The organism is Terriglobales bacterium (genome assembly GCA_035573675.1).
Taxonomy (GTDB): Bacteria; Acidobacteriota; Terriglobia; order Terriglobales; family Acidobacteriaceae; genus DATMAB01.
On sequence record DATMAB010000027.1, the window covers coordinates 228,183 to 285,853 of the forward strand.

Annotated in this window: 48 protein-coding genes (1 of these 48 only partly in view); 25 read left to right on the plus strand and 23 right to left on the minus strand. The window is 63.9% G+C overall.

Annotation, left to right across the window (positions count from 1 at the left end; genetic code table 11):
* Positions 1-292 carry the 3' portion of a nitroreductase family protein gene (locus VNK82_13555; GenBank protein HXE91977.1) on the plus strand. It extends 416 nt beyond the left edge of the window, so 292 of the gene's 708 nt are visible here — the last part of the coding sequence; the start codon falls outside the window, past its left edge; the stop codon is at positions 290-292.
* Between the two features lie 39 nt (positions 293-331).
* On the opposite strand, the gene thrS is transcribed toward VNK82_13555, so the two are convergent.
* The 3 genes from thrS to VNK82_13570 form a co-directional block, all read right to left on the minus strand.
* The gene (thrS, locus tag VNK82_13560; GenBank protein HXE91978.1) at positions 332-2,278 is read right to left on the minus strand and encodes a threonine--tRNA ligase; all 1,947 of its coding nucleotides are present in this window, start codon (positions 2,276-2,278) and stop codon (positions 332-334) included.
* 247 nt (positions 2,279-2,525) lie between these two features.
* Positions 2,526-3,584, minus strand: a complete 1,059-nt coding sequence (locus tag VNK82_13565; GenBank protein ID HXE91979.1) for a radical SAM protein — start codon at positions 3,582-3,584, stop codon at positions 2,526-2,528.
* Positions 3,585-3,783: 199 nt separating this feature from the next.
* Complete coding sequence (locus VNK82_13570; GenBank protein ID HXE91980.1) at positions 3,784-4,734, minus strand: LysR family transcriptional regulator; 951 nt, start codon at positions 4,732-4,734, stop codon at positions 3,784-3,786.
* Positions 4,735-4,838: 104 nt separating this feature from the next.
* Between VNK82_13570 and VNK82_13575 the strand changes: the two genes are divergently transcribed.
* The 5 genes from VNK82_13575 to ruvA all read left to right on the plus strand — a co-directional run bounded on the left by VNK82_13575 (position 4,839) and on the right by ruvA (position 9,790).
* Positions 4,839-5,627, plus strand: a complete 789-nt coding sequence (locus VNK82_13575) for an MBL fold metallo-hydrolase (GenBank protein ID HXE91981.1) — start codon at positions 4,839-4,841, stop codon at positions 5,625-5,627.
* 98 nt (positions 5,628-5,725) lie between these two features.
* Positions 5,726-6,652 (plus strand): DMT family transporter, encoded by a 927-nt coding sequence (locus VNK82_13580; GenBank protein HXE91982.1) that lies wholly within the window; start codon positions 5,726-5,728, stop codon positions 6,650-6,652.
* Positions 6,653-6,654: 2 nt separating this feature from the next.
* Positions 6,655-8,277: a DUF5916 domain-containing protein gene (locus VNK82_13585; GenBank protein HXE91983.1), complete on the plus strand. Its 1,623-nt coding sequence runs from the start codon at positions 6,655-6,657 to the stop codon at positions 8,275-8,277.
* Positions 8,278-8,367: 90 nt separating this feature from the next.
* A complete protein-coding gene (locus VNK82_13590) occupies positions 8,368-9,105 on the plus strand; it encodes a hypothetical protein (GenBank protein HXE91984.1) in 738 nt (245 codons plus the stop codon).
* 97 nt (positions 9,106-9,202) lie between these two features.
* On the plus strand, positions 9,203-9,790 hold the full coding sequence (ruvA, locus tag VNK82_13595) for a Holliday junction branch migration protein RuvA (protein HXE91985.1): 588 nt from the start codon (positions 9,203-9,205) through the stop codon (positions 9,788-9,790).
* Here ruvA and VNK82_13600 read toward each other — a convergent pair whose 3' ends face one another.
* Positions 9,791-10,459 (minus strand): hypothetical protein, encoded by a 669-nt coding sequence (locus VNK82_13600; GenBank protein ID HXE91986.1) that lies wholly within the window; start codon positions 10,457-10,459, stop codon positions 9,791-9,793.
* Between the two features lie 136 nt (positions 10,460-10,595).
* On the minus strand, positions 10,596-11,960 hold the full coding sequence (gene mnmE / locus VNK82_13605) for a tRNA uridine-5-carboxymethylaminomethyl(34) synthesis GTPase MnmE (protein HXE91987.1): 1,365 nt from the start codon (positions 11,958-11,960) through the stop codon (positions 10,596-10,598).
* Positions 11,961-12,090: 130 nt separating this feature from the next.
* Between mnmE and VNK82_13610 the strand changes: the two genes are divergently transcribed.
* On the plus strand, positions 12,091-12,615 hold the full coding sequence (locus tag VNK82_13610) for a carbonic anhydrase (GenBank protein HXE91988.1): 525 nt from the start codon (positions 12,091-12,093) through the stop codon (positions 12,613-12,615).
* Between the two features lie 28 nt (positions 12,616-12,643).
* Here the strand turns inward: VNK82_13610 and VNK82_13615 are convergent, their stop codons facing one another.
* The 7 genes from VNK82_13615 to rpmH form a co-directional block, all read right to left on the minus strand.
* Complete coding sequence (locus tag VNK82_13615) at positions 12,644-13,582, minus strand: DUF1003 domain-containing protein (GenBank protein HXE91989.1); 939 nt, start codon at positions 13,580-13,582, stop codon at positions 12,644-12,646.
* Positions 13,583-13,647: 65 nt separating this feature from the next.
* Positions 13,648-16,140, minus strand: a complete 2,493-nt coding sequence (locus VNK82_13620) for a protein kinase (GenBank protein HXE91990.1) — start codon at positions 16,138-16,140, stop codon at positions 13,648-13,650.
* Positions 16,141-16,193: 53 nt separating this feature from the next.
* Positions 16,194-16,754 (minus strand): R3H domain-containing nucleic acid-binding protein, encoded by a 561-nt coding sequence (locus VNK82_13625; GenBank protein ID HXE91991.1) that lies wholly within the window; start codon positions 16,752-16,754, stop codon positions 16,194-16,196.
* A gap of 38 nt (positions 16,755-16,792) precedes the next feature.
* A complete protein-coding gene (gene yidC / locus VNK82_13630; protein ID HXE91992.1) occupies positions 16,793-18,508 on the minus strand; it encodes a membrane protein insertase YidC in 1,716 nt (571 codons plus the stop codon).
* A 32-nt stretch (positions 18,509-18,540) separates the two neighbouring features.
* Positions 18,541-18,780, minus strand: a complete 240-nt coding sequence (yidD, locus tag VNK82_13635) for a membrane protein insertion efficiency factor YidD (GenBank protein HXE91993.1) — start codon at positions 18,778-18,780, stop codon at positions 18,541-18,543.
* Between the two features lie 5 nt (positions 18,781-18,785).
* On the minus strand, positions 18,786-19,178 hold the full coding sequence (gene rnpA / locus VNK82_13640) for a ribonuclease P protein component (GenBank protein HXE91994.1): 393 nt from the start codon (positions 19,176-19,178) through the stop codon (positions 18,786-18,788).
* A gap of 16 nt (positions 19,179-19,194) precedes the next feature.
* The gene (rpmH, locus tag VNK82_13645) at positions 19,195-19,350 is read right to left on the minus strand and encodes a 50S ribosomal protein L34 (protein ID HXE91995.1); all 156 of its coding nucleotides are present in this window, start codon (positions 19,348-19,350) and stop codon (positions 19,195-19,197) included.
* Positions 19,351-19,477: 127 nt separating this feature from the next.
* Here rpmH and VNK82_13650 point away from each other — a divergent pair, with 127 nt between their 5' ends.
* The 5 genes from VNK82_13650 to VNK82_13670 all read left to right on the plus strand — a co-directional run bounded on the left by VNK82_13650 (position 19,478) and on the right by VNK82_13670 (position 24,527).
* Positions 19,478-19,897, plus strand: a complete 420-nt coding sequence (locus VNK82_13650; protein ID HXE91996.1) for an arsenate reductase ArsC — start codon at positions 19,478-19,480, stop codon at positions 19,895-19,897.
* Positions 19,898-20,227: 330 nt separating this feature from the next.
* Entirely contained in the window at positions 20,228-21,601 is a 1,374-nt protein-coding gene (gene dnaA / locus VNK82_13655; protein HXE91997.1) for a chromosomal replication initiator protein DnaA, read from the plus strand.
* Between the two features lie 295 nt (positions 21,602-21,896).
* Entirely contained in the window at positions 21,897-23,015 is a 1,119-nt protein-coding gene (gene dnaN, locus VNK82_13660; GenBank protein HXE91998.1) for a DNA polymerase III subunit beta, read from the plus strand.
* Between the two features lie 16 nt (positions 23,016-23,031).
* Positions 23,032-23,973: an energy transducer TonB gene (locus VNK82_13665; GenBank protein ID HXE91999.1), complete on the plus strand. Its 942-nt coding sequence runs from the start codon at positions 23,032-23,034 to the stop codon at positions 23,971-23,973.
* A 26-nt stretch (positions 23,974-23,999) separates the two neighbouring features.
* Positions 24,000-24,527, plus strand: a complete 528-nt coding sequence (locus tag VNK82_13670) for a putative metal-dependent hydrolase (GenBank protein ID HXE92000.1) — start codon at positions 24,000-24,002, stop codon at positions 24,525-24,527.
* A 104-nt stretch (positions 24,528-24,631) separates the two neighbouring features.
* On the opposite strand, the gene VNK82_13675 is transcribed toward VNK82_13670, so the two are convergent.
* Positions 24,632-24,838, minus strand: a complete 207-nt coding sequence (locus VNK82_13675) for a DUF1059 domain-containing protein (GenBank protein ID HXE92001.1) — start codon at positions 24,836-24,838, stop codon at positions 24,632-24,634.
* Between the two features lie 254 nt (positions 24,839-25,092).
* On the opposite strand from VNK82_13675, the gene gyrB reads away from it, so the two are divergent.
* Positions 25,093-27,732: a DNA topoisomerase (ATP-hydrolyzing) subunit B gene (gyrB, locus tag VNK82_13680; GenBank protein ID HXE92002.1), complete on the plus strand. Its 2,640-nt coding sequence runs from the start codon at positions 25,093-25,095 to the stop codon at positions 27,730-27,732.
* A 10-nt stretch (positions 27,733-27,742) separates the two neighbouring features.
* The gene (locus VNK82_13685) at positions 27,743-28,435 is read left to right on the plus strand and encodes a DUF4145 domain-containing protein (protein HXE92003.1); all 693 of its coding nucleotides are present in this window, start codon (positions 27,743-27,745) and stop codon (positions 28,433-28,435) included.
* Positions 28,436-28,510: 75 nt separating this feature from the next.
* On the opposite strand, the gene VNK82_13690 is transcribed toward VNK82_13685, so the two are convergent.
* The gene (locus VNK82_13690) at positions 28,511-28,951 is read right to left on the minus strand and encodes a hypothetical protein (GenBank protein ID HXE92004.1); all 441 of its coding nucleotides are present in this window, start codon (positions 28,949-28,951) and stop codon (positions 28,511-28,513) included.
* 170 nt (positions 28,952-29,121) lie between these two features.
* Between VNK82_13690 and VNK82_13695 the strand changes: the two genes are divergently transcribed.
* From VNK82_13695 to VNK82_13710, 4 genes are all read left to right on the plus strand, one after another.
* Complete coding sequence (locus tag VNK82_13695) at positions 29,122-30,477, plus strand: aminotransferase class I/II-fold pyridoxal phosphate-dependent enzyme (protein HXE92005.1); 1,356 nt, start codon at positions 29,122-29,124, stop codon at positions 30,475-30,477.
* A 4-nt stretch (positions 30,478-30,481) separates the two neighbouring features.
* Complete coding sequence (locus tag VNK82_13700) at positions 30,482-31,291, plus strand: class I SAM-dependent methyltransferase (GenBank protein ID HXE92006.1); 810 nt, start codon at positions 30,482-30,484, stop codon at positions 31,289-31,291.
* Between the two features lie 142 nt (positions 31,292-31,433).
* The gene (locus VNK82_13705) at positions 31,434-33,917 is read left to right on the plus strand and encodes a VIT and VWA domain-containing protein (GenBank protein ID HXE92007.1); all 2,484 of its coding nucleotides are present in this window, start codon (positions 31,434-31,436) and stop codon (positions 33,915-33,917) included.
* Positions 33,918-34,148: 231 nt separating this feature from the next.
* Positions 34,149-35,660: a DUF4139 domain-containing protein gene (locus tag VNK82_13710; GenBank protein ID HXE92008.1), complete on the plus strand. Its 1,512-nt coding sequence runs from the start codon at positions 34,149-34,151 to the stop codon at positions 35,658-35,660.
* Positions 35,661-36,014: 354 nt separating this feature from the next.
* Here the strand turns inward: VNK82_13710 and VNK82_13715 are convergent, their stop codons facing one another.
* Positions 36,015-36,923, minus strand: coding sequence for a DUF5996 family protein (locus tag VNK82_13715; protein ID HXE92009.1), 909 nt, complete (start codon positions 36,921-36,923; stop codon positions 36,015-36,017).
* Between the two features lie 130 nt (positions 36,924-37,053).
* On the opposite strand from VNK82_13715, the gene VNK82_13720 reads away from it, so the two are divergent.
* The 4 genes from VNK82_13720 to gyrA all read left to right on the plus strand — a co-directional run bounded on the left by VNK82_13720 (position 37,054) and on the right by gyrA (position 42,611).
* Positions 37,054-38,112 (plus strand): glycosyltransferase family 39 protein, encoded by a 1,059-nt coding sequence (locus VNK82_13720; GenBank protein ID HXE92010.1) that lies wholly within the window; start codon positions 37,054-37,056, stop codon positions 38,110-38,112.
* A 432-nt stretch (positions 38,113-38,544) separates the two neighbouring features.
* Entirely contained in the window at positions 38,545-38,814 is a 270-nt protein-coding gene (locus VNK82_13725) for a hypothetical protein (protein HXE92011.1), read from the plus strand.
* A gap of 27 nt (positions 38,815-38,841) precedes the next feature.
* The gene (locus tag VNK82_13730; protein HXE92012.1) at positions 38,842-39,624 is read left to right on the plus strand and encodes a hypothetical protein; all 783 of its coding nucleotides are present in this window, start codon (positions 38,842-38,844) and stop codon (positions 39,622-39,624) included.
* A 326-nt stretch (positions 39,625-39,950) separates the two neighbouring features.
* Positions 39,951-42,611, plus strand: a complete 2,661-nt coding sequence (gyrA, locus tag VNK82_13735) for a DNA gyrase subunit A (GenBank protein HXE92013.1) — start codon at positions 39,951-39,953, stop codon at positions 42,609-42,611.
* On the opposite strand, the gene VNK82_13740 is transcribed toward gyrA, so the two are convergent.
* Genes VNK82_13740 through VNK82_13755 form a run of 4 tightly spaced genes read right to left on the minus strand, consistent with a single transcriptional unit; the run spans position 42,605 to position 46,843 of the window.
* Positions 42,605-43,606: a hypothetical protein gene (locus VNK82_13740; protein ID HXE92014.1), complete on the minus strand. Its 1,002-nt coding sequence runs from the start codon at positions 43,604-43,606 to the stop codon at positions 42,605-42,607. The two genes, gyrA and VNK82_13740, sit on opposite strands and share 7 nt — an antisense overlap.
* An 8-nt stretch (positions 43,607-43,614) precedes the next feature.
* Complete coding sequence (locus VNK82_13745) at positions 43,615-44,709, minus strand: adenylosuccinate synthetase (GenBank protein HXE92015.1); 1,095 nt, start codon at positions 44,707-44,709, stop codon at positions 43,615-43,617.
* Entirely contained in the window at positions 44,706-45,263 is a 558-nt protein-coding gene (locus tag VNK82_13750) for an AAA family ATPase (protein ID HXE92016.1), read from the minus strand. Before VNK82_13750 ends, VNK82_13745 begins: the two co-directional genes overlap by 4 nt.
* Before the next feature lie 17 nt (positions 45,264-45,280).
* A complete protein-coding gene (locus VNK82_13755) occupies positions 45,281-46,843 on the minus strand; it encodes a ribonuclease H-like domain-containing protein (GenBank protein HXE92017.1) in 1,563 nt (520 codons plus the stop codon).
* A gap of 102 nt (positions 46,844-46,945) precedes the next feature.
* On the opposite strand from VNK82_13755, the gene VNK82_13760 reads away from it, so the two are divergent.
* Positions 46,946-47,341 (plus strand): hypothetical protein, encoded by a 396-nt coding sequence (locus VNK82_13760; GenBank protein HXE92018.1) that lies wholly within the window; start codon positions 46,946-46,948, stop codon positions 47,339-47,341.
* Here the strand turns inward: VNK82_13760 and VNK82_13765 are convergent.
* Both VNK82_13765 and VNK82_13770 read right to left on the minus strand, forming a co-directional pair.
* Positions 47,338-47,853 (minus strand): group I intron-associated PD-(D/E)XK endonuclease, encoded by a 516-nt coding sequence (locus VNK82_13765; protein ID HXE92019.1) that lies wholly within the window; start codon positions 47,851-47,853, stop codon positions 47,338-47,340. The genes VNK82_13760 and VNK82_13765 overlap by 4 nt on opposite strands.
* Before the next feature lie 726 nt (positions 47,854-48,579).
* Positions 48,580-49,209 (minus strand): hypothetical protein, encoded by a 630-nt coding sequence (locus VNK82_13770; GenBank protein HXE92020.1) that lies wholly within the window; start codon positions 49,207-49,209, stop codon positions 48,580-48,582.
* Positions 49,210-49,493: 284 nt separating this feature from the next.
* On the opposite strand from VNK82_13770, the gene VNK82_13775 reads away from it, so the two are divergent.
* A complete protein-coding gene (locus VNK82_13775; protein ID HXE92021.1) occupies positions 49,494-51,794 on the plus strand; it encodes a winged helix-turn-helix domain-containing protein in 2,301 nt (766 codons plus the stop codon).
* Positions 51,795-51,914: 120 nt separating this feature from the next.
* Positions 51,915-54,212 carry a winged helix-turn-helix domain-containing protein gene (locus VNK82_13780; GenBank protein HXE92022.1) on the plus strand — a complete coding sequence of 766 codons (2,298 nt, stop codon included), beginning with the start codon at positions 51,915-51,917 and terminating at the stop codon, positions 54,210-54,212.
* 314 nt (positions 54,213-54,526) lie between these two features.
* Here the strand turns inward: VNK82_13780 and VNK82_13785 are convergent, their stop codons facing one another.
* The gene (locus VNK82_13785; GenBank protein ID HXE92023.1) at positions 54,527-54,958 is read right to left on the minus strand and encodes a group I intron-associated PD-(D/E)XK endonuclease; all 432 of its coding nucleotides are present in this window, start codon (positions 54,956-54,958) and stop codon (positions 54,527-54,529) included.
* A 335-nt stretch (positions 54,959-55,293) separates the two neighbouring features.
* On the minus strand, positions 55,294-57,408 hold the full coding sequence (locus tag VNK82_13790; GenBank protein ID HXE92024.1) for a serine/threonine-protein kinase: 2,115 nt from the start codon (positions 57,406-57,408) through the stop codon (positions 55,294-55,296).
* Positions 57,409-57,671: the final 263 nt, after the last annotated feature.

The window sequence follows — 57,671 nt, forward strand, 5'->3', positions numbered from 1 at the left end:
GCCGGGCGGAGAGGAAGTCCACCGTAAGCACTATTACGTGATGGAATCGGTGGGGCTGGCCTGCGGGTTCCTGCTGGCCGCACTGCACATCGCGGGACTGGCAACGCTGACGCACACGCCCAGTCCCATGGGCTTCCTCAGCCGCATCCTCAAGCGGCCCAAGAACGAACGGCCGTACCTGCTGATCCCCGTAGGTTATCCGTCGAGAGACGCCAAGGTGCCGGACATCACGAAGAAGCCGCTGAGCGAGGTGTTGGAGGTGCTGGGCGAGGTTGCAGCCGAGCAGCCCTGACGCGGGCCCGATCCGCGTGAGATCCGCGTGGACCGGCGGCTAAAGTGTTGCTGTCTTCTCCATGATGTGCCGCTTCGCGCGATCAACAAAGGCGGCCAGCGGCATGTCCTCGGTCTTCTCTTTGCCGCGGGTGCGCAGGTTGACGCTGCCGGCCTGCGCTTCCTTGTCTCCTACCACCAGCATGTACGGGACCTTCTGCAGGGCATGCTCGCGGATCTTGGCGTTCATCTTCTCGTTGCGCGCGTCCAGATGCACGCGCACGCCCGCGGCTTCCAGTTCCTTCGCGACTCTCCCGGCGTACTCGTGGTGCCGCTCGCTGATGGGAATCACGACCGCCTGCACCGGCGCCAGCCACAGCGGGAACGCGCCTGCGTAGTGCTCGAGCAGCACGCCGAAGAATCGTTCCACCGAACCGTAAAGCGCGCGATGCACCATGACCGGCTGCTTGCGTGAGCCGTCCTCGGCCACGTACTCCAGGTCGAAGCGCTCGGGAAGGTTGAAGTCGAACTGGATGGTGGTGAGCTGCCACAGCCGCCCGATGGCGTCCACCAGCTTGATGTCGATCTTGGGACCGTAGAATGCCGCTTCCCCGGGGATGAACTTGTACTCGAGCTCCCGCCGCTTGAGCGCGTTCTCCAGCGACCGATTGGCCATCTCCCACTGCTCGTCGCGCCCGAGGAAGTTCTTGCGGTCTTTGGGATCCCAGGTGGAAAGCTCCACCACGTACTGCTCGAAGCCGTAGGTCTTGAGCACCGCCAGGGCGAAGTCGAGGCAGGCGACAATCTCGTCCTCGATCTGCTCCGGGGTGCAGAAGATGTGGGCGTCGTCCTGGGTGAAGCCGCGGACGCGCAGCAGGCCGTGCATCACGCCGGAAAGCTCGTAGCGGTACACCGTGCCCAGCTCGCCCAGGCGCATGGGCAGGTCGCGGTAGGAGCGCAGCCCGGTCTTGTAGATGAGGATGTGCCCCGGACAGTTCATGGGCTTCACGCGGTAGTTGGCGTCGTCCATTTCCATCGCGGGGTACATGTTCTGCGCGTAGTAGCCCTCGTGCCCGCTGGTCTTCCACACGTCCACGCGCAGGATGTGCGGCGTATAGACGAGCGAGTAGCCGCGCTTCAGGTACTCCTCGCGCAGCCAGTCTTCCATCTGCTTGCGGACGATGCCGCCCTTGGGATGCCAGAAGATCAGCCCCGGCCCGGCCAGGTCCTGGATGGAGAACAGGTCCAGTTGCTTGCCCAGCACACGGTGGTCGCGCTTCTTGGCTTCCTCCATCTGGTGCAGGTACTGGTCGAGTTCCTTCTTCGAATAGAACGAGATGCCGTAGATGCGCTGCAGTTGGGCGTTCTCTTTGCTGCCCAGCCAGTAGGCCCCGGCCACGTTCAGCAGCTTGAACGCCTTGATGCGCCCGGTGGAGGGGATGTGCGGCCCGCGGCAGAAGTCCAGGAACTTTCCCGTGCGATAGATGGAGATGGTCTCGTCCGGCCGGGTGAACTGCTCGATGAAGTGGCACTTCATGAAGTCGCCTTCGGCGCGGAAACGCTCCAGCCACTCCGCCCGCGGCAGGTGCTCCTGGGCGTAGGGGATGTCCTGTTCCACCAGCTCCTGCATCTTCTTTTCGATGCGCTCCAGGTCCTCCTGCGTGAACGGCTGCTCGCGATAGAAGTCGTAGAAAAAGCCGCTCTCGGTCGCCGGACCGTGGCCCAGCTTGGTCTCCGGGAAAAGCTCCAGCACCGCCGCCGCCAGAAGGTGCGCGGAGGAATGGCGGAAGACTTCCAGCGCCTCCGGGTCTTTCTCCGTCAGGATGCGCAGCACAGTGTCTTTTTCCAGCGGGCGAGTCAGGTCGATGAGGTCGCCATTGGTCTTCGCCACCAGCGCCGACTCGGCCAGCCGTGGCCCGATCGACCGCGCGATCTCCAGCGGAGTCGTTCCCTTGGGCACCGACTTGACGCTGCCGTCGGGGAGCTGGACCTGGATGGTTTCAGACATAGCGCGAAAATCCAAAGTTTAGCATGCGACGTTCAGGGCTTTGCGAGAGTGAGGAGCTATCGTGTGCTGCGGCGAGAATCCGAAGCCGGAGTGTGCCGGGAACCTTCGAGAGCAGCGGCATTCCGCTCTTGTTCGCGGAGCTGTTTGCCCGCCTTCTTGAGTGAGAGGCAGAGGTCGCGCAGCTCGGATGCGAGCTTGAGACGCCGGGTCACGGCTGCGGGCGAATAGTCAACCAGCTTCGAAAATCTCAGCCCTTGATCTGCACCAGTTCGCTCTTGCCCGCAGGCTTGGGCGCCCAGCGCACGCCTTCGGGCGAGCGCGGATCGAGCCGCCGCGCCAGAGCGCCGATGGCGATGGAGCTGCGCATGATGTGCCCGGGCTTCAGGCCCAGGGCCAGCGGGATCTCGCCCAGCCACTTCAGCCCCACGCTGGCGGCGCAGCCGCACTGGCTGCAGTCGGGATCGCCGCCAAAGATGCAGGGCTCCACCCGGCTGGTGAGGTCGGCGGAGTAGTTCACCGACATCTGCGCGAAGACACAGTCCTTGGGGGTCGCGGGCGGGGTGACGAAGGCATGCGCCACGCCTTCCGGCATGAGCAGCTTGGGATACTTCTTGCCCAGCGCCGCCAGCTCTTTCGCCACCTGCGGGCGCGCCTCCAGCGGGATCATTTCCGGCGTCTGCTCGCCCCGCTGCGGCGTGTACAGGCTGGCCCAGATCTTGTTGCACTCCGGCCGCGCGTTCCAGAAGGCCACGTACTCGTCCAGGTAGCGGTGGCGGTCGATCATCGGCCGGGTGATGGTCCAGTGGATGTTGACCTCGCAGCCTTCGATGTTCTTGAGGATCTTCTCATAGGTGGCCGGCTTGCGGCGGATGTCATGGTGCTCGGGTAGCCCGTCGACGGAGACGGCCACGCGCGTCCGTGGGATGCTCATCCACTCCACCGGCACGCGGATCACCGCGCTGGTCACCACCATGGCGAACACGTTCATGGCGCTCAGCCGCGGCAGGATGCGGCTCAGCTCGCGGTGCCGCACCAGCGGCTCGCCGCCCACCAGCGAAACGTGCATGGGCTTGTGCTTCCTGACCAGCCCGACCACGCCTTCCACCAGGTCGTCACCACGCAGGTCATTGAGGTCGCGCAAGGTGGTTCCGCCGCCCAGGTGGGTGTCGCCGTAGGCGTAGCATCCCGGACAGCTCAGCGGGCACTCACGCGTGATCTCGATGGAAAGGAACGGGACCTTCCCGGTAAGGATCTTGCCCCAGGCGCCGACCACCTCATGGGCCTGGATGCTGCGACGACGGTCCATCGTTCCTCCTGCGGGAAATGGGTGTGCAGCGAACCGGGCCGAAGACGGGGGGCCCGATGGGTTCGTTAGATGCCGGTTTTCCCGCCGCGGTTCTCGCCGCCGGTAGGGGCGCGGTGAGAACTGCGTCCCGGCATTCTACGCTATTGAAGTGAGCGGGCGAGTGAAATCCCGCCAAGCGGAGAATGGCGCACCTGAACGGTCAGCCTGCGGCAGCGATGCGCGGGCCGCCGCCGGCCCCGCGCAGCGCGGCGCGAAAGGGCGATTTCTCATCCGCCAGCATGGTGATGAAGTCCTCGATGTAGCCCGGTGGCTGGGCGCGCCGCAGTGTGACTGCGCTCCACTGCCGCCGGCACCCCTGGCGCGTCATCGGTCGCGCCGCAATCTCCCGCTTCGTCAGGCAGGGCGCCACCGCCCAGCGCGCCAGGAAGCCCACACCCAGCCCGGCCTTTACCATCTCCACCACCGCTTCGGTCAGCGGCATCTCGAGCACTGCAGCGGGTTCGACGCCGGCCGGCTTCAGGTACAAGTTCAACAGGAAGCTGTCCTCCCGCGGCGGATAGATGATCACTGTCTCTCCCGCAAGCTGCTGCGGGCGGATGAATTCCGCCCTGGCCAGGGGATGTCGCGGGGGCAGCACGACCACCAGTTCATCCTCGAATAGCGGCCGTATGCGCAGGCGCGGATCCGGTCCCTGCATGCTGGTGATGGCCAGGTCGAGCCGGCCCTCGAGCAGCGCCTCCACGGGCCGGTGCGTCGCCTGAGCATCGATGCGCACCTCCACGCCGCCGTGCCGCTGGCGGAACTCGCGCAGCAGCTCCGGCAGCCAGTGGTAGCAGGTGTAGCACGCGGTGCTCAGGCGCAGCACGCCGCCTTCGCCCCGGCCCTGCCGCCGGATGCGGCCTTCCGCGCCCTCCAGCTCGGCGAGTACGCGCCGGGCTGTTTCGAGCATCTGCTCGCCCGCAGGCGTCGGTTGCATGCGCCGCCCCAGGCGCAGGAACAGCCGCGCGCCCAGCTTCTCTTCCGCGTCGCGCAGTTGATGGCTCAGCGCCGACTGCGTCAGGTGCAGCCGCCGCGCCGCCGCCGTCACGCTGCCCTCCTCGGCCACCGCGGCCACCAGCTTCAGGTGCCGCACGTCCAGTTGCACGCCCATGGGTCCATGAGTCTATCTCATGCTTTGAATGAAAAGAAACAATGTGATTAATGGATGGTTCCCGTCGTCCAATGCTCCTGAGCCGGACGGCTCAGGAGCGTACCGTGAAGATCGAGCGTCTGGATCACGACCTGTATCTCGCCCGGGGCGAAGCCCTGGACTCCAACGCCACCATCTATGTCTCGAACGGCGAAGCCCTTCTCGTGGACGCCCTCGGAGGCCGTCCCGACGCCCAGCAGCTCAAGGCTTTTGTCGAGGGAGAGCTGGGCAAGCGGGTTCGCTTCATCCTGGCCACGCACTACTTCAGCGATCACTTGGCCGGTCTCAATCTCTTCCCTGAAGCGCAGGTCCTCGCCCACCGCAACTATCGCCACACCTTCGACAGCGAGCAATACCGCAGCGACGAGGAGCGCAGTTTCTTCCGCCGTCCCGACATCCTCCTCGGCGACAGCCTGCTGCTGCACTGGGGCCGTTTCACCCTCGACGTCTTTTACAACCCCGGCCACACCATGAGCACGCTGGGGGTGGAGGTTCCCGAGGCCGACCTGTTGCACGTCGGCGACACGCTGGTGGGCAACCTCGTCTATTTCCTGTACAGCACGCCCGAACTGCTGGCTCAGGCGCTGCTCAACTTGAAGCGTCGCGGTCGCGGACGCCTGCTGGCCAGCCATCAGGGACTGGCCTCGCCCGTGGCCCTCGACCATGGCCTGCACTACCTGCAGCGCCTGGAAGAACGCGTGCGACAGGCACGGCAGCAGTCCGATCCGAAACAAGCCATCCTGGGCATCGCTGCCGCCGAGTGCTTTCCCGCGGGCGTCACGCCGACGGACTTCGAATCGTTCTTCCACCGCCGCAACCTCAACTCAGTGATCGACCGGCGGCTCTATGAATGAGCGCGTTGTCCATTCCGGCGAATGGCCCCGCCGATTTGAATTGGAGCGCAAGAAGCGGAGAGGGCGCGGAAATTTTTCCCGGCTAAGGTCGGGCTCGCATGAGTGAGTACGTTGTTGTCCCCAAAACGGTGGTGGCAGCCGACCGTCCTCTGGCAGATTGGAGGACGGTCGCTGCCCTTGCCGTCACGCTGGTGCTGTGGGCGTCGGCGTTCGTCGGCATCCGCGCCGGACTGCGCGGATACGCGCCCGCCGAACTGGCCCTCCTCCGCTACCTGGTGGCCTCCGCCGTGCTCGCTGTCTATGCCCTGCGCACGGGATTCCGCCTGCCCGCGCGCGCGGACTGGAAGCGTATCGCGCTGGCCGGCGCTCTCGGGTTCACGCTGTACAACCTGGCTCTCAACACCGGCGAACTGCGTGTCACCGCCGCCGCCGCCAGCTTCGTCGGCAACACCGTTCCGGTGTTCAGCGCGCTGGCCGCGGCCTTGCTGCTGCGCGAGCGCCTGCGCCCCGGGGCCTGGGCCGGCATCCTGATCAGTTTCACCGGCGCCGCGCTCATCTCCGCCGGCGAAGGCGGAGGCCTGCGCCTGGAACCCGCAGTCTTGCTGGTGCTGGTTGCGGCACTGGCGCAGTGCGCCTACTTCATCCTGCAGAAGCCTCTGCTCGCCCGCATGAGCGCCTTCGAGTTCACCGCCGCCGCCCTCTGGGTGGGAACGCTGTTCATGCTGCCTTTCCTTCCGTCCCTGATCGTCCGCCTGCCGCCGGCGCCGCTCGCAGCGACCCTGGCTGGGGTCTACCTGGGCGTGTTCCCAGCGGCCATCGGTTACGTCACCTGGGCCTACGTATTGGCCCACATGCCGGTGGCCCGCACCGCCAGCTTCCTTTATCTGGTTCCGCCCATCGCCACCGGGATCGGGTGGCTGTGGCTGGGCGAGCTGCCGTCGTGGCTTTCGCTGGTGGGCGGAGCGGTCGGCATTCTGGGCGTGGTGCTGGTGAACCGCAGCGGAGCCGCAGTCTCCCGGAGATGACCATGCCTCGCGCGTGCCTGGCCGGGCTGGCGGTGCTGGCTCTGACCTGTGCCGCGCGTGCCGATTCCCCGGTCGTCAGCGTTTCCACTCTCCACATGCCGCGCCTCACACGTCCGCCCACACTGGAGGATTTCGCGGAGATGCGCCCGACCCCCGACCTCGCCACGCAAATGCTGCGGGTCACCGGCTTTGTGCAGCGGTTTCCCGTGGACAGAGCGCCGGTCAGCCAGCCCACGGAGGTCTATCTCGGCTACGACCAGCGGCACCTCTACGCCGTGTTCGTCTGCTTCGACCGCGAGCCGCAGAAGATCCGCGCCCGTATGAGCGCGCGCAACGAAATCTTCAGCGACGACTTCGTCACCATCCAGCTCGATACGTTCCGCGACCAGCGCCGCGCCTACGTCTTCGGCTCCAACCCGCTGGGCATCCAGGGCGACGCCATCTGGGTGGAGGGCGTGGGCTTCGATCAGAGCTTCGACACAGTCTTCGATACCCGCGGCACGCTGACCGAGCAAGGTTACATCGTCTGGATCCGCGTGCCCTTCAAGAGCCTGCGCTTCCCGGCCACGCCCCGCCAGACCTGGGGCATCCTGCTCACCCGTGACATCCCGCGCGGCAGCGAGGAGAGCTTCTGGCCGCAGTACACCCTGCGCATCGAGGGCCGCCTGAACCAGTTGGCCACCCTCGAAGGCCTGGAGAACGTCTCCCCGGGCCGCAACATCCAACTCCAGCCCTACGGCGCCTTCCGCTCCTCGCGCGCGCTGGACCCCCTGGCCGCCGGCTTCGTGCGCGAGCCCGCCGCTGTCGATGGCGGACTGGACGCCAAATTCATCTTCCAGGACCGCCTGGTGCTCGATACCACCATCAACCCCGACTTCAGCCAGGTGGAATCTGATCAGCCGCAGGTCAGCGCCAACCAACGCTTCGAGTTGTTCTTCCCCGAGGAGCGCCCGTTCTTCCTGGAAAACGCCAGCTACTTTGACACGCCCATCCAGCTCTTCTTCACCCGCCGCATCGCCGACCCGCAGTTGGGAGCGCGGCTGACGGGAAAGGTCGGCCGCACCAGCATCGGCGCGCTGGTGGCCGACGACCAGTCTCCCGGCCGCCGCGTGCCCGCCGCCGACCCGCTGGCCGGCACACGGGCTTACTTCGCCATCCTGCGCGTGAATCGCGACCTGTGGGCGCAGTCGTCCCTGGGCATGATCTACACCGACCGCGAGTTCCACGGCAGCTACAACCGTGTCGGCGGCGTGGACGGGCGCTTCAAAGTCAACGCCAACTGGGTAACCGGGTTCCAGGCGGTGGCCAGCTCCACCCGCCGCCTCGATGGCTCCACCCTAACTGGATCGCCGGCACCGGGACCAACTTCGCCGGGCAGGCTGCCGCGCCTGGAGAATCTTTCCGTCGGCGACTATGGCATTACGTTACGCCCGACGCGCCACCTGCTCATCGACAACGGTTATCTGAGCACGCGCCTCATCCAGCGCCACGCCGGCCGCAGTATCTTCAACAACCACATCCTGCGCTCGCGCTGGAACTACCAGTTCACGCCCCGGCTCTCTACCCGCGTCATCCTGCAGTATGAGACGCTGCTGGCCAACCCCGCGGTTAGCACTTGGCATTGAGCCGTCAGCGGTCCGACTGGACCGTTCAGGGACCAAATGGGAAGTGCTAAGTGCCATCCCCTCACGCGCGTTCAGCTAGAATCAAGGTAGATGTCCCAAACCCTCCAGGCCGAGACTAAGCCGGCCGCGGAAATCGTCCGCGGCACACCGGTGTCGCAGGCGCCGAACGGCATCTGTTTCGCCGCCGTGGGCGAAACCGGCGTGGCCGCTGCGAACCTGGACCGCATCATCGCCGCGGTCCCGGGCGCCATCGCTGCAGCGCTCGACCGCAAGGCCTACTACTTCGTGCCGCTGACCCTGGACCAAGGCGAGGACACGGTCATCGCGGATCGCTATGACGTCACGCTGAGCGACCAGGCCGTCTGCCACCGCAACGTGACCCTGGGCGACGCGCAAGCGGTGTTCATTTCCACGCGCCTTTCCGAAGACCGCTTCACCCTGGCCTTCGAGTTCTACATCAATGTGGGACACGCGTTCGTGGAGCGCGCCGGCGTGCCTGAATCGTTCTCCCGGCTGGTGTGGCAGCAGGTGGAAGAGAAAGCGCGCGGCGAAACCTCGCTCGATGCCTGGGAGCTGCGCAAGCTTGCGACCGCTCCCGGCTCCGACCAGGAAAAGCACAAGACGGAGTACTTCACGGCCGCGTTCTCGGACGCCATCGCCATCTACCTGCTCTCGCTCTACCTGGATGTGGACTACCACGAATTGCGCGAGCGCGACTATCCGCTGCTGCAGCCCCGCGCCCTGGCCGAACGCCTGCGCAAGGTCTCCGAACTCTTCCCGCCTAATCCCGGATTTGAGTTTGCCGTGTACTACCGGCGGAGGGGATAAAGCTTCTTCACCGCCGAGCTCGCAGAGCACGCCGAGACAGCATCAGCCACAAAAGCTCGGCGATCTCCGCGGTTTCGGCGGTTAAAATGTCGCCAGCATGATCGCCCATCTCCGCGGACGGCTTATTTCCAAGCATCCCAACCAGGCTGTGGTGGAGGCCGCGGGCGTCGGCTACGACGTGAACATCTCCATCCCTACGTTTTCCGGTTTGCCCGACGTGGGCCGCGAGGTGGCGCTCTTCGTCCACACCCACGTGCGCGAAGACGCGCTCGCGCTCTACGGCTTCCTGCACGCCGAAGAGAAGCAGCTCTTCGAGCGGCTGCTGCAGGTCTCGGGTATCGGGCCCAAGCTGGCCATCACGGTCTTGAGCGGGATGCCCGCGGAACAGCTTGTGGCGGCCATCCGCTCGGGCGACGTGGCCCGGCTCACACGCATCCCCGGCATCGGTAAGAAGACCGCCGAGCGCATGGCCCTGGAGCTGCGCGACAAACTGGACGCGCTGGCCGGCGCCGTGCCCGCCGCGCCGGCGGCTTCGCCGGTCGAAGAAGACGTGCTCTCGGCGCTGCTCAACCTGGGCTACGGACGCCCGCAAGCCGAACGCGCCCTGGCCGCCGCCACCCGCAACGGCAAAGCCGATACCTTCGAAGCGCTGTTCCGCGAAGCTCTGGCCGCATTGACCCGCTAGCTACTGCTTTCCGGGCTCCAGCCAATTCGGCGGCTTGATGAAGGTGGCCTCGACGTCCAGGGTGCCGGCGAGCTCAGCGGCGTCGTCGCGGCCCTTGACGAAGGTGACGCGCTGCTGGTCGCCTTCGGCAAAGGGATCGAGCAGACGGAACTCTCGGATCTCGAACAGGCGGGCGCCGGTGGGCGCGATGTACTCGTCATAGATCACGCCCTGAACCAGGTAAGCGTGGCCACGCCACAGCAACAGGAAAGGATGCCCGCGGCGCAGCGCCAGGATCATCCAGTCGGCCTGCGCGGGCGGGCCGGGGAGGAAGCGCGCGGCCAGCCGCACCTTGCGGCCGTCATCGAGCACGTATTCGCCGTTGATCGCGGAGGCAAGCTTTTCCGCGTCGCCGAGGGGCGAAACGCAGACCGTGCCGGCGTAGGCGCGCAGCAGCCAGAATTCCTGGCCGAGCTTGACGTCCTGGCGCTGGAGCAGCGTCTCCACACCGGCGGCCCATGACCAGTTGTCGCACTTCTGGCCGGCGCGGGCGACGGCGAGGTCGCCGATCTGTTCTTCCTGTGCGGGCTTCACCGCCAACGGCATGCCCTTCAGCTTCTTCGGATCCTGTGCCGAGGCTGCCAGGGCGCAGAGCACCAGGACGGACAGGAGCCGCAGTGCGCGTGCCATGGGCACAGTCTAGCGCGGACGACCGCAGGAAGCTTGGGTGGAGTATGCCCCCTACACCGGGTATTTGCGAATCAACGGGTTGCGGCGCAAGGTCCGGGAGGTCCTAGATTTCAATTGTCAGTTCTTGTCGTTCTTATCATTTGCCGATGCAAAAACTGCTGAAGATGAGATTGAGGATGTCGTCGGCCGTAGTCGCGCCGGTGATGGCATCGAGCGGCCGCAGCGCGTTGTAGAGGTCGAGCAGCAGCATCTCGTGCGGAAGGCCCTCGCGCGTGGCGAGTTCGGCGGCGTCCAGTGCCGCGAGCGATTCCCGCACCAGCCCCTGGTGGCGGACGCTGGTAAGGAAGCCGGCTTCCTGCTCGCCGGAAGCCGCGCCTCCCAACTGGCCGCGGATCTCGTGCCGCAGATCGGCGATTCCCGCGCCCGTGAGTGCGGAGGTTCGCACCCGCACCATGCCGTTCACGGCGGGTTGTGGCCGCGGAACATCGCCGGCGAGATCGATCTTGTTCTCCACCACGATGGCACGGCGCTCGGCCACGAGCTTTAGCAGTTCTTCCTCCTGCTCGGCGGGCGGGCGCGAGGCGTCGAGCACGACCAGAGCGAGGTCGCAATCGGCCAGCGCTTCAAGCGATTTGCGCACACCGATGCTCTCGGCCTCGTCGAGCGCGTCGCGCAGGCCGGCGGTATCGACCAGGCGCACCGGGATGCCGTCGAGCGCCACGGTCTCGCTCACCAGGTCGCGGGTGGTTCCAGGTGAGGCGGTCACGATGGCGCGCTCCCGCTCCACCAGCCGGTTGAACAGGCTCGACTTGCCCACGTTCGGCCGCCCGACGATGGCCAGCGTCAGCCCCTCGTGCACGAGCTTGCCGTAGGCGAACGAGGCTTCGAGTTCGGCCAGCGGCGCGCGCACGCGGGCGATTCCCGCCAGAATCTGCTCCGCGGGCAGGACCGGCACATCGTCCTCGGCAAAATCGATGCCGGCTTCGAGCCGAGCGATCAGTTCCACGAGCGCCTGCTTGATGGGCGCCAGGCGGTGTGACACCGCGCCGCCCAGTTGCTGCGCCGCCACCTTGGCCTGGTAGAGCGTCTGCGACTCGATGAGGTCGCGCACTGCCTCGGCCTGCGTGAGATCCAGCCGGCCGTTCAGGAAGGCGCGCAGGGTGAACTCACCGGGTTCAGCCGGGCGCGCGCCGCGCTCTAGGCACAGCTCCACCACGTGCCGCAGCACGACCGGAGCGCCGTGCGTCGAGATTTCTACCACGTCTTCGGTGGTATAGGAGTGCGGTTTCTGGAAGAAGGTTGCGACCACCTCGTCGATCCGCTCACCCGTCTCCGGCTCGATCAGCTCGCCGAACACGGCGCGGTTGGGCTCGAGGTCGTGCTTCAGGCGGAGCAGCGGCAACGCGATGCTGCGCGCTTCCGATCCCGAGAGCCGCACCACACCGATGCCGCCGCGGCCGGGCGGGGTGGAGATGGCGACGATGGTGTCCTCCAGATGCATGCCGTGCTACGGTGATTGTAGTGGCTTTGCGAGCCGCGGCATGGGCCCCCTCCGGCGGGGGACGAGCCGGAGCCGGCTGTGAATCCAGCCCGCGGCCGGCGTCATCCAAACCCGTCACAGGAGAAACGCCATGACCGTGACCGATGAGATCCTGGAAGCCAACCGGCGCTACGCTGAAACCTTCCAGCTCGGGCATTTGCCCATGCCGCCGGCGAAGAAACTGGCCATCGTTGCCTGCATGGACGCGCGGCTGACCGTGGAGCAGGCGCTCGGCTTGAAGACCGGCGACGCGCACATCATCCGTAACGCCGGCGGGATCGTGACCGAGGACGCCTTGCGTTCTCTCATCCTTTCCCACTACCTGCTGGGGACGCAGGAGTTTGTGGTCATCAATCACACGGGTTGCGGCATGCAGACCTTTCAGGAGGAAGAGTTCCGCAATCGGCTGTGGCGGGAGACGGGTGCACGGGCGGCCAGCCCGGCCCACTTCTTCGCCTTCCGTGACCTGGAAGAGAACGTGCGCGAGCAAGTACTCAAGATCCGCTCGCATCCCTGGATCCCGGCGCACATCCCCGTGCGCGGCTTCATCTATGACGTGACCACCGGAAGGCTGAGTGAAGTGGAACCCGGCGCGCGCCAGAGCATACCGGCGTAGGGCGAGCCAGTTGCCGCGTTGAGGTCGCTCACGATTTCGCCGGCGGGCTCCCACCGGGCTCGCTGCGCTCGCCGGCGCTCGCGCCCGTGGGACGGCCCAAGCGGGCGAATTGCGCCTGCATGGTCTCGTAGATGCGGTCGATCTTGCTGTGCAGTTGCGCGACCTCGAGCTCGGCCTTGAGGTTGATTTGGTAGTCGAGGTCGGCCTTGAGCCGGTCTTTCGCCGACTGCCGGTTCTGCGACATCATGATCACCGGCGCCTGCAACGCAGCGATGGTGGACAGCGCCAGGTTCAGCAGGATGAACGGAAACGGGTCGAACGCCCTCGACGCCAGGATGAAGGCGTTGAGGAACATCCAGCCGATCAGGAAAGCGCCGAAGATGAGAATGAAGGTCCAGGAACCGCCGAACGAGGCGACGCGGTCGGCAATGCGCTCCCCGACGGTCATGCGCTCTTCTTCCTCCTCGTTGGCGTTGCGCGTGACCTGACTGCGCAGCAGCTCGTCGGTCGACCGCAGGCGGCGGCCCAGGACGGTGAGCAGATCGAGCGCCGCCGGGGGATGACGCTTGAGGAACTCGAGCAGGTGCTCGCGGTCGAGGGTGAGCACTTCGGTGTCCTCGACGGCCACGGCGGAAGCGGTGCGCGCGCCGCCATCGAGCAGGGAGATCTCGCCGAACAGGTCGCCCGGGCCGTTCTCCGCCAGGATGATCTTCTCGCCTTCGTAGTTCTCCACGAACACCTGGACGCTGCCGGAGCGCACCACGTAAAGGCAGTCGCCGGCATCGCCGAAGGAGAAGATGGTGTCGCCCTTGTCGAAATGCCGGGCGCTCAGGACCTCGGCCAGGGTGCGGCGCTGCTTCGCGCCCAGCAGGGAGAACAACGGGACTTCGGCCAGCAGTTCCACTTCCGTCGCCATGGTCATCACCTCGCCGCGCTCGCCACGGCGGGCCGCGGTCCAGCGCATCATGCCAAGTTAAGGGAACGAGCGCCAGTCATTTTGTGGGAAGGCGCAGAAGGAAATTGACGAAAGATTCATTGGTTCATCGAAGATTGGCGAGTCCCTTCGCGCGTGGTCAGCGAGACAAGGCGTCCCCCGCGGTCGACCGAAGCCGGACGAGAGAGGCTTGCGGCCAGTTCATCCCAACGGATTTTGAGCTGCAACATGAACTGTTCAAAGGCAGGGTCGCCCTGTAGTTTGCGCATGCTGGGGTTGGCGCGGAACAGGGGATAGTTCGGCATTCCGCTGTCAGCCAAACGCTTGAGCCACGCGACCGCCTCGGCTTTCCTCCCCAGCTCGGCTTGGGCACCCGCGATAAGGAAGGCCGCATGGTGGAAGTGGTCCGTGTCTTTGCCAAACTGGTACGCAGTGTCGATCTCGCGCAGGGCGTCACGCTGTTTGCCCTCGCGAGCAAAGAGCAGGGCCCGCGCCGCCGCCACATCTGCCAGGTCGGGCCCGCCGCCACGATGAGTTGCCGTGCCCTGCTTCAGCTTAAGGAGGTCCACTACCTCCCAAGCCTCCTTCTGCCGGTCCAGATAGGCCAAAGTAACAGCCTTTTCGGCGTTCACGATGTTATTGCGCTCGAATTGTTCTAGGGCCTCGGCAAAGCGGCCCGATTGCCACAGCGCGCGCGCCATGCGGAACTTCGCACCTTCAAAATGCGGGTTCAGGCGCAGTGTGGCCCGGAACTCCTCAATCGCCTCCTGATGCAGACCGGCATGGGTCAGTTCGGAGCCGAGGCTTTGGTGGCCCTCGGCAAGATTGGGGTTCAAGACAAGGGCGTGACGGTAATCCGCCACTGCCTGGGCGATATCGAAGCCGCGCAGCTTGGTGTAGTACAGCCGGCCGCGAATCACGTAAGCCGGGGCGAGGTTGGGATCGAGCGCCAGGGCCTTGCCCAGGGCCACGAAAGCCTTCTCGTCGTACTCGTTGCCACCCTGCCACGCAAAGATCTTTCCCACCGAGCCTGCGGCCAGGGCGACATAGGCGTCGGCGAAATTCGGATCCAGGGCAATGGCTTGCTCGGCGTTGGCGATTGCGGCGTCGACATCCTCCACGCTGCGAAAGACCGATTGCAGCCGGTAGGTCGCCCGCAGATAGGCCTCGTAGGCCTGGGGATTCCGCGTGGCGGCCGATTCAAAGCGCTGCTGCTCCTGAGGCGTGAGCGTGAGCTGGATCTCGCGAGCGATCTCCCGGGCGACCTCGCGCTGGAGACGGATCACATCGGCGGCCGATGGGGTGTAGCTCTTGGACCACAGATGCTGGTCGGTCGAGCCGTCAATGAGCTGCACCGTAATGCGGGCCTGATCGTCGAAGCGCAAAACCGAGCCTTCAATCACCGCATCCACGTCGAGTTCGCGAGCGATCTCGCGCACCGACTTCGATGGCTCCCGATAGCGGCCGGCCGAGGTGCGGGATATCACGCGCAGCGAGACCAGCGACGCCATCTCATTGGTCAGCTCCTCGGTCATGGCCTCTGCAAAGTACTCCTGCGCGGGGTCGCCGGAAAGATTCTTCAAGGGCAACACCACCAGCGAGCGGATGTGGCCGGTGCGCGAGGGCACGTTCTGCCGGCGCAGAAGCCAGTACCCTGCGCCGGCCGCAATCACCAGTAGGAGCACCACAGCGGGCACCAGGCGGCGCAGCCTCGGCCTGGCCGCCGCCGGCTGGACCACGACGCCCGTCGAAAGCTCGGTGGAAGCAACCAGCCGGCGCAAGTCCACCATGAGCTCGCGGGCCGACTGGTAACGATTCTCCGGGTCCTTCTCCAGACACTTGAGGATGATGCGCTCCAACTCGGGACTGAGTTCCGGGTGCGCCGAACGCGGGGGGGCCGGCGGTCGGTTTAGGATGGCATCGGTGAGCGTAGTGGCCAGCTTCTGGTCAAAAGGACGTCGGCCGGTCGCCATTTCATAGAGCACGGCGCCCATCGCCCACAGATCGGTGCGGGCGTCCAGCGGCTCGCCCCGCAGCTGTTCCGGAGCCATGTAGGGCAAGGTGCCCTCCACGGCCTGGGCCGAACTCAGAGTAGCGGTGACGGTGTCAGCCCCCGCGGGTTGCAAGAGCTTGGCAAGCCCGAAGTCGAGCACCTTGACCTGCTTCTTGGGCGTCAGGCGAATGTTGCCCGGCTTGAGGTCGCGGTGAATAATGCCTTGCTGGTGGGCCTCGTCGAGCGCCGCTGCCACCTGCTCGGCCGCGCGGATGAGTTCCTTTCCCGGCAGGGGACCACGCTGAAGCAGAACATCGAGCGATTCGCCGGCCACATGCTCCATCACCAGGAAGTCGGCGCCGTCCTCATGATCGAAGTCGTGCACCGTGGCGATGTTGGCGTGATTCAGCCGGGCGAGGGCAAGGGCTTCGTTGCGGAAGCGGCGACGCGCGGATTCGTCGGAGAAGGTCCCGGCGGGAAGGAACTTGATGGCGACGTGGCGGTCGAGCCGGTCATCGTGGGCCCGGTACACCTCGCCCATACCGCCTTCGCCAATCTTCTCGACGATGGTGTAGCGACCTAGCCTGGCTCCAACCACAAACTCACCCGGCAGGCATGTTAGGACGGCGACTGAGGACCGTCAAACGGACGCTAGCGTCCTTTGCGGAAGCTCTTCACGTGGGGGCTGGCGCCGGGTCGGGGAGCGCCCGGTTTGTAGTCCTTGGGGAAGATGACGACGTAGCGGCGTCCGCCCTCGCCCTGACTTTCACTGCGCAGATCGGGAAAGTCGCGCACGGCCAGATGGAGCACGCGGCGCTCGCGCGCGGTCATGGGACTGAACTCGTAGGGCATACCGGTCTTGCGGACCTTTTCGGCGGCGACCGCAGCCGTCATGCGCAGCTCTTCCAGACGCAGCGCTTTGTAGTTCTGGCAGTCGAAGCTGACCTTGTCGTGCTCTTCCGGCTCCAGGCGCAGCGCCTTGAGGGCGATGTGCTCCATCGCGCGCAGGAGTTCGGCGCCGCGTTCCAGCACCAGCGGACTGTCGGGGCCGGAAAGGTCCACCAGGATCTCGGGCGTTTCCCAATCGCGATCGGCGGGCACAGGCGGATCCACCACGATGCGGTAGCGCAGGCGGAAGCCGCCCTCGGTGACCAGCGTCTTCAGCAGGTGCTCGATCTTGCGCGCCGCGGCGACCTTGTCTTCGATGGGCATGGCGACGAAGGACGATTATAAGAGCTCGGTCCGGCGTTTCATTTCTTGCGCTTCTGCTGCTTCTTTTCAATCTCGGCGCGCATCTCGCGCCCGAAGCTGGAGCGGTTGACCAGGATCTGCTGCACGAAGCTGATCACGTTGCCGGCCGACCAGTAGAGGCCCAGTCCGGCGGAGAGCGTGATGCTGATCACCCCCAGCATCACCGGCATCATCACGCTCATCATCTTCTGCTGCATGGGGTCCATGCCGGCCTGCGGCGTGATGCGCTGCACAAGGAACATGCTCACCACGATGCCGATGGGCAGCAGGTAGTACGGATCGGGCGCGGCCAGGTCCTTCACCCACAACCAGGGGGCGTGGCGCAGCTCGATGGCCACGGTCAGCATGGTGTAGAACGCGATCAGGAACGGGAACTGCAGCAGCAGCGGGATGCATCCGCCGGCGGGGTTGATCTTCTCGCGCTTGTAGATGGCGGCGATCTCCGCGTTCATCTCCTGCTTCTTGGGATCGTTGAACTTGTACTTTTTGTACTTTTCCTGGACCGCCTTGATCTGCGGCGCCACCTTCTGCATCTTGAGCGCCGACTTCATGCTGGAAAGGCGCAGCGGCAGCAGGGCCACGTTGATGATCACGGTGAGGATAAGAATGGACCAGCCCCAGTTGGCGACCCAGTGGTCGTGCGTCCACTTCAGCCACAGGAAAAGCGGCCGCGCGATGAAGCCGAAGAAGCCGAAGTCCACCAGGCCCTTGAGGTCGGGCGCCCAGCCGAGGTCCGCAGCCAGGGGCGTGGCGTGCACCGAGCCCAATACGTCCAGACTCTTCGGACCGACGAAGATGCGGGTGCTGGTGACGCCGCGCGGGTCGCCCACCGCGGCTCCCAGGATGGGAACAGGTTTCTTGCCGCCCTCGGGCTTGGCCGGGTCTTCAGGAATCTCCATCCCTTCGTGCAGGGTGACGAGCGCGGCGTGACCCGGATCGTCGGGCAGGAACACGACGCCGAAATATTGGCCCTCGACGCCCGCCCAGTGGAGAGGGCCGGGCAGCGTGTTGCCGCCGCTGACTTTCTTGGGCTCCAGGCGCTCGATCTTGCCGCCGTTCTGCCAGACGATGCGTGCGTGCGCGAACTGCGCGGGAAGGTGCTGGTCGCCGAAGGCTGAAGGCCATGCTGGATACGCCGGCTGCAGCGAGCCTTTGTAGGTGACCGACGTCTCGACGTGCACGACGTAGGAGTGGTCGAAGCGGAAGACCTTGCGGACACTGGTTTCGCCGTCGGCGTATTCGAAAATGATGTCCGCAGGCGCAGTGAGAGCGCCGCCGGCGCTGGCGACATAGAGCGCTTCGTTGAGCTTCTTGCGCAGGGTGGCGTCGTAGGTCCAGAGCGACAGCGGGTAGCCGTATTTCTCGGCCGAGAGCGTGTGCACCAGCTCGAGCGGCTGGCCACCGGGCTTGTCCTGGAATTTCTTCAGCACCCAGGACTTCACCTGCGCGCCGCGGTTGGTGAAGGTGATGCGGTAGAGGTCGTTCTCGATGACGGCCTCGGATTCGGCCTGCGCCTGAATGCCGGCCACGGGCGCCGCGGGAGCAGCTTGCGCCGCAACTGCGGGCGCGGGCGCAGCCGGCGGAGTCGCGGCCGGGGCCGGCGCGGTTTCCGGGGCCGGCGGCTGCGGCTTCTGCACGTAGCGCGAGACCAGCGGCTGCATCACCATCAGCACCAGGAAGGTGAGCGCGAAGGCCAGCAGCAGACGCCTCTCCATGCCGGGATCTTGCTGGGGGTTCTGGAACTCGCTCAAATCGTGTCCGCCTTCAGTGAAGTGGAGGAGGCCGGTTCAGGGACGGGATCGTAGCCGCCGCGCACGAACGGATGGCAGCGCAACAAGCGCCACAGCGCCAGCGCCGACCCGCGCACCACGCCGTGGCGCTCCAGCGCCTCCAGCGCATATTCAGAGCAGGTCGGCGTGTAGCGGCAGGCGGGCGGCAGCAGCGGCGACAGCAGCCGCTTGTAGGCGCGCAAGAAAGATGTGAGCACGACCTTCATGTCTCGATGGGCTGCCTCACCAGCCTGCGGATGGCGGTGAACGCGCTCTCCGTTTCCGCCACCAGCAGCGCGAAGTCCAGGTCCAGCGCCGAGCGCTTGGGATGGATCACCAGGTCGACGGGCGCATCCAGCAACATCAGCCGGCGGCGCACCGCCTCACGCAGGCGCCGGCGCAGGCGGTTGCGCGTCACCGCGCGGCCCAGCACCTTGCCCACGGTGAACCCGACGCGCGGGCCTCCGTTCTGCTCACGACGGCGAAAGAACACGGTCATGTGGCCGGCGAAATGCTTGCGCCCCTGGCGATACACCTGGTCGAAGTCGGCACGGCGCAGCAGGCGCACCGAGCGCGGAAAGCGCTGCGAGCGGGCCGACTCTGTGCCGTGAACCACAATCAGAAACGCGCGCCTACTCGCGGAAGCCGGGACGCACGGAGACGCGCTTGCGTCCGCGGGCGCGGCGCCGAGAGAGCACCTTGCGGCCGCCCTGGGTCCTCATGCGCTTGCGGAAACCGTGCGTCTTCGACCGCCGCCGGCGGTTGGGCTGAAACGTACGCTTGGGCATGGATGATTGCGCTCCTGCTCAGATCAACGCTGTGCGAACGAACGCTCAGTATAAAGGATGGCGCGCAGGGGCGGCAAACCGGGAGACTGTAACCGCGCGTTAATATTGGCGGGGTACCATCATGCCCATGTCCAAACCCCGTGTTCTGTTTCTCTGCACCGGCAACTCGGCGCGCAGCCAGATGGCCGAAGGCCTGCTGCGCGAGTGGGCGGGCGAGCGATTCGAGGTGTTCAGCGCGGGCACGTACCCCGTCGGGGTGAATCCGCTGGCCATCGAGGCCATGAACGAGTTAGGCATCGACATCTCGGGCCAAAAATCCAAGAGCGTGGACCAGTTCGCCGGCCAGCCGATGGACTACGTCATCACGGTGTGCGACCTGGCCAAGCAAAGCTGTCCCGTATTCCCGGGCGCGCGGCAGGTGTTGCACTGGAGCATCGAGGACCCAGTTTCGTCGCTGGGCTCGCGTGCGGAGCGCCTGGAGGTATTCCGCCGCGTACGCGACCAGATCGCAGCGCGAATCCGGGAAGAACTGCTCCCGCAAGGCTGAGCGCAGAGGTCGCAAAAGAAAAAGCTCAGCCCCGGATGGACATGGATGCGCACGGATCAGGATCAACGTGACTGTTTGCAGTTCTTCGTTCACGGTTCATCGTTCGCTCTTCACAATTCGCCCATTGCAAATCTCCGCTCGACGTTCCTACCTGCACCACTCTCGCGCTATTAACCCATTAGGGACTTGACGAATCCCCGGCGGTGCGTTCAATAGAGGCGACACTGACGAATCGATTCTGCGCTCGCGTTCCCCGGAGAAAAGTTTTTCGTGCTAGGATGCAGCGCGGTTTGAATTCATCCATCATCAGAAAGTTTCTTAGGCTCGCACATGTCGCTCTCATCCGCCGCAGCCGCCGCCGCCAATCCATGGGCGCGCATCCTGGACCGGCTGCAACAGAAGGTCACGCGCCACTCCTATGACACCTGGCTGCGGCCCACGCGCTTCAGCCACACGCGCGGCAAGATCCTTGTTGTGCGCGTGCCCACGCCCGAATTCGCTCACCTGGGCGACAAGTACGGCGACGTCATCCACGAAGCCATCGAGATGCTGGGCATGGACTATGAGGACGTGGAATTCGTCACGCCCGAGCAGGACCCGGCGGCGACTCCGGTGCGCCAGGATGGCGGGTTTGCAGCCGTGGGCACCAGCGGCCGTGCCGTGCAGGGGCGCTTCGACTGGGACGGCGCCGCGCAGCTCAACCCGCGCTACACTTTCGACGCCTTCGTCATCGGCGCCGGCAACCAGTTCGCGCACGCCGCGGCGCTGGCCGTGGCCGAGCGTCCCTCGCGCGCCTACAACCCGCTGTTCCTGTACGGCGGCGTGGGCATGGGCAAGACCCACCTCATGCAGGCCATCGGGCACGAGATCAAGCGCCGGGAACCGCAGCGCTCCATCGGCTATCTCTCGAGCGAGAAGTTCACCAACGAGGTGATCCACTCGCTGCGCTACGACAAGATGTCCAGCTTCCGCGACCGCTTCCGCAACATGGACGTGCTGCTCATCGACGACATCCAGTTCCTGGCGCAGAAGGAGCGGACGCAGGAGGAGTTCTTCCATACCTTCAACGCGCTGCACGAGGCGCAGAAGCAGATCGTGATCGCCAGCGACCGCCCGCCCAAGGAGCTGGCGGAGATCGAGGACCGGCTGCGCTCGCGCTTCGAGTGGGGATTGATCGCCGACATCCAGCCGCCCGACCTGGAAACCAAGGTCGCCATCCTGCAGAAGAAGGCGGAAGGGGAGCGCGTGCCTCTGCCCACCGACGTGGCCCTCTACATCGCCTCCAACATTCGCTCCAACGTGCGCGAGTTGGAAGGGGCGCTGATCCGGCTGATCGCCTACTCCTCGCTCACCGCTACGCCTCTGAACCTGCAGACGGCACAGCAGGTCCTGAAGAACATCATCGACGCGCAGACGCGCAAGGTGACCATCGAGGCCATCCAGAAGGCGGTGGCGGAACAGTTCGGCATGCGGGTGGTGGAAATCAAGGCGCGCAATAACTCGCGCGCTGTCGTCTATCCACGGCAGATCGCCATGTACCTGGCCAAGCATCTGACGGAGTGCTCGCTGCCGGAAATCGGCCGCCAGTTCGGCGGCAAGCACCACACCACGGTCATGCATTCCGTGGACAAGATCGAGCACGTCCGCAAGACAGACAAGGATTTGAACAGGCTGCTTAACAAGCTGACCGAGACCCTGACTTAATGCGGCGCGGCCTTGACCGGCTTTTCCACCCCGGCACCGTAATGACTGCTGTGGAATGCCTGTGGAAGACGTGGGAAAAGGCCGACCGCCGACCACGACATCTTGGGTTGTTCAGCCGGAAGAGCTCCGGACGGCCGTCCTCGACACATGAAGTTTGACCTGGAAGGTATAGGTTATAAGTCGTTTGGACTTGATTCCCACATTTCCCCAACGCCTGCTGCTACGGCTTTATGGGTCTAGGGTTTTGATGTAACGTAACGGAAGCAGTCCTAACGCCCCAAGGACAAACTGGACTATGGAGATATCCGTCAGCCGGTCGGATCTTCTGAAAGAACTTGCCACCACCCAGGGTGTGGTGGAGCGCAAGGCCACGATTCCCATCCTGTCGAACCTCTTGCTGGAAGCCGAGGGCGACAAGCTCTCCATCACGGCCACCGATCTCGACCTCAGCCTGCGCGTTTCGTGCCCGGCGAAAGTCAAGAAGGATGGAGCCTGTACCATCCCAGCGCGCAAGTTCCACGATTACGTGAAGCTGCTGCCGGAGGGAGACCTTTCACTGAAGCTGCTGGAGAACCACTGGGTGCAGCTCCGGCTTGGGCGCTCCAACACCAAGATGGTAGGCATGGCGCGCAGCAACTTCCCCAGCATGCCGCCGTTCCCGACGGCCGGGACCATCAAGCTGCCGGCGAAGGTCCTGCAGACGCTGATCGGCAAGACGATTTTCGCCATCTCCAACGAGGAATCGCGATACACGCTGAACGGCGCGCTGATGGTGTTGAAGCCCGAGTCCATCACCATGGTGGCCACCGACGGGCACCGCCTGGCGCACATCGAGAACACCGCGGCGAAGCCCGAGGGTTTGACCGGCGGAGAGATGCGCACGCTCATCCCCCGCAAGGCCATGAGCGAACTCAATACTTTGCTGGCGGATACCGACGCCGAATCCGTGGAGTTCGCGCGTGACGAATCCACGCTGCACTTCCGCGTAGGCGGGCGCTTGCTGGCCTCCCGCCAGCTCACCGGCCAGTTCCCCAACTTCGAAGCCGTGCTGCCCAAGGACAACACCAAGGTCGTGCGCGTGGCCTGCGATGAGATCTCCGGCGCCATCCAGCGCGTGGCCCAGTTCGCCGACGAGCGCTCCGGCGCCATCCGCCTGCGCCTGGAGAAGAACGAGCTCAAAGTGTCGTCGTCGTCGATGGAAACCGGCGAATCCGAGGATTCGCTCGAGACCAGCTACGCCGCCGAGCCCATCACGATCGGCTTCAATTCGCATTATCTGCTGGACTTCCTTAAGGCCGTTGGTTCCGGTGACGTCGCGCTCGAGTTCAAGGACGAACAATCCGCCGGCCAGCTCCGCCCCGCCGACGGCGATCCGTACAAGTACCGCTACATTGTGATGCCCATGCGGATTTGAGGTGCAGGCGAAAGCGATGACCTACAAGTCGAAGCGCATTTGGGCCCCGGTTCTTGGGGCCCTTCTGGTTTCGGGCGCGCTGACGGGCGCTCAGGAAACGCCCGTTGAGAAACAGCCGAAGCGGATTCGTGTGTCGCAGGGGGTAGTGGAAGCAAACCTGCTCAAGAAAGTCGCGCCTACGTATCCGGAAGCTGCCAAAGCTGCTCGTGTTGAAGGCTTGGTAGTCCTGACAGTGATCATTACCGAAGGCGGAAAAATCCAGGAAGTGCGTTTGAGGTCGGGGGATCCCCTGTTAGCGCCCGCCGCAATGGAAGCTGTCAAGCAGTGGGCATACAAGCCTTACCTGTTGAATGGTGAACCGATTGAGGTCGAGACGACGATCACGGTCAGGTTCCAGCTTCGGAATCAGCCGCCTCTAGCGCCACAAGCTCTGCCACCAGAGGTCGCTGGCACCTTTACGGGCACTGTCTACCGCAATGACTTCTTCGGTTTCCAATGCGCCCTTCCTGCCGAGCTTGCAGTGAAGACGAATGAGTTGAAGGGAGGGCTGGGTGGCAGAACCGTGCTGTTGCACGCCTCGGCAGAACAGACCCAATTTCGGCCCGGCAAGAGCGTGACTCTCATGGCAGAGGATGCAAGGTACTACTGGGGCGAGAAATGGTCCGAGAAAACCGGCGCCGACTATGTTGCAAAGGTCACGCAAGCCCTCAAGGAAAGAGGCATCCTATCGTCGGGACTACCGACAGAGTTCAGGCTTGGCAAACTCGCCTTCCACCGTCAGAACTACACAACTGAGTCCCCATTACGGCCCGTGCAAAGCGTCCTGGCGGCTGTCCATGAAGGGTATGTAATCACAGTCATCTTGATTGGTCCCGGCGAACATGACTTGGACTCCCTATTCAATCTCTTCACCGAAGTAAAGGTAACATCGAAATCGCCAAGCAAGGCCAAAGACTAGAGTGTCAGAATTCGGTCAGCGCACACATGGACCTCCGCTACCCTATCGGTCCGTTTGATTGGAAGGGATCGGCGACCGCAGACGATCGCCTCCGCTCCATCGAGGCCATCGAGCGCGCCCCGGCGGCGCTGCGCTCGGCGCTTGTCGGTCTGAACGCCGAGCAGCTCGACACGCCCTATCGGCCCGGCGGATGGACCGTGCGGCAGGTGGCGCATCACGTTCCCGAGAGCCACATGAACGCCTACATCCGCTTCAAGCTGGCGCTCACCGAGGACCAGCCCACCATCAAGCCCTACGACGAGAACCTGTGGTCGCAGACGCCGGACGTCCGGCTGACGCCCATCGAGACCTCCCTTGCCATCCTGGAGGCGCTGCACCAGCGCTGGGTGATCCTGTTGCGCTCGCTCAAACCCGCCGACTTCGCCCGCACCTTCACCCATCCCCAGTACGGCAAGACCTTCCCGCTCGATTGGGCGCTGGCCATGTACGCGTGGCACGGCGCCCACCACACCGCGCACATCACGTCGCTGCGCGAGCGCATGGGGTGGAAGTAAAGGCACTCAACGCAGAGACCGCGGAGATCGCCGAGAACTACTCGCAAAGCAGAAAGCCGCCAAGACCTGGCGGCTGGTTGGTAATTTGTCAGACGTTGCGAGCCCTACGCGGCTGCGGTTCTGCTCTCCGGCTCGTCCTTGAGCATGGAGCGGATCTGCTGGCGCAGTTCGGGTGTGTCCTGATGGCCGTGGCTACGGACGGCGTGCTGCACGGCCACTTCGATGACGTCCTCTTCCGAGCCCGAGATGGCGATGTCGCACGGCTTCTCGGCCGGGAAGTCGCGGCAGTCGATGATTTTTCTTCCGGGCATGACGACCTCCGGTGGAGTGGATTTCGGTGGAAAAGCATACTCCCGCTGGATGCGCCCTGGAAGGGGCAAGAGGCGCCTCGTATTCTCCTGAAAACACGCCGCTTCCAGCCCCCAGAAAACTGCCGCTCTGTGGTAAAATATCTCTGGCTTGGGCGATTACTAAGTTACTGAAATATCAATAGTTTGTGCCCTGTTGCGCTGCTCGAAAAACGGGCCGCGCGCGGGCCCGCCCCGCGACCACACCACGGAGTTTCATGGCCTCCAAAGAGACGCTGACTCAACCCGCCTCGACTGCGAAAGCCGAGAAGGAAAAGAGCAAGTCGCGCAAGGGCAACGGCGCGCAAAACGGCGAGTACACCGCCGAATCCATCAAGGTTCTGGGCGGCATGGAAGCGGTGCGCAAGCGCCCGGCGATGTACATCGGCTCCACCGGCGAGCTCGGCCTGCATCATCTGGTCTACGAAGTGGTGGACAACTCGGTGGACGAAGCGCTGGCCGGCTTCTGTGACACCATCGAGGTCACCATCCACATCGATAATTCCGTCACCGTGAAGGACAACGGTCGCGGCATCCCGGTGGAAGACATGGACGTGGACGGCGAGAAGTTCCCCGCCGCCCAGGTCGTCATGACCAAGCTGCATGCCGGCGGCAAGTTCGATACTTCGAGCTACAAGGTCTCCGGCGGCCTGCACGGCGTGGGTGTGAGCGTGGTGAATGCGCTCAGCTACCAGTTGGACCTCGAGATCTGGCGCGACGGCTTCGTGTGGGAGCAGTCCTACTCGCGCGGCGAGCCCACCTCCAAGCTGAAGAAGACCGGCAAGACGCAGAAGACCGGCACCATCGTGCACTTCCTGCCGGACAAGGACATCTTCACCACCATCGAGTTCAACTTCGATACGCTCTCGCAGCGCCTGCGCGAGCTGGCTTTCCTGAACCGGGGCCTGCTCATCACCCTCACCGACGAGCGCGCCACGGATTCCAAGACCGGCGAGCCCCGCCGCCACGAGTTCAAGTACACCGGCGGCATCGCCGAGTTCATCAAGCACCTGAACCGCGGCAAGCAGACGCTGCACGACAAGCCCATCTACATGGAAGCCGAGCGCGACGGCGTGCACATGGAGATCGCGCTGCAATACAACGACGGCTACAGCGAGGCCGTCTTCAGCTTCGCCAACAACATCAACACCGTAGATGGCGGCACGCATCTTTCCGGCTTCCGCACCGCGCTCACCCGCACCATCAACTACGCCGCCAAGCAGCTCGGCATGTTCAAGGATGAAAAGGAGAGCCTCACTGGCGACGACGTGCGCGAAGGCCTGGTGGCCGTCATCAGCGTCAAGCTGCCCCAGCCCCAGTTCGAGGGCCAGACCAAGGGCAAGCTGAATTCGGACATCGCTGGCATCGTGCAGGCGTTCGTGAACGAGCGCCTGGGAGCCTATCTGGAGCAGAACGCCACCGTCGCCCGCCGCATCATCAACAAGGCCATTGAAGCGGCGCGCGCTCGTGAAGCCGCGCGCAAGGCCCGCGACCTCACCCGCCGCAAGGGCGCGCTCGATGGCGGCGGCCTGCCCGGCAAGCTGGCCGATTGCTCCGAGCGCGATCCCAGTCGCTGCGAGCTGTATCTCGTCGAGGGCGAATCCGCCGGCGGCACCGCCAAGCAGGGACGCGACCGCCGCTTCCAGGCCATCCTGCCGCTCAAGGGCAAGATCCTGAACGTGGAGAAGGCGCGCTACGACAAGATGCTCGGCCACGAGGAGATCCGCGCCATGATCACCGCCCTGGGCTGCGGCATCGGCAAGGAAGACTTCGATTCCTCGAAGCTCCGCTACGGCAAGATCATCCTCATGACCGATGCCGACGTGGACGGCTCCCACATCCGCACCCTGCTGCTGACCTTCTTCTTCCGCCACATGCAGGAGCTCATCAAGCGCGGGCACGTGTTCATCGCCCAACCGCCGCTCTACCGCATCAAGAAAGGGAAGAGCGAGCAGTACATCAAGGACGACCGCGAGTTCGTGCGCGTCATGATCAAGCGCGCTGCCGAAGGCATGGTGGTGCGTTACGGCGAAGGTGCGGCCCGTCTGGAGGGCACGCCGCTCACCAAGTTCATCACTACGCTGAACGAGTACCTCGGCTTTTTCGACAAGGTGGATAAGCGCCTGCGCGACGAGCGCATCACTTCGCTCCTGCCGAAGCTGGGCCTGGCCATGCGCTCCGACTTCGAGGGCGACAAGAAGACGCCCACCAGGAAAATCGAGAAACTGGTCCAGGAACTGGAGAAAGTCGGCAAAGAGGCCGGCTTCAAGCAGAAGCCCGAAGCCTACTTCGATGAAGAGCACAACCTCTGGGGAGTGCGCTTCACCGACTCGCAGGGCGCCGAGCGCATCATCAACTGGCAGCTCGCTTCCACCCCCGAGTTCCGCCAGATGCTCTCCAAGTACAAGCAGATCGAGGCCTACATGGAACCGCCCTTCGTGGTGGAGAATCTTCGCCGCGCGTCAGCCAATGGCGACGAGGCCGCCGCCGAAGGCGAAACGGAAGCCGCAACCGAGGCGCCGGAAAAGTCCGCCAAGAAAGCCGCCAAGGCTCCGCGCAAGAAAGCCGCCGATGTCGAGCCGGTAGAGAAAACCTCCGCCCGCGACCTTTTCGAGTACGTCCTGAACGAAGGTCGCAAAGAGTACAGCGTGCAGCGTTACAAGGGCCTGGGCGAGATGAGCTCCCACCAGCTCTGGGAGACCACTATGGACCCCGAGCGCCGGACGCTCCTTGAAGTGAAGCTCGAAGACATCGCCGAGTGCGAGCAGATCTTCACCACGCTGATGGGCGAAGACGTCGAAGCCCGCCGCAAGTTCATCGAAGAGAACGCGCTGGACGTGAAGAACCTGGATATTTGAACGGGTGTTTATGGAGCCATTTAATTGGACCTGTCCATTCTGCGATAGGGACACCACAATAACCGGTTCGAACTATCAAGATGATGCAGCGAACTTCGGCGTGGATAGTGCTGATGGCAAGCTAAGAACGCTTCTCGTTCGCATAGTTTGTCCTAACAAATCTTGCAGGAAATCCACACTCCAGCTCTTCACCTACGAGCTTAACGGAACATACGGGAACTATTCAGTTGGTGCCTTGCAGAAGAGTTGGACCTTGATTCCACCTTCTCAGGCCAAGGTCTTTCCCGATTATGTGCCGAAGCAGATTCAAGGCGATTACTTGGAGGCGTGCCTAATAAGGGACTTGAGCCCGAAAGCTTCTGCCACCTTAGCGCGTCGTTGTCTTCAAGGAATGATTCGCAATTTTTGGGACATCAAGAAGGCAAGGCTGGTTGATGAAGTCAATGAACTCAAGGACAAAGTCGATGGTTTGGTTTGGCAGGCGATAGATGGACTCCGAAGAGTCGGGAACATCGGCGCGCACATGGAGGTCGACATAAACGTAATCGTCGACGTAGACGAGGGTGAGGCTGGCAAGTTAATCGGGCTCATTGAGCTCCTGATGAAAGAGTGGTACATCGCCCGACATGAGCGCGAGCAAAGGGTAAAGGAAGTAATCGCATTAGCCCAAACGAAGCAACAGGCAAAAGCTACAAAGCCCTAGGGCTCAATATTCTGGTGAAGGGAAGACAGTCGCGGCAGCCTTCCCTTCCCCATCATGATGGTTCCGGGAATACCCCTAGGTGATCTTGAAAGCCTTTCTCAATGGTGCAACCAGTTCGTCAGCGATCTCGTAAATCCAGGCGCCCGCAACGTCCTGATGACCGTCGTACCAATCCTTCGGCCCACCTGCTGCTTTCATGTTTCGCGTGAGGGCCGAGCCGATTCCAGCGTAGTCGTGCTGCTTCTTCACACCGGAGATTCGGACGAGCTCGCTGAGCGGAATCTTCCCGCCCCTGCGGAGCCACTCTTCCATGACAGCTCGGAGCCGAGGCGTTCTGTAGACGAGGCCAGCAAACTTGGTCGCGATTCTCTCAACGGAGCTTGATACTTGACTACCGAGCGTCGGCAACGAGATAGTGCCGGTCGGGGACCCGAAAGCGGCGACCATCCGCGACAGGGCCTGCATGATCTCCGGATCCGAACCATCGTAGGCAAAGGTGAGTGTTAAGGTTGGCATAGGGTGCTACCTCCACTCAAATTGTACACTAACTATTTTAGTGAGTGCATATAATAGATTAATAATATGTTATTTGTATAACGCTGATGGCTGCTGGCCGCCGGTAAGGGGTAGTTTGGCTCAGCCCTCTCAAGGGGTTCCGCGCGGTATGTAGACTGCGAAATGCGAACATGGACAAGGAAACACTTCGCATCCTTCACGATGCCCTCGCCCGCTTGGACGCAGGCTTCGCCGAACTGCCCGCGTTAGAGACGGCCATTCCCGGGCGTGAGCGCATGGAAGAAGTCTTGGCCGCTACCGCCGACCGCCTGCACGACAACTTTCCTTACTTTCATCCGCTCTATGCCGGGCAGATGCTGAAGCCGCCGCATCCGGTGGCTCGGCTGGCCTACGCTCTGGCCATGTGGATCAATCCCAACAACCACGCCCTCGATGGCGGCCGCGCCAGCTCCGCCATGGAGAAGGAAGCCGTGGCCGAGATCGCCGCCATGTATGGATGGAAGACCTTCCTCGGGCATCTCTGCGGCGGCGGGACCATGGCGAATCTCGAAGCGCTGTGGGTGGCGGGACAGTTGCATCCCGGCAAGACGATTTTGGCTTCCGAGCAGGCGCACTACACGCATGGGAGGATCTCCAGCGTCCTGCAGCTCAAGTTCGAGAACGTCGCCTGCGATACGCTGGGGCGCATGGATGTGGGCGCACTGGAGAAGCGGCTGGCGCGCGGCGACATCGGCGCCGTCGTGGTCACCATGGGCACCACGCCCACGGGCGCGGTCGATCCGCTTCCTGCGATTCTCGCGCTGCGCGAAAAGCACGGCTTCCGCGTGCATGCCGACGCCGCCTATGGCGGCTACTTCACGCTGGCCGCGAACCTCGACGCGCCCGCGCGCCAGGCCTTTGAGCGCATCGGCGAGTGCGACTCCATCGTGGTCGATCCCCACAAGCACGGCCTGCAACCTTACGGCTGCGGCTGCGTGCTGTTCCGCGAGCCGGACGTCGTCCGCTTCTACAAGCACGAGTCGGGCGTTACCTACTTCAGCTCGGCGGAGCTGCACCTGGGCGAGATCAGCCTGGAGTGCTCGCGTCCGGGCGCTTCGGCCGTGGCGCTGTGGGCCACGCAGCGCCTGCTGCCGCTCGTCAAAGGCGGCGAGTTTGCCGCCGGCCTCGGCCGCTGCCGCCAGGCCGCGCTCGCGCTCCATCGCAAGCTAAAGGCTGACGCGGGCTGGATCGCCGCCTTCGAGCCCGAGCTGGATATCGTCATCTATGCCCCGCGCGCCGCGAGCGCGTCCGCCATCTCCCGCCTTTCGCACTGGACGTTCGACGAGGCCGCTCGCCGTGACCTCCACTTGGCTAAGGCGGAAGTGCCCGCGAAGTTCTTCCAGTCCTCGGCGCCCGAGGTGAAGTGGGACCGCGAGAGCGTCACCTGCCTGCGCTCCGTGCTGATGAAGCCCGAGCATCTCGACTGGCTCGACCGCATCTGGGAGATCCTCTCCGCGACGGCGGCGGCGCGCCCGGCGGAGCCGTAGACGCATGTCCGGCGACGAAGTCCGCGGCTGTCCGTTGTGCGGGCGCGACAATTCCGCCTGCCCGCGCTTGTCTTACGCCGCGCATCCCTGGGTGCTGCGCGAATGTGCCGGCTGCGGCCTGGTGTATCTGGAGAACCCGCCCCCCTACGAAGCTCTGGAAGCGGACCTCGCCTGGGAGAAGACCTGGGCCGCCGAACATGAACGCCGCTTGTCCGAGGAGCCGGTGTTCGGCCGCGTCGCGCAAGCCATCAACTGGATGCGCGCACACGTCCTACACCGCGACAAGCTCTCCGAGCTCATCCTGCGCTACGTGGCGCCCGGTCCCGTGCTCGACGTCGGCTGCGCCGATGGCCGTGCTCTCGACCGCTTGCCTGCCGGTTACATTCCCTTCGGCATCGAGGTCTCGCGCGAGCTGCACGCGCTGGCCGACGCCCGCTTCTCCCGCCGCGGCGGACGCGCCCTCCGCGCCGACGCCCTCTCCGGCATGCAGCAACTCAGTCATGCCTTCTTCGAAGGCATCGTCATGTGCTCGTTCCTGGAGCACGAGCGCCAGCCGCGCCAGGCGCTCGAGCGCGCCGCTCTGCTGCTCAAGCCCGGCGCGCGCCTCATCCTGAAAGTCCCCAACTTCGCCTGCTGGAACCGTGCCGTGCGTGGCGCGCGCTGGTGCGGTTTCCGCTCCCCGGACCACGTGAACTATTTCACGCCCAGGCTGCTCGCGCGCCTGGTCAGCGACTGCGGCCTGAAAGTGCGCCGCTTCGGCCCTTTCGACCGCTTCCCCACCAGCGACAACATGTGGCTGGTGGCGGAAAAGTGAAGTCGCCGCCGCGGACTCAGCCACATAAGCGCGGATCTCAGTCTTGCCGCCATCCTTGGCGCTCCTTCGTGTCCCTGCCGGTCAAGAAAATGCTTGCAAGCCCCGCGCCCTCCACCGTTCTTCCCCTGTACGGGAGGAACGTATGCGTCGCACGCTCTTGGCTCACCTGCTGATTCTGCTGGCTCTTACCGCCAGCGCCCTGGCCGGCAACCCGCCGGTCACCGAAGGCTCGCTCCGCATCATGGGCAAGGACGGCGTCACCGGCTTCTGCCCGCTCAAGCACACCGACGTCAAGGCCGAGATCTCCGGCTTCCTGGCGCGGGTGGAGGTGACGCAGGAGTTCTGGAATCCTTCGAAGGAAAAGATCGAGGCGGTCTACGTCTTCCCGCTCTCGCAACGTTCGGCCGTGGACGACATGACGCTCGAGGTCGGCGACCGCACCGTGCGCGGCATCATCAAGCGCCGCGAGGAGGCGCAAGCCATCTACGAAGCCGCGCGCGCCGCCGGCCACGTCGCCGCGCTGCTCGACCAGGAGCGTCCCAACATCTTCACCCAGTCGGTGGCCAACATCATGCCCGGCGAGACGGTCAAAGTGACCATCCGCTACGTCGAATTCCTCAAGTACGAAGACGGCGCTTACGAGTTCTCTTTCCCCATGGTGGTCGGCCCGCGCTACATTCCCGGCTCCGTTGCAATTGGTAAGCAGAGCGGCGGCTGGGCGCCGGACACAGACAAGGTCCCCGACGCTTCGCGCATCACGCCGCCCGTGGCCGGCGTGCAGACGCCGGAGACGCGTGCCGGCCACGACGTCTCGCTCGAAGTCACGCTCGACGCCGGCGTGCCCATCCAGGATTTCCGCTCCACCTCGCACGCCATTCTCGCCGACCGCACCAGCGCCTCGAGCGCCGTGGTCCGCCTGAAGCAGCAGGCCGTCATCCCTAACAAGGATTTCATCCTGCGCTACGACGTTTCCGGCGGCCGCATCGAGGACGCCGTGCTCACTCACAAGACGCCCGCGGGCAAGACCAGCCTGCGCTCCACCGGCTTCTTCACCCTCATCCTGCAGCCGCCCGATCGCATCCCGGAATCCGACATCACGCCCAAGGAGATCGTGTTCGTGCTCGACACCTCCGGTTCCATGTCCGGCTTCCCCATCGAGAAAGCGAAAGAAGCCATGAAGCTGGCGCTCGAGGGCTTGCACCCGAGCGACACCTTCAACCTCATCACCTTCGCCGGGGACACCCAAATCTTGTTCCCCGAACCGGTTCCGGCCACACCTAGGAATCTTGCGCTGGCGCAGGAATTCCTCGCCGGCCGCTCAGGCTCGGGCGGCACGGAGATGATGAAGGCCATCCGCGCCGCGCTCGAGCCCTCGGACTCCCAGGAGCACGTGCGCGTGGTCTGCTTCATGACCGATGGCTACGTCGGCAACGACATGGAGATTGTCGCTGAAGTGCAGAAGCATCCCAACGCCCGCGTGTTCAGCTTCGGCATCGGCCAGAGCGTGAACCGCTTTCTGCTGGACAAGATGGCGGAAGTGAGCCGTGGCGAAGTGGAGTATGTCGGCCTGAACGACGATGGCTCCGCGGCCGCGCGCCGCTTCCACGAGCGCGTGCGCACCCCGCTCCTCACCGACCTTTCCATCGACTGGAACGGCTTGCCCGTGGCGGACATCTACCCTGCCCGCCTGCCCGATCTGTTCAGCGCCAAGCCGGTCATCGTCACCGGCCGCTACGGCGTGCCGGCCAGCGGCATCATCCGGCTGAAAGGCCGTCGCGCCGGCGAGGACTTCGTCCGCGAGATCAAGGTGAACCTGCCCGCCTCCGAAGCACGCCACGATGTGCTCGCGTCGCTATGGGCGCGTCAGAAGATCGACGACCTCATGGCCCGCGACTACGCCGGCATCCAGCAGGGCGTCGCCCGCAAGGACGTGAAGGAAGCGATCACCCAGCTCGGCCTCGACTTCCACCTCATGACCCAGTTCACCTCCTTCGTCGCCGTCGAGGAGATGACCGTCACCGAAGGCGGCCAGCCCCGCATCATCCAGGTGCCGGTGGAGATGCCGGAAGGCGTCAGCCCCGAGGGCGTCTTCGGCAAAGCGGGTGAGATGCAGGCGCAATACGCGCCCGCTTCCGCTCCGATGTCCGCCGTGAAAGCCATGCGCCCATCTGCCGGCGGCATCGCCTCGGGTTCGGGCGCTGGCGTAGGCAGTGGCGCAGTCAGCACCAGCCAGCCCGTCAACGGCCACATGGTTCGCGAATTGAAGGACGAAGAAGTCGACCGCCGCGCCGATATCCGCGTACACCGCCCGGCGACCTGGGAAGCGCGCCTCGATCCCGGCCTGCTGCGTATGGCCAATTGTTACGAGGCCGAAGTCACGCAGCCGACCCGCCGCGGCCAGTGCAAGCTCACCGGCGAAAGCAAGCTCGAGGTCGAGGTCTGGCTCTCCGAAAAGAGCGACGCCAGCCTGGCCAAGCTGCGCTCTCTGGGCTTCGAAGTCAAGCTCGACCCTAAGACCTCGAAGCTCATCATCGGCCGCGTCACCGTTGCCAGGCTCGCCCAGCTCGCCCGGCTCGACGTGGTGCGCTACATCGCCCCGCACAAATCGGAGTCGGCTGCGAACTAAGGCCTGATTTCACCACGGAGACACGGAGGCACGGAGAGATTCCGTGCCTCTTCTTCCTTGCCGCCGAAGCCTTCGTGTTCCTTCGTGTCCTTTGCGGTTAAAGCCTTTCTTGCAAGTTTTTCTTCGACCTGCGTTCTAGGAATGAACGCAAGCCCGGGCCGGGAAAATTCAACCGTGCCTGCACCATCATTCCCGGCCGGGCTACCATGGAAGCTTTCGAGAGGAGCCTGTATGCAACGCCTGCTCGCCCTGTTGTTTGCCGTCGTCGTGCTTGCGCCCGCCGCGCCGGCGGCCGACCCCGCGCTTACCATCTACAACCAGAACTTCGCCGTCGTGCGCCAGACCTTCCCGCTCGACCTGCGCGCCGGAGTGAACCAGGTCCGCTATGCGGAAACCACAGCGTTCCTCGAGCCTGACTCGGTCATCCTCCGCGATCCTTCCGGGCACGTCCGCCTGCAGATCCTGGAGCAGAACTACCGCAACGATCCCGTCTCGCAGGAATTGCTGCTTTCCCTCTACGAAGGCAAGACCATCGACTTCCTCATCCAGCGCCAGGAGCGCCAGGAGATCGTCCAAGGCAAGATCATCCGTTCCGGCTACGTTCCGCACCGCGAGGCCTGGCAGCAGTACGGCCAGCCCTATTACCAGGCGCAGATGGCGTTCATGCAGGGCGGCGCGTCGCAGCCCATCATCGAGGTGGAAGGCAAGCTACGCTTCGGCCTGCCCGGCCAGCCGCTCTTCCCCGCGCTCGCCGATGACAACATCCTGAAGCCCGCGCTCGACTGGCGCATCGAGACCGATCGCGACTCGCGTTTCGATGCCGAACTTTCCTACCTCACCGGCGGCATGCGCTGGGAGGCCGACTACAACCTGGTCGCGCCCGAGAAGGGCGACGTCCTCGACCTGGTCGGCTGGGTCACTATCGACAATCAGACCGGCAAGACCTTCCAGAACGCCAAGATCAAGCTCATCGCCGGCGATGTCTCCAAGCTCCAGCCCGCCCAGGCCATGGAGGCGTACGACGCGGTCATGGCCCGCGCGGAAGTCGGTGGCATGCGCCCGGTTGTCACGGAGAAATCCTTCGATGAGTACCACCTCTATACGCTGTTGCGGCCCACCACCCTGCGCGACCGCGAGACCAAGCAGGTGGAGTTCGTGCGCTCGGCAGGCGTGAAGGCCGAGCGCCTCTACGTCTACGACGGCGCCTGGATCGATCCCAACCGTTACCGCGGCTGGAACATGGAGAACATCCGCCAGGACCGCGACTACGGCACCAAGTCCAATCCCAAGGTCTGGGTCATGCAGGAGTTCAAGAACACCGAGGCCAACGGCCTCGGCATCCCCTTGCCCAAGGGCCGGCTGCGCTTCTACCGCCGCGACGATGACGGCCGCCTGGAGTTCACCGGCGAGAACGTCATCGACCACACCCCCAAAGACGAAAAAGTGCGCGTCTACACCGGCAACGCGTTCGATGTCGTCGGCGAGCGCTCGCGCACCAACTTCCGCCTGGACTCCGTCAAGAACGAGTGGATGGACGAGAGCTTCGAGATCAAAGTCCGCAACCACAAAAAGGAGCCGGTCGAAGTCCGCGTGGTCGAGCACCTCTACCGCTGGACCAACTGGGAAGTGCGCCTGGCCTCCCACAAGTGGAGCAAGATGGACGCCCAGACCATCGAGTTCCGCGTCACCCTCCCGCCCGACGGCGAGCAGGTCATCACCTACACCGCGCACTACTGGTGGTAGGAATCTGGGAACCACAGAGGACACAGAGGAACACGGAGGCAAGAGATCCTCGGTGAACATCTGTGCCCTCTGTGGTTAAGGTTTCTCGAACCCAAATCTACAATCGTCAAACTCCCTGCCGTCATCCTGAGCGAGGTAGGGACCCGCGCGCATTCTCCAGCGCGGGAAACCCGAGCGAGGGACCTGGGTTTTTCACGGCTTTTTTGTCATCCACAACAGTTGGGCTCGGTCAGTTCGCAGTTCACAGATCGCAGTTCGCAAATGTCTTTGTGTTCCTTCGTGTCCTTTGTGGTTGAGCTTTTTGTGGGGTTCAATCCGCGTCCATCCGCGTTGATCCGCGGCGAAAAGAACACTTCACGCCGCTTCCAGCGCCCCTCGGTCCCATCCTCCCAGGTTCGCGCCCGCTTCGTACGTACTCTGGCAGAACTCCAGCAGCGCTTTGCGCGGGTCCGCCGACTCCCGCACGGCGTCGTACATCAGCAGGAATTCCTTCATCCCGGCGTCGTAGAACGCTGCGGCTGGTTTCACTTTCTGCGCGGCGAAACCCGGTGGCTCCGGCGCGGCGTAGGCATAGAAGGCCGCGCCCTTGTAGCCCGCGCCCGGCCAGAAGCCCACGCTGATCACTTCGTGCGAGTATGCTTCGCGCGTGATGGCGTCCGCGCCCGGACGCTCCGGCGCCCGCCGCCCGGAAAATCGCGTCACCGCCAGGTCGAAGCTTCCCCAGAAGAAATGCACCGGGCTCGACTTGCCCAGGAACCCGGAGCGGAATTCCTGGAACACCGCATCCACCGACGCCAGAATGCGCCAAAAGCGCTGCGCGTACTCGCCGTCGTAGGAAGCATGCACAGTGTCTTGCGCGAAGGGAATGGGGTCGGGCACTTCATCCGGCTTGGCGTGGAGGCGCACCTCGATGCCCAGTTCCTTCAGCGTCGCCATCACCTCGCGATAGAAATCGGCCACCGTCCGCGGCTCCAGCCTGATGTGCCGGACCTCGCCGTCGCTGGTCTCGATTGCCAGCCGGTGGTCGAGGAAGTCGAAGCGCATTTCCAGCAGGCGCGACCCCTGCCGCATGGTGGAGGTCGTCAGCCCGCGCGGCGTCACGTACAGCGTGACGTGCCAGTAGTGGTTCACGCGCGGCGTCAGCGCCATCCGGATCTTGCCCACGATCTGCGTCCACAGGTGCAGCGTCGCGTAGGTGTCCTTCCACGCCTCCAGCGGCAGCGCCGGCCAGGGCTCCATGGCACTGCTTGGGATTGCGTTCACGCGACCTCCTCGGCCTTTCAACCGGAAATATTGCGGATTATAGAGGGTGATTCCAGTTCGCTGTTCACAGATCGCAGTTCGCGAATGTCTCGTGTGCCTTCGTGTCCTTTGTGGTTAAACTCTCTCGCTCATGACTCGGCCGCGCCTCATCGCCCTGTGCTTCCTGTTTCTCTTCCTGGCCCAGGCGCTTTGGATGGCCGCCCGGTCCCCGCTGGCCCCCGAAGAGGCCGCCGCCATCAGCGCCTCGCGCTCCCCCGTCGTGCGGCTGGCTACGCACGCAGACCTCCAGCTGGCGGTCAGGACGCTGCGCGACGATCCTTGGCTGCCTCGCCTGCCGTCCGTCGTCTTCGGCCTGCTGCTTGGCGGATCGCTCTGGTACGTCGCCCACCGCCTTTACGGCAACCGCGGCGGATACATTGCGCTCGCTCTCTACTGCTTCTCGCCGCTCTCCATTCTCGCCGCCGCGCGCGTCGGCCCCGAAGCCCCGGCGACCTGGGGCTTGTACGGCACCGTCTTCTATGCCATCGCGCTTTCCCACACGCTCGACGCTCCGCCGCGCGACCGCCTGCTGCGCGCCTTGCTCTTCGGCCTCTCGCTGGGCCTGGCTGCGGCGGCGCTCTATCCCGCCGCGCTCGGCCTGCTGCCGGCACTGGCCTTCCTGTTCTACCTCGCGCCCCAGCGCCGCGCCGCGGCACTCGCCTGGGCTGCTTTGAGTGTTGCGATTGCCGGCGGCCTCTTTGCTGTCGTGCATCGCTGGGCCGGTATGGATCTTCTAGCCTCGCTCCGGATCACCGATTTCCCGGCTCTTCGTCCGCGCGTGGCTGCGGGTGGCATTCCCTGGCCCGCCGTCGTGCCCCTGCTCCTGGCTTCTCTCCCTGCCCTGCTCCTCTTCGGTCTCGCGCTCATCACCGTTTTGCGCTCACGCCGCTCGCGCTACTTCGGCAACCTCGCGCCGTTGGCCGTGGGACTACCGCTTGCGGTGCTGGGGCTCGCCACGCCTTTCTACCTCAGCGTGCGCAATCTGGTGCTGGCCCTGCCTTTCCTGTGTCTGTTCGTCGCCGGCGTCTTCGCCGATCTGCTGGAAGAAGAGTTCGAAGGCCCGCCCGCGCGCCTGGCCCGCGCCGTCCTGCTCCCACTCCTCGCGCTCAACGCCGCCGCCGGCCTCTGGCTGCTACCGCGAGTCTCTTAGTAGCTTCCCGGGGCATCAGTAGGGCCAGCGCCTCGCCGGCTGTAGCCCAGGCATCCTGCCCGGGACCGTAGAGACGTAGCTTGCTACGTCTCTATCCCGCCCTCGACTCGTATCAGGGCACGGCTTCAGCCGTGCCGAAAGAGATCTATTCCTTCTGTTGTCATCCGAGCGAGCCCGCATGGCCCCGAGTCCGCGGGGCGGACGAGGGGGAAAGCAAGGGCGAGTCGAGGGACCTCGGGTTCGCTTTTCGGACCGTTCCCCTGGTCGGTAACGATTCCCCCGGGCCATGTGTTTCGCGGGCATCCTGCCGCGCGCCAGCTCGCAGTTCACAGATCGTAGATCGCAAATGGCCCTTCCATTTCGTCCCAGCCAATATCACCCGCCGCGCAACCCTCCCCGGTCTCTCGTGTTGTTGCCGATCAGAGGTGTCCTATGCGCCGCTTTCTGCTCGTCGCGGTGGGCGCTCTGGCCCTGCTGCTTCCGGCCGATCTCGCTGCCGCCACCCGCGTCTACGTCGTCTCTCGCCCGGTGGTCCGCGTGAACAGCTTCGGACCCGGCTATGCATACGGGTATCGGGTCCTGCGTCCGCGTCCGGTTTTTCTGCGCGATGGCTATCGCTGCCACCGCCGCCACCGCCGCTACCACCGCCGTTTCTACCGCCAGCGTTTCGGCCCGGTCATCGTGGTGCCGCGCCTGTATTGACCCCTCCGGCGGGAGTATGATGGAGCCATGAGCCGCTGGTTCGGGGCCGTCTTGATGGCCGGTGTGGTCGCCGCCACCGCCGCCGCCCAGATCCACGGCGTACCCGCGTCGGTCACTTCCATGGGGACGGGCGCGACCTCCTTCACGCCCGGGATTCCGGCCAGCGTTACTTCCCTCGGACCCGCCGGATTCACCGGCGGCCGTATCGTCCAGAAGTTCGACGTGCCGCATCGCCGTGTCCCGCGCTTCGCTACGCCCATCTTCTTTCCGTGGTTCACCAGCTACGAGCCCGCGCCGCAGCCGGTGGTGGTCGTGGTGGAGCAGCCGGCGCCGGTCGTGGTCATGCCGGAGCGCGAAAGCGAAAACCGCCCGCCGGAGCTCGTGATCCTGGAACGCGACGGTGACCGCTACGTGCGCCGCAATTACTCGCGCGTCGAGTCTTCGGAAACTGAAGGCGAAGAAGAATACGCAGCCGCGCGCCCCAGCCGCCGCTCGCGCCCCGCCGTTTCCGATCGCGCTGCGCGTAAGAAGTCCGCGCCCGGGCTGCCCGAAGCCCCCCGGCCCGAGAGCGAAGAGCGCGCTCGCGAACTCCAGCCCGCCGTGCTGATCTTCCTCGACGGCACGCGCAGCGAGGTCTCCAATTTCGCCATCGTCGGCCCAGTGCTCTACGACCTCTCCGATCGCCGCTCGCGCAAGATCCAGCTCGCCGAACTCGACCTCCCCGCCACCATCGCCGCCAACGACGAGCGCGGCATCGCCTTCCGCCTGCCTCCCGCCTCCTCGCCCAACCAAGTCATCACACGGCCGTAAGCACTCAGCCGTCAGCAATCAGCACTCAGCCGTCACAATGTTGCTTCTGCCCGTTCGGGTCCTGCCTCCCGCCAGCTTCCTTTTGTCATTTCCTGCCTCCTGCCGGCTGCCACCCGCCACCTGCTTTTTCGTGCTATAATTCACTTGGCTCATCTGGCGGTTAACACCCAGTAAATGCAAGCAGTTACGGAAAATCACGGCGCTCCCGGAACCAGCCGCCGGCGGGCCTTCTTCCGCGTCGGTTTTTTGGCTGTTCACTGGGTACTGGGTACTAGGTACTGGGTACTTTTTCCTGAGAACTGAGAACCGAGAACTGAGAACTCATCATGTCTGACGAGCAGAACCCCACTCTTCCGTTCGATTCCGAGCGCGGCCAGCCGCCCGCCGCCGGCGGCCCCACCGGTCCCGGCGCCGCCAATCTCCTCCCCATCAACATCGAGGAGGAAATGCGCCGCAGCTATCTCGATTATTCAATGAGTGTGATCATCGGGCGGGCGCTGCCCGATGTGTACGACGGCCTGAAGCCGGTGCATCGCCGCGTGCTCTACGCCATGTATCAGGAGGGACTGCTCCACAACAAGCGCTACTCGAAGTGCGCCGGCGTAGTGGGCGAGACGCTGAAGCGCTACCACCCGCACAATCCGGAAGCGCTCTACGACGCGCTGGTCCGCATGGCGCAGGATTTCACCATGCGCTATCCGCTGGTGGACGGCCAGGGGAACTTCGGCTCGGTCGATGGCGACCCGCCCGCGGCCATGCGATACACCGAGTGCCGCATGACCCGCATCGCCGAGGAGCTGCTCGCCGATATCGACAAAGACACCGTCGACATGGTCCCGAATTACGACAACTCGACGGTCGAACCGACGGTACTTCCCACCAAGATCCCCAACCTGCTGGTGAACGGGGCCAGCGGCATCGCCGTCGGCATGGCCACTTCAATTCCTCCCCACAATCTGACGGAGATTGTGGACGCCACCATCCTGCTGGTGAACAAGCCGGATGCGAGCCTGGGCGAAGTGCTGAAAATCGTGCAGGGGCCGGACTTCCCCACCGCCGGGTTCATTCACGGGCGCAGCGGCATCCACGAGGCGTACAAGACCGGGCGCGGGCGGTTCATGATGCGCGCCAAGTCGGGCATCGAGCGCATCGGCAAGGAGCGCGAGGCCATCGTGGTGACCGAGATCCCCTACCAGGTCAACAAGTCGAAGCTCATCGAGCGCATCGCGGAGCTGGTGAACGACAAGGTGGTGGACGACGTAGCCGACATTCGCGACGAGAGCGACCGCGACGGCATGCGCATCGTCATCGAGCTGAAGCGCGGCGCCGAGGCGCAGATCATCCTGAACCAGCTCTACAAGCACACCCAGATGCAGGAGTCGTTCTCGATGATCTTCCTGGCCGTGGTCAACGGCCAGCCCAAAGAGATGGGGCTGGTGGAGGCCATCCAGCACTTCATCGACCACCGCGTGGACGTGGTGCGCCGGCGCACCGTGTTCCTGCTGGCGCGGGCGCGTGAGCGCGAGCACATCCTCGAGGGCTACAAGATCGCGCTCGACAACCTGGACCTGATCATCAAGCTGATCCGTGGCAGCGCCTCGCGCCCGGAAGCCAAGCAGGCGCTGCTCGAAGCCAAGCTCAAGATCACCGACAAGGAGATCCTGGAGCACACCGGGCGCGGAGGCTCGCTCACCCCGCGGCAGGCGGACGCCATCCTGGAACTGCAGCTCTACCGTTTGACCAAGCTCTCGACCGACGAGATCCTCACCGAACTCAAGGAGGTGCGCGAGCGCATCGCCGAGTACGAGTCGATCCTCGCGTCGGAGAAGAAGCTGCGCGGCGTGATCGTGAAAGAGCTGGAAGAAGTGAAGAAGAACTACGGCGACGCGCGCCGCACCGTCATCCAGGACGAGACCACGGAGATCACCATCGAAGACCTCATCGCCGATGAGCAGGTGGCGGTGACCGTCTCGCATTCCGGGTACCTGAAGCGCACGCCGATTTCCACCTACCGGCAGCAGAAGCGCGGCGGCACGGGACGCATCGGCATGCGCACCCGCGACGAGGACTTCGTCGAGCAGCTCATCATCGCCTCGACGCACGCATATCTGCTGGTGTTCACCAACACCGGGCGCGTCTACTGGCTGAAGGTGTACGAGATTCCCGACGTGGGGCCGGCGGGCAAGGGCAAGGCCATCGCCAGCTTGGTTTCATTGCAGCCGGGGGAGAGCGTGCGCGCCATTCTGAACGTGCGCGATCTCGAGGAAGAAGGCAAGTATGTCTTCTTCGCCACTCGCAACGGCACGGTGAAGAAGACCGAGCTGAAGGACTTCTCGAACGTGATGTCGCGGGGCATCATCGCCATCGGCATCGACAAGGGCGACGAACTGGTGGCGGCGCGCCTGACCGACGGCAACCAGATCGTCTTCCTGGCCTCGCACGAAGGCATGGCCATCCGCTTCGAGGAGAGCGACGTGCGTCCCATGGGACGGCCCGCCTACGGCGTCCGCGGCATGGATCTTGAGAAGGGCGACTACATCGTGGGCATGGCCGTGACCCCGAAAGAAGAGCCTGCACCGGCCGGGAAGAAGAACGGGAAAGCCAAAGCTGAGGCCGGCGCCGAAGGCGAGGCGCCGGAGACTGAAGAGCACTACACCATGATCCTCTCGGTGACGGAGAACGGTTACGGCAAGCGCACCGACGTGGGCGAGTACCGGCTGCAGTCGCGCGGCGGCAAGGGCGTGATCAACGTCAAGACCACGGCGCGCAACGGCAAGGTTTCCGCCATCATGCTGGTGAGCGAGACCTCGGAATGCATGGTCATCAGCCAGTTCGGCAAGATCATCCGGGTGCAGACCAAGGAGATCCGCGAGGCCGGCCGCTCGACGCAGGGCGTCCGCCTGCTGCAACTGGAACCCGGCGACAAGGTGGCCGCGGCGGTAGTCATCCCGCCGGAGGAACGGAACGGGAACGGATCAGTTCAGTGAGGGAGGCTTGGTGAGGGTGGTGCTTCAGGTTTGCCACCTGGGATTGCCTCGATTCGCGTACGCAGCTCATCTATTTGGTTCTGCGTTCGGATTGCCTGAGTAACGAGGACTCCGACCACCAGGAGAGCAATAGCAACTTGGACTGCAAGACGCCAGCGCCCGGGTGATCCAGACCTCACCCAGGCCGCCAGCGAAAGCCCGAGAGCAATCGTGCAAATCCAGAATACACTCGGATCCCACCACGCAAACCCTGGCTTACCGGCGAGGAGCGTTACTGCAGCGAAAAGAAGGGCAATCACCCCGAATGTTATGGAGATGAATGTGTCGATTCGGCTCTGCATCATATTGATGCGGTCGATGAACACGGAAACAGATTGTTCTGCCAACGCACTCTTCAGGCGGTCGGGGCGATAGTCCTCGATGAGGATGCGGTCGGGCAGGTCGCCGGGCTTCCTTAAGTATCGCTGAGACTTCTCCGGGTGGAACTCCGTGGTCTTGGCAAAGTCGATTACCGCTATAGGATCTCCGTGGTGGAGTACAACCTCCCTATCTGACAGGTTGTAGATTGGACAGAACAGGTGGCCAACCCATCCTGCGTCGACTTGAGGCCCTCCAAGCCATAGCAATCCGTCATACGCCTTGGAAACTTGGATGTTCCAGCGCCCTATGAGGAACGTGGGGAGGTTGATGACCTCTCTTGTCTTGATGATAGCCACTCCGAAGGGTCTAATTCTGATTTCAGACTCACCCGCTTGGGAGATTCGATGAATTTGCCCGTTTATGGCAAATTCATCTCCTATCGTTAGCTTGTAGCACGCTGGCTTAAGCAGCTTCTCGCGGTCAAAGGGAGTGATGAGGTCGAACTCTTTGACGTAGTGCTCGATGGCGTCGTTGAGGAGGACTCCGGTTCCTGGGAATGTGTCTTGGTCGGGTCGCTTGGCGACAAGCGCTCTTAGCTGAGCCTCGAGTTTTTCGCGGCGGTCAGAAACCGGCATTTGGCCTTCTACCCTGCAATCGCTGACATCCGGCCTAGGGCCGTAGATCTTGCAGACTCTGACTGGTCTAACACATCATCCAATCTTGGACCCTTACCTACGTATGAAATGGGAACATGAAAACTGTGCTGGAGATGAGTGAGAAAATTCTTTGCCTTTTGCGACAATGACCCCGCTTCGACAACCTCTCGGTTCGCAAAGTCCAGGTAGTCAAGGCAATTAACCGCGAGTCTGGTCGGCTGATTCGCGCGAATAGCAGAGGCAGCTGAATCCCATTCGAACCTCCCAATTCTGCGGAGTTTCTGAGTCACTGTTGTGAACTCGTTTATGGGATGCGGATAGCCACTTTCTCTTCGGACCGTTTCCCAATCAAGCTCGTCTACGAGCTTACCCGCTTGATTACCCGCAACGCGTATGGGAAAGGTCCGGAAAACCACAACAATCTCCGTGACGCGCAGTGGACTTAGGCCCACTTCGCTCAGAAATCCTGCAGCAGTAGTGTCACGTGACGTGGTCTTGGGATAGTGAGGCGAGTGGTAGAGCGATAACCCGAAGCCCTGTGTGCCTTCTACAAGCACCTTTCGGCCGCGATCTAGGGCCTCGTTGGCCTCTCCGGACACGTCGGTCAGCAGTCCCTTGAGCCACGGGTGCTGCTCAGCCGCATCGCGCGCCAGGCGAACATCGGCGCCGCGCAAAGCTCTCCTTGCAACGGCAGAGCCGACCCCGCAGAGAGTCGAGCTGAGACGCTCGCGAAGCTTGAGGCGGGCTTCGTTCTCCCTGTCGGATTCCTCGATGACCATGGCGTTGCGGTCGATACCGACGCGGTTTGCACCAAGGTCGAAGGCCTTCAGCTCGCTCCTTAGAACCTGCAAGTCAATCAACGCGCCGGCGGGAATGAGCAGGCGTGTCTCGCGGCGTATGTAGCCAGTAGGCAACTGACGCAGAACCTTTGTGGTTCCATCCGGAGCGACGAAAGAATGGCCGGAGTTGGGGCCACCGCAGCGGATGCAGATGTCGATCTCTTCCTGGAGGGTGATGAAAGCCGAGATTTTGCCTTTGCCTTCGGAGCCGTACTGCCCGCCAACCACAACCCAGAGACTCACGCGAGCCCTCCTGAATGAATCTGCTGCAAGACGCCTTCTATGGTCGAGTACAGTTCGTCGAGTGGGCCCTGGTTCTGCAGCACAAAATCTGCGCTGGGCCTGAGCAATGGAATCTGCTGCTCCACCGGGTGAGAATCCGCCGCCTGGAAGTCAGCGAAGGTGGCGAAACCCCTCCTCGCCTGCAAGCGGCGCCATCGGGTCTCCGGCGGACTGTCTATATACAGCAGATGGTAGTGCTCTGCAAAGCCGTCCCGCAGAGTGGTGTGGTCGAGGGAATGACGGAGGCCATCGACTGCGTAGCTACCCTCCTGCCCGATCTTCTGGACCAGACGGGCGTTAAGCTCGGCTTGCTTGCCTCCGGCCATTACTTCCCAACCGATCCCCTGCAGCTGGTTCTTGGCAGTGGGGTCCGCCGCCAGCCACTCGGCGAGAACCTGGCTATACCGCAAATAGTGGAACCCGTGGGCCGACTCCAGATACTTGCCTACCGAGGTCTTTCCTGCACCTATGGGGCCCGTAATACCCAGGACAAGTCGCTCGGGCTGGCGGGACATGAGTGACGCATTGTAATTCAGTGCGCCGCTTCGTGTCCGAGGGCGTCGAGCCCGGTGGACTTGAGAATCTCCGAGAGCTTGGGGTAGTTGATTTTGGGTGACCGGGGCACAATCAAGTAGTCCTCCGCCGGCGTTCCCAGAGCAATGAAGTCATCCGCCAGATAGAACAGCCCTACCAGCGCGGAGGTGATGGCGTCGACCTCGTCGTGACTGATCTTCTCCGTCAGGAACGACCCTTCAATACCCGCGCGGTGCAGACCCCATTTCAGCTCTTCCAGACTGGCGCCCTTCCTGGGGATGCCCAGCAGGTCCTGAGCGGCGCCTGGGTAGCTTTCAATCACGGTCAGGCCGGCCTCGCGCAATCTCTGCGCCAGACGCATCCCACGCGTCGTAAGGCCCTTCATCGTGGGCAGGAGACACCAGAAAACTGAGATGCCCATGCGCTTGAGGGCCAGCTCGCATTTCCGGTAAATCGGCGAGTCTCCGAGTTTATCCGGATCGACCACGCCTTCTGGGAAGGAGAGGGGCGAGTCGATAGAGACAAGGTCCGGCTTGGATTCGACGGTTGCCTTGACCAACTCATCATCCGTATGGAGCGGCCGGGTTGACACTGCTGCGCCTACCATAAGGGCCCATCCAGTTGCTCGCTTCGCGCTCCCCGTGAGGTCAATTCCGACAATCCGAGGACTAGCGGTGGCCGTTTTTCGCAGCAGTCCAGACACGAGGTTTGATTCAGCAGGCGGGGGGACAATCGCGCGAGTGGCGGTTGACTTGCGCGCACGGGGAAGCTCGGCCACGCCAGTGAAAACGGGCGCAATGGAGTGGTTAAGGAAAGTGGCAGTGTGCCGGGAGAGCTTGTCGTAAGCAATCTCGACGATTGCCTTCAAGTGCACGACGTCTTCGGTGTTGTACTGGATGAGCCGCTCCAGCGCAGACTGGTCGCCCCGCTGGTATCGGGCCCAGAGGACTGTGGCGTCGAAGCCGGACAGTTCCTCGACTTCTGCTGCGCGACGGATCCTTAGACGTTTTTCTACTTCCTTCAAGCCCCCTGTGTACCCAAGCCGGCGCATGACCCAACGCAGGTCGATGTGGACGGGCGGAATCGCCATGTCTGGGAAGGCGAGCCTGAGGAAGCGAAGATCGAAACCGGAGCCGTTGAATGTGACCACCACAGAGTGCTTCTGAAGCTCTTTGGGAAGGTCGTCGAGGTTCTGGCCTTCCACGAACACTTTGTACTTGCGGCCATCGTATAGGCCCACAAGGGTGACACTGTCGAAAACCGTCGACATCCCCGTAGTTTCAATATCGAGATAGACACACTCGTCTGCGAACTCAGGAAACACCCGCCACGCCTCGCCTAGAGCTGTGAGGCGCTCGAAGAAACCGGCGTCCTTGCGACGAACAGCCTCCCAGGACTGAGGGATGTATTGGTCGAGCTTCTCCTGCAGGCGGGCGCCGACGAAACCAAAGCGCTTCTCGAAGCGGTCAGCGTCCTCCCAGGAGCGGATGCCGTGGCTCCAGAGGTCGCGCTCAGTGTGCTTGCCGATGCCCGGGATGTGGATGAACGTCTGCCGGAGCATAGGTCACCTTTGGGGTTCTATCAGGGTAGATTCTACTTGAATAGAAATTCTATTTAAATAGAATTTATCCCTTGTTTTTCCACAGTGAAGCGGAGGTCTCCTGTGAAACGTGGAAGAATCCTGTCGCCCGGGGAAAGGCTCTTGAGGCAGCGAGTGTCAAGAGAGTTTCGAGAGATAAAGACAGCCAAAGGCGCGAAGGCAGCGGCAGACGAGCTTGGCGTTTGCCTGGCCTCGTTCTACAAGTATGTGAGGGGTGACGATCTGCCTCGGTTCGACGTTCTTAGGCGAGCTCATGAAATGTGGAACATCAACTTCGATCACATCGACTTCGAGGAGATTTTTCGGAAGTACAGAGGGGCGCAAGGCATTCGGGAGGAGAAGCAGTACGTTCTTCCGTTCATCGAAAACGTCCGCCAACAGGACGTCACGATTCTGCATGTAGCAGCCAGGCGGCCGAATGCGCTCGAACTCCGAGTAAGAATCAGATTTGCAAGCTAGGTCGACCCGTCGGGCGATGTCGCTGCCGGCGGCAGCCACGACTTCTTGTAGCGTTCCGGATGGGCAATCCCCTTGCCCTGAGATTCACGCTTCGCCCCCAACAGATGCCAGGCTTCCCGGTAGCGTTCGGTGCGGCTGGAACTCTTGGGCACGTGGGGGAAGAGCTTGACTTCGTTGGTGGGAAGGGTGTGGGCGGGGATGATGTACCAGGCGTCGTAGGGGACAACCCAGGCGGCGAGGAAGTCGATGTCGTCAGGGGTGAACGACCGCGTATCGCCCTGGAGGCGGCAGCCGATGCGGAAACAGCGTGAGTTGGGAACGTTGGTGGAGCGGACCTGGACGCGCACCAGTCGCTTGCGGCGGCGGTTTGGGCCGCGGTCCACGATGGCGTCGTAGGCGCAACTATCGCCGAAGGGCTGGGAGACGGCCAGGCCACGGGAGAGCGCCTGGAAGAGGAAGGCGCATTCGGCGCGCTCGCCGACGAGTTTGGGGTTGCGGGAGGGACGGGACATGGGGAGGTCGCTTTCTGCTTGAAAACCAGTGGTCAGTGCCTGGTGGTCAATGCCTGGTTCGAGCTAGGAGTGCCGAGGTGCGAGGCGGCGTGCTACGGGGAGTTGCGGATCGGATTGGATTCTGAAGGCTATTTCATCAGGGATAAGAATAGCATATGTGGAGGCGAATGTAAAGCGAAAAAGCAGCCCGCAGCCAGCGGCGCTCAGGCAGCAGGAAAGGCAAGATCCACCACGGAGACACAGAGGCACCCTTCGGCTGCGCTCAGGGCAGGTTCGAGAATAATTCGTGCCTTTGTTTCTCGCCGCGGATGAACGCGGAAGGACGCGGATCCGAGAAGCAGCCGACAGCTAGCGGGGGGGGGCAGGCGGCAGGAAAGGCAAAATCCACCACGGAGACACCCTTCGGCTGCGCTCAGGGCAGGCTCCGAGAATCCGTGCCTTTTGTTTTCACCGCGGATGCACGTGACACACTACGAAAATTACCGTGCCTTGACGCCTTCGCACTTGTTCATGGCGGCCAAGTAGTACGTACCATCAGTGCAGACGGTGCCTTTGACCTGGTGTTTCACGGTCATCAGAGGCAGGACTGGCTCCAGCGCAAAACTCATAAGTAGAAGAATCCACCACACAAGGGACATGCCTCCTTTTCTGTCGCGCCGTTTGTTCGAGCCGCGGAGCAAGATCCGGCAAGGTCGCGACGAGGTTCTCGATTGCGTTCGCCTGCTCCTACTCCGTAATGGTCAGTTCGAACGGCGCCTCCAGGGTGCCCACTTCCTGCGGCGTGCACTTCCCTCTGGCGGGACATGACAGGAGCCTGGCCGTGCTCGCGCCGGAGAGCATGTCCGCGGAGCTGATGGTCCACTGCCTTGCGCCCGGGGTATCGCTGACCATGGTGATGGCGCCGCCGCTGCAGGTGGCGCAGCCTTCGGCCTGATACCTGGTTCCAAACTGGAGGAAGTAGCGGGTGTTGGTAGCAGCGTCGACGAAGTTGAACTGAATCTTGTCCGCAGAGATGGAGTCTTCCGCCACCATCTCCAGCAGATTCAGCGGGTCGCCTTCCACGCCCAGGTTGCCGGTGGCGACCGCGGCGTGGCCGATCAGGTCGGTCAAGTCGTACACAACGTTGTGATCGAACGCGATGAGCAGCTTGCCATCACAACTGACGGAACCGCCGAGGTAGGAGCCGGTCCCTTGCACCTTGTCGCCAACATTGTTGCTGAAGGCCGCCGCAACGGCCACCTGGCAGGTCTTGCCCTTTTTCTGCGCCAGCAGGGGCGTCTGTGCAAGCGGGGCCGCAAGCATCAGCAACAGCAGCAGCGCCGCGAGTGACATTCTTTTGCGAGCCGTGAGCTTCATGGAATCCTCCACGCTTTTGAACTGCGCCCTGGCCGGTCCAAGCATTCCTCCCAGGACGAGTGGCCATTACTGCCCGGGCAGCACAGGGAAGTCTTTAGGAGCCGATTAGTTTTTCCTCAAGAAGCGCTTGGGAGCTGCATCTCGATACAGCGGCGGGAGTTAGGGGGCACTGACCGCCGCTTGGCCAAGTTCACAGAGCGGCCAGAGGGAGAGAATTTTCCGGTGCGTGCCGGTCCGGGCAGGCGTAGAATTGGGACAATTGTCCGGCCCGGGGGACCTTCCATATGGCTCGTGAAGGGCCCAGCTACAACTTCGACCGTTTCACCGTAGATACGGCCGAGCGCACCCTGCGCTGCAACGGCGACGTCCTGGCTGTGCCTCCCAAGGTCTTTGACACGCTGGCGGTGCTGGTGGAGAACGCCGGGCGGGTGGTGGAAAAGGAAGAACTGCTCCAGCGGGTGTGGCCGGACACCTTCGTGGAAGAGGGCAACCTCGCGCAGAACATCTTCACGATACGGCGGCTGTTGGGAGACGACCGGAACGGGCACCGCTACATCGAGACCGTGCCCAAGCGCGGGTATCGCTTCGTAGCGGAGGTGCGGCCCGCTATCGCAAGTGGGACCAGGCAGAGGGCTGAGGCCGCACGTACGTTTCCTCGCACCCGCCGGCGGTGGCTGGTCGCAGGGGCCGCGCTCGCCGTTTTCGCACTGGCGGCGGGCGCTTTGCTCTGGCAGTCGTGGCCACCGGCGCTCGACTTTCCCAATCGCGGCTGGGTGCTGATAGCCAAGTTCGAGAACCGGACGGGCGAGGCGATCTTCGATGACACGGTGGAGTACGCCCTGGAGCGCGAGCTGAGCAACTCACGCTTGGTCAACGTGCTGCCTCCGCCCCGAGTGCAGGACATCCTGGCGCTGATGCGCCGGGCGCCCGATACGCGCCTAGATACAGAAATGGCGCGCGATGTTGCCCTGCGCGACGGCGAGGTTCCGGTGGTGATTACAGGGCGCGTGGACAAACTGGGAAACCGCTACCAGCTCAATGTGGCACTCGTGGAAGCGGCCACGGGAGTCACCCTGGCGGCGTTGGCGGAAGAGGCGGCCAATCAGGAGGCCGTCCTGGATGCCACCCGTACACTGGCCCGGCGCGTCCGTGAGGAGTTGGGCGAACAACTGCCACAAGTCTCGGCACCGACGCGACTGGAAAAGGCGACTACGCCTTCGTTACGCGCACTTCAGTTCTTCTCGCAGGGAATGCGCCTGGTGGACCTGCGAAAATGGAACGCCGCCATCCCGCTTCTCGAGCAGGCGCTGACCGAGGACGCAGACTTCGCCTCGGCCCACATTTATCTGGCCCATTGCTATTCGAACGTGCGGAAGGACAAAGAGGCAGCGCCACACTATCAAGAGGCTTTTCGGCTGGCTAAGACCACCAGCGACCGAGAGCGCTACTTCATTGTGGGGAGCTACTACGACCGGTTCGTCGCGGATCACGGCAAGGCCCTTGAGGCGTATGAAGTACTGGTCCGCCTCTATCCGGACGATTTCTGGGGCGTGAACAACCTGGCGAACAAATACTGGTACCTGGGTAGACTCGACGAAGCCCTTCCCTACTCTCTGCGGAGGGCCGATCTCCGCCCGCATGACTTAGCAAGTGTCTTTGGAGCTTGGGATTCGCTGAGGCGCTCCGGCCGAGACCCTGCCCGGGCCGAGGCCTTGTTCCACAAGGCTCAAGTACTCAGTCGGAACCCGGACGCGTTCCCCAATCCCCAGCTGTGGGTTCGCGTGAGGGTCGCCGGTGCCCGGCACCGGGCAGGCCTCGGGGACTACCGCGGTGCACTGCAGGAGCTGGAAGGGCTTCGGCGCAGCCTTCCCTCCTATACAGGTCCTCGCCGAGAAGCGCTGACCGACTGGCTGGCCGCCCAGTTTGTCCATCTCGGGCAATTGCGCGCCGCGGAGGAACTTTACTCCGCACTCCAGGATGAGTCCGACAGACATGTAGGGCTGGCGTGGGTGGCAGAGGAACGAGGCGATATGACCGCTCTGCGCTTCCATCTCCGTCGTCGATTTGCTCTCGGAAGCGTTGGCATCGACCCAGAGATCGTCCGGCAAGCGGTGCTAGCCGGATTGCTGGCCGAGGCTACCGCACAGACTCCCGACGAGCGCATGCAGAACTTGTGGGCGCCGCGGTATGTACGGCTGCAACGTGCCCACATCGCGACCGCCCAAGGGAAGAGTTCGGAGGCCATCCATCTATTTACCGAGCTTCACCAGGACGCAACGGCCAACCGGAATGATATTGCTCTAGCGGTTGGGGTCGCGTTGGCTGGCGCACTGGAGCGGCGCGGGGAGCCGGCTGCCGCGGCGGAGGTTATCAGCCGGGCCCTCGCCGCCGATTCCTGGCCGGAGCGCGTGGCAGAAGTGCGGCAGGCGAAATTCGAGCTCGCACGCATCTATCGCAAGCTGGGGCGCGAGGCGGAGGCGAGCGCGCTGGAAGCCGAGATACGGCAATCGCTGGCGGTCGCCGAGGCCGACCATTCCATGCTGCTGGCGCTGGAGCGAAACCGGCAGATACGGGCTGCGCGGTAGGAAAGGCAGCCGACCTGCCATTCCGCCGCTCCTGGCGGCTTCGATAGAGATTTCTTAGGGGTTTGCTGGGCTAGCAGGCGTAGAATCGGGGCAATTGTCCGGCCCGGGGGACCTTCCAAAGTGGCTCGCGAGGGACCCAGCTACAACTTCGACCGTTTCACCGTAGATACGGCCGAGCGCACCCTGCGCTGCAACGGCGACGTCCTGGCTGTGCCTCCCAAAGTCTTTGACACGCTGGCGGTGCTGGTGGAGAACGCCGGGCGGGTGGTGGAAAAGGAAGAACTGCTCCAGCGGGTGTGGCCGGACACGTTCGTGGAAGAGGGCAACCTCGCGCAGAACATCTTCACGATACGGCGTGTTCTGGGAGACGACCGGAACGGGCACCGCTACATCGAGACCGTGCCCAAGCGCGGGTATCGTTTCGTGGCGGAGGTGCGGCCCGCTACCGCAAGTGGGACCAGGCAGGCGGCGGAGGGCGCACGTACGTTCCCTGGCACCCGCCGGCGATGGCTGGTCGCAGGGGCCGCGCTCGCCATTGTGGCCCTTGCGGCTGGGGTGTACACCTGGCGCTCACGCCCTCCGGCGCTCGACTTTCCCAATCGCGGCTGGGTGCTGATAGCCAAGTTCGAGAACCGCACGGGCGAGGCGATTTTCGATGACACGGTGGAGTACGCCCTGGAGCGCGAGCTGAGCAACTCGCGATTCGTGAACCTGGTGCCGCCGGAGCGAGTTCAGGACGCGTTCCGGCTGATGAAGAAGGCGTCCGACACGCGCCTGGACGCTCCGCTCGCGCGCGAGGTGGCGGTGCGCGACAGCAACGTCCAGATGGTGCTGACCGGCCGCACCGAAAAGCTGGGCGCCAGCTACGCGCTCAGCGCATCTCTGGTCCAACCCTCCAGCGGGGCCGTGCTCCGGTCGTTCCGCGAGGAGGCCGCGGACCTCAATGCCGTGCTGGCCGCTGTGAACCGGCTGTCCCGCCGAGTGCGGGAAAGCCTGGGCGAAGAAGCCGCACAATTCCGACAGAACACGCCGGCACTGGAAAAGGCAACGACGCCTTCCCTGCGCGCCCTGCAGCTGTATTCGCGAGGCATGGCCCTTCTGAACCAGAGAGAATGCAACGCCGCCGCCCAGCTCTTCGAGCAGGCGCTGGCCGAGGACGCTGACTTCGCCTCGGCCCACATCTATCTGGCCCATTGCTACTCGAACGTGGGAAAGGACAAGGAGGCAGCGCCCCATTATCAAGAGGCTCTCCGGCTGGCCGAGACCACCACAGACCGTGAGCGGTATTTCATCGTGGGCAGTTACCACGACCGATTCACGCAGGACTACGAAAAGGCGATCCAGGCGTATGAAGTCCTGGTGCGGGAGTATCCGGACCACTACTGGGGTGTGAACAACCTGGCGTTGACATACTCGTACCTGGGCAGGCTGGAGGAAGCCGTTCCCTATTTTGTTCGCCGGGCCGAGCTTCGTCCCCACGACTTGTGGAGCGTGTACTGGGCCTACTATGAGGTACGGCGTTCCGGGCGGGCTCCTGCCAAGGCTGAGGCACTGCTGCGCAAGGCGCAAATGCTGAGTCAGAGCCCAGACGCTTCGCCGCCCGACTATTGGGCAGCCATCACCCTGCACGGCGCGCGGCGCCGGATGCGGCTTGGAGACTACCAAGGAGCGCTCCAGGAGATGGAGCGCGTCCGAAGGGACTTTCCCTCCTACACAGCTCCTCGGCGTGAGGCACTGACCAAGCATCTAGCCATCTATTTTCTCTATCTGGGCCGGATGCGTGCCGCAAATGAGCAGTACGCGACGCTCCAGGACGAAGCTGAGAAACATGGGGGTCTGGCGTGGCTGGCGGAGGAACGAGGGGACATGAGGGCGGTGCGCTTCCATCTGCGCCGCCAACTGGCCCTGGGAGCCGATGGCAGTGACCCCTTCACACTGCTGCAATTGGTACGGGCCGGGCTGCTGGCCGAGGCTGCCGCGCGGCTGCCCGACGATCGGATACGGGAATATCCGCCTCGCTTCATTCGCCTGGCGCGTGCTCACATCGCGATCGGCCAGGGCAGGATTCTGGAGGCCCTGGATTTGCTCACCAAACTTCACGGCTCCATGACGGCCAACCGGGACGTATTTGCCTGCACGGCCGCCATCCCGCTGGCTGAGATCCTGGAGCGACGCGGGGACCTGGCGGGTGCGGCCAACGTTCTCAGCCAGGCGCTCGAAGCCAATCAGGCCCCTGTGATCGTGACAGATTTCCGGAAGGCGAAGTTGCAGCTAGCGCGCCTCTATCGCAAGCTGGGGCGCGAGGCGGAGGCGAGCGCGCTGGAAGCCGAGATCCGGCAATCCCTGGCGGTCGCCGATGCCGACCATCCCATGCTGCTGGCGCTGGAGCGTGACCAGCAGATACGGGCTGCGCGGTAGCAAAAGCAGCCATCAGTCATCAGCCGTCAGCACTCAGCCACACCCGTGCCTCCCCAGAGACGCGAGTGGCGGACCGCCAACTTTTCTTGTAGCGTTCCGGGTGAGCGATCTCGCCCTCGCGCTTACCGCGCGGGCCGCCCCAAAGATGCCAGGCTTCCAGAACCGCTTTCCGTCTTGCGCTCTTCGCCTTCCGTAAGCAGATCCCAGCGTTCGCGCCAAGTCTCGAAGCGGCCATGGCTGTTCTCGACATGAGGAGCGAACCAGAGCCAGTGGTGGCGGCGGAGGAGCCGGGCAGAAACCCAGCCGTCCAGCTCTCAGCCTTCAGCCGTCAGCAAGTGCCAGGCCTCCTTGTACTTTTCCCAGCGGCCTCGGCTCTTCTCAACATGCGGCCAGAACACTAGGGATCCGCAATCCAGGATTCTGGCCGGAATCAGGTACCAAGTGTTTCGGGGCACGATCCACACGGCAAGCAACTCAATGTCGGCCTCTGTGTAGTTCTCCTGCTTGTTCCGGCCATGGGAAGCGCTCACTTGAAAGCCACGATGTGTGCCGTAGTGCATCCTTGTCGACCGGACCTGGACGCGGAAGAGGCGCTTGCCGTTATCCACGATAGCGTCGTAGGCGCAGCTATCGCCGAAGGGCTGGGAGACGGCGAGGCCGCGGGAGAGCGCCTGGAAGAGGAAGGCGCATTCGGCGCGCTCGCCGACGAGTTTGGGGTTGCGGACGGGGCGGGAGGGACGGGACATGGGTGGCTCGCTTTCTGCTTGAAAACCAGCGGCCAGTGGGTATTGGCTGGTTCGAGCTTAGGAGTGCCGAGGTGCGAGGCGGCGTGCTGCGGAGGCTGCGGGTCGGATTGGATTCTTGCGGCTATTTCATCAGAGACAAGAATAGCATGTATGGGAGGCGAATGTAAAGCGAAAAAGCAGCGGGCAGCCAGCGGCTGGCAGGCGGCAGGGAAGGCATTTTCGCGGCGGATTCACGTGGATAAACGCGGATCGCAGAAGCAGCTGGCAGGCGGCAGGACATGCAAATCCACCACGGAGACACGGAGGCACGGTTCGGCTGCGCTCAGGGCAGATTGCTATTTCGCCAGCGTTTCTTCCACCACGTGCTTGCCGCCCTTTTCCACGGTGACGAGCTTCTTGACGGGCTGGTAGCCTTCGCGGCTGACGACGATCTCGTACGTCCCGGGGTTGAGGTAGAAGTCGACGGGCGTGTTCTTGCCCAGGGCCTGGCCGTTGACGGTGACCTGGGCGCCCTTGGGATTGGTGCGCACGGTGACGCGTCCGGAATTTTCCGGCTTGCCGCCGAAGATGCCGCCGAAGCGGCCGGCGACCTTGATGTTCTCGGTGCTGCCGGTGAGCTTGAGGGTGGGCGCGAACTGGGCCGATTGTCCGGGCGAAAGCTGCATGGTCTCAGAGGCGTCGTGGTAGCCCTGTTTGCGCACGGTGACGGTGTGGCTGCCCTTGGCCACGATGAGCTGCGCGGGCGTGACCTTGCCGGTGGCTGTGCCGTCGAGCAGGATGGCGGCGCCAGCCGGGTCGCTGGAGACCGAGACGGTGGCGGCCAGTTCGGTGAGGCCTACAGCCACGGAGGCCTTCTGCCCGGCGGCTACCTCGATGGTGCGGGTGACGGCGGTGTGGCCGGCCTTGCTGATGGTGATGGTGTGGGAGCCGGCATCGAGCGAGGCGGTGTGCGGCGTGACTCCGGCAGGCCTGCCGTCAATCAGGATTTCGGCGCCGGGCGGATTGGAATCAATCGAGACGTCACCGGTCACGATGACCGGTGCGGCGGGCGCGGGCGGCGGCTGCTTGGCCTTGGCTTTGCCGGCGGCGGGACGCGGCTCGGCCGTGGCCGGTTCCGGTTCGGGAGCGGGCGTGGCCGGCTCCGGCTTGGCCAGCGAAGCCGCGGCAGGAGCAGGTGCGGCGGCTGCGGCCGGCTGCTCCGCAGCGGGTTTGCGCAGGAGCACGGCGGCGAGAATGGCGACCACGACCAGCGCGCCGATAGCGCCGCCCATGATGTAAATGAGCCTGTTGTTCGGCCCGGCTTGGGGCGCGGGCGCTGTAGGCGCAGCCGCAGCTTTGGCGGTGACAATCTGCGGAGCAGGCTTAGGCGCGGCGGGTGGCCGCTCGGGTTTGGGCGCAGCCGCGGCGGGCGGAGGCGGTGTGGCCGGCTTTGCTGGCGGGGGCGCAGCAGAGGCCTCGGGCTTCGCCGCTTTGGCCGGTGCTCCTGCGGCCGGCACCGGCGGCGCGTACATGACGACGGTTTCGCGGGGCGGCTCGGCCGGTGCGGGCGCCGCGGGCTTGGGTCGTGGTTCGGCAGGGAGTGCCGCGGCGGACGCAGGTTTCGGCGCCGGTTCCGCAGGCTTGGCTTCAGGAGGCTTGGCGGCCTGGGGCGCGGTCTGGAGCTGGCGGTAGTTTTCGAGGTCGCGAACCAGATCGGCGCCGGAGGCATAGCGGTCCGCGGGCGCCTTGGCCAGCGCCTTCATCACAATCCAACTGATGTTGGGATGGACGTCCTTGTCCACTTCGTGGGGCGCGGGCGGATTTTCTTCGATGATCTTGCGACGGACCTCTTCGGCAGTGTCGCCGGGGAAGGCCTTCCACCCGGTGAGCATCTGGTAGAGGATGGCGCCCCAACTGAAAAGATTGGAGCGGGCGGTGAGGGGCTCGCCGCGGGCCTCCTCTGGCGAGACGTAGTAGAGCGCCTCAGTGAGTTCGCTGCCCGAGTGGCGGCGGGGAAAGCCGAAGTCCATGATCTTGGCGGTGCCGTCCCACTCCAGCACGATGTTGCCGGGGCGCAGCTCGGGATGGATGACGCCCTTGGAGTGCGCGTGGTCGAGCCCGGAGCAGACCTGCCGGCTGAGATCGGTGACCTCGGACCAGGTGAGCGGCTCGCCCTTTTCGAGCGACTTCGAGAGCTTGACGCCCTCGACGAATTCCAGGGCGACATAGAACAGGCCGCTGGCTTCGCCGCCGCCCAGGACGCTGGCGATGTTGGGGCTGTCCAGCGCGCTGGCGGCGCGGGCGGCGGCGCGGAAGGCTTCCGCGCCTTCCTGCGCGGCGGGCGCATCCACGCGCATGGTGCGCAAAGCGACCGTGCGGCCCTTGAGGTCGGCCGCCTTGTAGACTGAGCCGCCTTCCCAAGTGGCTAGCTCCGCCAGGATGGCGAACGGCCCGATGCGGTCATGTGCCATGGCACAACTCCATCGCTACTTTACAAGAATGGCGCGCCACGCGGGAGGGTACCAAGCGGCAGAAGGTGCGGTCCTGCCAGAGGAAACTCTAACCAAGCTGGCGGACGGACGCCAGCGGAAAGCACCAAGCGGCGGTTACGGAGGATGTAGACCTGCCGAGACTGGCTTGACCGGCGCAGAGCCGGGGCGTAGGCTGGCGCGGCTCGACCGGAAAAGTGAGGTGCGGGTCTTTACAAATAAGCGTTGGCTTAGTGCCAGGCCGG

Excerpts from the sequence above, each read along its gene's own strand:
- gyrA (HXE92013.1), top strand. The coding sequence starts at position 39,951 with ATGTCTGACGAGCAGAACCCCACTCTTCCGTTCGATTCCGAGCGCGGC.
- VNK82_13670 (HXE92000.1), top strand. The coding sequence starts at position 24,000 with ATGGACCTCCGCTACCCTATCGGTCCGTTTGATTGGAAGGGATCGGCG.
- ruvA (HXE91985.1), top strand. The coding sequence starts at position 9,203 with ATGATCGCCCATCTCCGCGGACGGCTTATTTCCAAGCATCCCAACCAG.
- dnaA (HXE91997.1), top strand. The coding sequence starts at position 20,228 with ATGTCGCTCTCATCCGCCGCAGCCGCCGCCGCCAATCCATGGGCGCGC.
- rpmH (HXE91995.1), bottom strand. The coding sequence starts at position 19,350 with ATGCCCAAGCGTACGTTTCAGCCCAACCGCCGGCGGCGGTCGAAGACG.
- VNK82_13725 (HXE92011.1), top strand. The coding sequence starts at position 38,545 with ATGCGCCGCTTTCTGCTCGTCGCGGTGGGCGCTCTGGCCCTGCTGCTT.
- VNK82_13685 (HXE92003.1), top strand. The coding sequence starts at position 27,743 with ATGGAGCCATTTAATTGGACCTGTCCATTCTGCGATAGGGACACCACA.
- VNK82_13740 (HXE92014.1), bottom strand. The coding sequence starts at position 43,606 with ATGCCGGTTTCTGACCGCCGCGAAAAACTCGAGGCTCAGCTAAGAGCG.
- VNK82_13590 (HXE91984.1), top strand. The coding sequence starts at position 8,368 with ATGTCCCAAACCCTCCAGGCCGAGACTAAGCCGGCCGCGGAAATCGTC.
- gyrB (HXE92002.1), top strand. The coding sequence starts at position 25,093 with ATGGCCTCCAAAGAGACGCTGACTCAACCCGCCTCGACTGCGAAAGCC.
- VNK82_13610 (HXE91988.1), top strand. The coding sequence starts at position 12,091 with ATGACCGTGACCGATGAGATCCTGGAAGCCAACCGGCGCTACGCTGAA.
- VNK82_13710 (HXE92008.1), top strand. The coding sequence starts at position 34,149 with ATGCAACGCCTGCTCGCCCTGTTGTTTGCCGTCGTCGTGCTTGCGCCC.
- VNK82_13750 (HXE92016.1), bottom strand. The coding sequence starts at position 45,263 with ATGTCCCGCCAGCCCGAGCGACTTGTCCTGGGTATTACGGGCCCCATA.
- VNK82_13695 (HXE92005.1), top strand. The coding sequence starts at position 29,122 with ATGGACAAGGAAACACTTCGCATCCTTCACGATGCCCTCGCCCGCTTG.
- VNK82_13675 (HXE92001.1), bottom strand. The coding sequence starts at position 24,838 with ATGCCCGGAAGAAAAATCATCGACTGCCGCGACTTCCCGGCCGAGAAG.
- VNK82_13690 (HXE92004.1), bottom strand. The coding sequence starts at position 28,951 with ATGCCAACCTTAACACTCACCTTTGCCTACGATGGTTCGGATCCGGAG.
- VNK82_13705 (HXE92007.1), top strand. The coding sequence starts at position 31,434 with ATGCGTCGCACGCTCTTGGCTCACCTGCTGATTCTGCTGGCTCTTACC.
- VNK82_13700 (HXE92006.1), top strand. The coding sequence starts at position 30,482 with ATGTCCGGCGACGAAGTCCGCGGCTGTCCGTTGTGCGGGCGCGACAAT.
- VNK82_13770 (HXE92020.1), bottom strand. The coding sequence starts at position 49,209 with ATGAAGCTCACGGCTCGCAAAAGAATGTCACTCGCGGCGCTGCTGCTG.
- VNK82_13570 (HXE91980.1), bottom strand. The coding sequence starts at position 4,734 with ATGGGCGTGCAACTGGACGTGCGGCACCTGAAGCTGGTGGCCGCGGTG.
- VNK82_13585 (HXE91983.1), top strand. The coding sequence starts at position 6,655 with ATGCCTCGCGCGTGCCTGGCCGGGCTGGCGGTGCTGGCTCTGACCTGT.
- VNK82_13785 (HXE92023.1), bottom strand. The coding sequence starts at position 54,958 with ATGTCCCGTCCCTCCCGCCCCGTCCGCAACCCCAAACTCGTCGGCGAG.
- VNK82_13790 (HXE92024.1), bottom strand. The coding sequence starts at position 57,408 with ATGGCACATGACCGCATCGGGCCGTTCGCCATCCTGGCGGAGCTAGCC.
- VNK82_13665 (HXE91999.1), top strand. The coding sequence starts at position 23,032 with ATGACCTACAAGTCGAAGCGCATTTGGGCCCCGGTTCTTGGGGCCCTT.
- VNK82_13730 (HXE92012.1), top strand. The coding sequence starts at position 38,842 with ATGAGCCGCTGGTTCGGGGCCGTCTTGATGGCCGGTGTGGTCGCCGCC.
- VNK82_13600 (HXE91986.1), bottom strand. The coding sequence starts at position 10,459 with ATGGCACGCGCACTGCGGCTCCTGTCCGTCCTGGTGCTCTGCGCCCTG.
- VNK82_13755 (HXE92017.1), bottom strand. The coding sequence starts at position 46,843 with ATGCTCCGGCAGACGTTCATCCACATCCCGGGCATCGGCAAGCACACT.
- VNK82_13565 (HXE91979.1), bottom strand. The coding sequence starts at position 3,584 with ATGGACCGTCGTCGCAGCATCCAGGCCCATGAGGTGGTCGGCGCCTGG.
- thrS (HXE91978.1), bottom strand. The coding sequence starts at position 2,278 with ATGTCTGAAACCATCCAGGTCCAGCTCCCCGACGGCAGCGTCAAGTCG.
- mnmE (HXE91987.1), bottom strand. The coding sequence starts at position 11,960 with ATGCATCTGGAGGACACCATCGTCGCCATCTCCACCCCGCCCGGCCGC.
- VNK82_13720 (HXE92010.1), top strand. The coding sequence starts at position 37,054 with ATGACTCGGCCGCGCCTCATCGCCCTGTGCTTCCTGTTTCTCTTCCTG.
- VNK82_13650 (HXE91996.1), top strand. The coding sequence starts at position 19,478 with ATGTCCAAACCCCGTGTTCTGTTTCTCTGCACCGGCAACTCGGCGCGC.
- VNK82_13765 (HXE92019.1), bottom strand. The coding sequence starts at position 47,853 with ATGTCCCGTCCCTCCCGCAACCCCAAACTCGTCGGCGAGCGCGCCGAA.
- VNK82_13775 (HXE92021.1), top strand. The coding sequence starts at position 49,494 with ATGGCTCGTGAAGGGCCCAGCTACAACTTCGACCGTTTCACCGTAGAT.
- VNK82_13580 (HXE91982.1), top strand. The coding sequence starts at position 5,726 with ATGAGTGAGTACGTTGTTGTCCCCAAAACGGTGGTGGCAGCCGACCGT.
- VNK82_13615 (HXE91989.1), bottom strand. The coding sequence starts at position 13,582 with ATGATGCGCTGGACCGCGGCCCGCCGTGGCGAGCGCGGCGAGGTGATG.
- dnaN (HXE91998.1), top strand. The coding sequence starts at position 21,897 with ATGGAGATATCCGTCAGCCGGTCGGATCTTCTGAAAGAACTTGCCACC.
- VNK82_13625 (HXE91991.1), bottom strand. The coding sequence starts at position 16,754 with ATGCCCATCGAAGACAAGGTCGCCGCGGCGCGCAAGATCGAGCACCTG.
- yidC (HXE91992.1), bottom strand. The coding sequence starts at position 18,508 with ATGGAGAGGCGTCTGCTGCTGGCCTTCGCGCTCACCTTCCTGGTGCTG.